Source organism: Actinoplanes sp. KI2 (assembly GCF_025630775.1).
Lineage (GTDB): Bacteria > Actinomycetota > Actinomycetes > Mycobacteriales > Micromonosporaceae > Actinoplanes.
Window position 1 is genome coordinate 55,158 of the sequence record NZ_JAOSZE010000005.1, and the last position, 57,047, is coordinate 112,204.

Genomic DNA, 57,047 nt, shown 5'->3' on the forward strand with positions numbered 1-57,047 from the left:
ACATTGCGCACGTCGCGGGCGATGAAGTCGGCGCCCTGCGGGTTGGCGACCACATCGACGATCTGCGGCAGGTCGATCAGCACCAGCGCGCCGTCGTGCACCAGCGTGTTGTACGGCGACAGGTCGCCGTGTGCCACCTGCGCGCGGGCCAGCACCGACAGCGCGTCGGTCATCTGCTGCCAGAGATCGGCCAGGCCGTCCGGGTCGGTGCGCACCTGCGCGAGCCGGGGTGCCGCCTCGCCGGTGTCCCAGTCGCCGACGAACTCCATCATCAGCTCGGTGCCGATGAGCTGCACCGGGTAGGGCACCCGGACCAGGCCACTGGCCTGCCCGATCTGCCACAGCCGGGAGAGCGCGCCGAACTCGGCCACCGCCCACTGCCCGGCGATCATCTGCTTGCCGAACGAGCTGCGGTTGGTCATCGCGCGGTTTTCCCGGGAGCGGCGGACCCGTCGGCCCTCGAGATAGCCGGCGTCCCGGTGGAACAGCCGGTGGTCGCCGTCGCGGTACCGCTTGGCGGCCAGCAGGCTGACCTTGTCGGTGCCGGGGATGTGCCGGCGAACCAGGAAGACGTCGGCTTCCTTGCCGGTCTTGAGCATGCCCAGCTCGTCGTCGACCGCGGCGTGCTCGGTGCGCACCCAGTCGGGTCTCGGGTCGGGACCGTGCAGCGCACCGTCCCAGCTGGACCAGTTGTCACCGGTCTCGGGCAGGTCGGGCTCCTCGGCCAGGCGTGGCTCGAGCCGCCCCCGCTTCAGGAAGTTTGGATCGTCGTCGTCGAACTTGCGCCGACGGCGTGAAGTCTCGTGCGAACGCACTGGAGGGTCTCCTCGGAGAAAGAAGGAAGGAAAGTGATCTGGGCAGGCGACATCGCAAAGACGGCCATCTGACCCACCCCCTTCTCTCTCGTCGGAACGCGCCCACTCTCTCCTGGGCGCTCGGGAGAACGCAACCGAATTATTGGGCGGCCATGATCGCGGAGATGCCCTGGATCACGTTGCCCACCACGCGGGTCGGCGCGAACCGGTTGTCCACCCACTCGCGCCCGCGGTGCAGCCACACGCTGGGCAGGCCCATCGCCGCCGCCCCGCCGATGTCCGCCTCCGGGCTGTCGCCCACCACCCAGGCGCCGCCGAGTCGCATCCGCACCCGCTGCGCGGCGAGCGCGAAGATCCGCGGGTTCGGCTTGCTCACCCCGGCCCGCTCGGAGATCACCCAATCGGCGATGTACTGGTCGAGGCCGGTCCGCCGGATCCGGGTGTCCTGGATCTCGGACTGCCCGTTGGTGACCACCACCGGCACCAGCCCGGCGTCGCCGGCGATCCGCAGCGCGCAACCGACCAGCGGGTCGAGCCGCTCGAACGCCAACGGTCCCTCACGCAGCTCCTCGAGCAGATCTATCGAGGGCACGTTGAGCCGGTACCGGTCGCGGATCAGGTCGGCCAGGTCCCAACGGGGAGTGAGACCGTCCGCGTCGACGGAGAGTAACCAATCGAGATCATCCTGTGAGGCCCCGATCTCGTCGAGGAAACCCTTTGCCCACAGCCGGAAGGCACCGCTGCGGTCGAGCAGGGTGTCGTCGAGAGCGATGAGGACAAGTGGCACCCGCGCACTTTACGTGAGGTAGGGCGGAAGCGAACAGTCCAGGACTGTCAGCAATTTCGGGACCGGACGGTGGATTTCGCGCCATCCGATCCCGGCCGTACACCCGGCGCTGACAAGACGTACGTACGGATTGCAAAACGAAGCACCTGCGTGACACGATCCAAGGCGTGCCCAGAGTAAGCCAGGACCAGCTGGAGGCGAGGCGCCACGAAATTCTCGCGGCGGCTCGCGACTGCTTCGCGCGGTTCGGCTACGAGGGCGCCACGGTGCGCCGCCTCGAGGATGCCACCGGCCTGTCCCGCGGGGCGATTTTCCACCATTTTCGCGACAAGGAATCGCTGTTCCTCGCCGTCGCCGAGGACGACGCCGCCGCCATGGTCGAGACCGTGGCCCGCAACGGCCTCGTCCAGGTGATGCGTGACCTGCTGGCCCGCGCCGGGAGCAGCGACGGCGACACGGCCGGCTGGCTCGGCACCCAGCTCGAGGTTTCCCGCCGGCTGCGCACCGACCCCGCGTTCGCCAAGCGCTGGGCCGAACGCTCGGCGGCCATCGCCGACGCCACCCGGGACCGCCTGCAGCGCCAGCGCGAGGCCGGCGTGCTGCGCGACGACGTGCCGGTCGAGGTGCTCACCCAGTTCCTCGAGCTCGCGTACGACGGCTTGGTCCTGCACCTGGCCACCGGCCGGCCGCCGGGCGAGCTGAGCCGGGTGCTCGACGTCGTGGAGGAAGCGGTAAGGCGCAGGTAGGAGGGTCGTTGCGGGCCTCTGCACAATGAGGCCATGCAGGACACCTGGGGGATTCCGGGCCCGGCCTTCATCGTCGGGTACATCGTCGCGCTGGTCGTCATCGCGATCCTCGCCGCGGCGCACCGCAAGGTTCTGTTCCGGGGGGACCGGAACGCATCTGTCGACGACCTCGGTCCGCAGCAGCTCGCCTACCTCAACGGCGGCGACCGCCTGGCCGTCTACTCCTCGATCAGCGGCCTCCGCGCGGCCGGCGCCCTCGGCACCTCGGGGAACGCCCTCGTGCAGACCGGGCCGATCCCGGCCGGTGTCACCCCGCTCGACTCCGCGATCCACCACGCGGCGAGCGGCCAGATCCGCACCCGCGACCTCACCGGCGACCAGTGGGTGCGCTCGGCCCTCGACGACCTGCGGGCCGGCCTCGAACGGCGCGGCCTCGCGGTCAGCACCGAGGCGCTCAAGCAGGCGCGGTTGTGGGCGTGGGCGGCCGGTGCGCTCGGCCTGATCGGCGTCTTCCGCATGGTCGCCGGTGTCCAGAACAACAAGCCGGTCGGCTTCCTCTTCGCCGCCCTCGTGGTCGTCGCCATCCTGACCTGGCGCCTGGCCCGCACCCGCCGGATCGCCACCGGCGTGGCCACCGCCCGGATGCGGGAGCTGCGGGAACGGCACGGCTACCTGTCACCGGGCCAGTCGCCGGCGTACGCGACGTACGGCGCGGCGGGCGCCGCGCTCGGCGTGGCGTTGTTCGGGGCGGCCGCGCTCTACGACATGGACCCGGCGTTCGCCGCCGAGGCGGGGATCCAGCGGGTCGTCTCCAACGGTTTCACCAGCGGCTCCTCCGCCGGCTCATGCGGGAGCAGCAGCTCGTGCGGGAGCAGCAGCTCGTGCGGGAGCAGCAGCTCGTGCGGGAGCAGCAGCTCCTGCGGCGGGGGCAGCTCGTGCGGGGGCGGGGGTGGTTGCGGTGGCTGAGATGGCGTACGGGGTGGGCATCGGCTGGCGCCCGGAGATCTCCGGCTACGTCGCCGGACTGCCCGGCCTGCGCTTCGCCGAGGTGGTGGCCGAGTCGGTGCACGCGCACGGCGACCTGCCCGACGGCCTGCCCGCGCTGCTCGACCGCGGCGTGGCGGTGATCCCGCACGGCGTGCGCCTGTCCCTGGGCGGCGCCGAGCCGGTCGACCCCGCGCGGGTCACCCACCTGGCCACGGTGGCTTCGCGGCTGAAGGCCCCGCTGGTCAGCGAGCACATCGCCTTCGTACGCGCGGCCGGCATCGAGGCCGGACACCTGCTCCCGATCCCGCGCACCCACGAAGCGATCGACGCGGTGGTGGCCAACGTCGCCCGCACCACCGCCGAGCTGCCCGTGCCGCTGGCGCTGGAACCGATCGCCTCCCTCTTCGACTGGCCCGACGACGAGCTGACCGAGGCCGACTTCCTGACCGAGATCCTGGACCGGACCGGCGCCCTGCTGCTGCTGGACATCGCCAACGTCTACGCCAACGCCCGCAACCGCGGCGACGACCCGCTGGCCCTGCTGGACAAGCTTCCGCTCGACCGGGTCGCCTACGTCCACGTGGCCGGCGGCGCTGAACACCAGGGTCTCTACCACGACACCCACACCGACGCGGTCCCCGAGGAGGTGCTCACCCTGGTCACCGAGCTGTGCGCCCGCCACCGCCCACCCGCGCTGATGCTGGAACGAGACGGCGACTACCCACCCGCCGCCGAACTCAGCGCCGAGCTCGACGCCATCGCCGCCGCCGCCGGCTATCCCGCGATCACCGCATGACCACCGGTCTCGGGCCGCGCAGCGGAGACCGGCTCGGCAGCGAAGGCCGGCTCGGCAGCGAAGGCCGGCTCGGCAGCGAAGGCCGGCTCGGCAGCGGAGACCGGCTCGGCAGCGAGCCCGGCGTGGCCGGGGGCGGCCGGGAGGGTGGCCATGCGGAACAGCCCGGCGGCGCACCGCGGAGCTTGGCCACCCGCCAAGCCGAGCTCGTCGAAGCGCTGACCCGGGGCAAACCCGTACCTCCTGGTTTTGATGCCCTCAAGGTGGACGCGGCGCGAGTCGCGCTGCTGCGCAAGCGCGCCGGTGAGGTCGCGCGGCAGTGGCCGATGCTCTCGGCCGGCCTCGGTGATCGGTGGAAGGCCTCCTTCTCGTCGTGGGCGGCGGAACGCCCGACACAGGGTTCCTTGCGCGACGGCTGGGATCTCGCGCGCGACCTTCGCCGGAAACGCGAGCTGCCCGCGATCGCGGGGGCGGAGCTGGCCGAGCGCGAGGCGCGGTGGAGCTATGACGGCTCCTCCGCGCCCCGAGCTCGCCGCGGACCGGCCGTGCGATCCGCCGTCGGCACCGTGGCGGTTCAGGTGGCGGGCCGAACCTGGGTGATCGGCGGCCGAACCTAGGCCGGAACCCTGTCGAGGAAGCCGAGCACTCGCTGGATGCGGCCGTCCGCATCCAGCTCGGCCACGTCGAAACCCTCCACCAGCGGCTCGCCCGGGACCGCGCCCAGGTGCCAGGTGAAGCGGGCCTGGTCGTGGTGACCGTCGACCTTGGTGCCGAGGCTGAAGGTCAGGCCGGGAAACTGCTGCTGGACGGCGCCGACGAGGCCGTCGAGCGCCTCCCGCCCGGAGACCGCGGCCATCGGGTCGACATAGCGGACGTCGTCGGCGAACAGGTCGTCGATCCGTTTGCGGCGGGCGGCCGGGTCGGTCTCGTTCCAGACGGCCAGGTACCGCGAGACCACGCTGTCGAAGTCGCTCATCGTCTTTCCCTTCGCTGTGACTATGACGGGGCCAACCCTCGCCGAGGTTGGGTCATGCGGTCGATTACGTCGGAGGTAATGGCGCCCGTTCCCGCGCGGTACCTAGGCTTCCCGCATGAGTGACGTCGGCACGCTGCTGCGCGAGTGGCGAACCACTCGGCGGATGAGCCAGCTGGAGCTCTCCTCGACGGCCGGTGTGTCGGCGCGGCACCTGTCGTTCGTGGAGACCGGACGGTCGCGGCCGACCCGGGAGATGATCCTTCGGCTCGCGTCCCGGCTCGAGGTGCCGCTGCGCGGGCAGAACGAGCTGCTGCTGGCCGGCGGGTACGCCCCGGCCTGGGCGGAGACCGGTCTGCGGGACGCGCCGCTGTCGGACGTGCTGTCGTCCCTGCGGGACGTGCTGACCGGCCACGACCCGTACCCGGCCGTGCTGATCGACCGGCACTGGACGATGATCGATGCGAACGACGCGGTCGGCCGGTTCACCGATGGCTGCGCGGCGTGGCTGCTGGAGCCGCCGGTGAACGTGCTCCGGCTGTCGCTGCACCCGGCGGGGATGGCGCCGCGGATCGGGAACCTGGCCGAGTGGCGCACGCACGTGCTGCACCGACTCGACCAGCAGGCCGCGCACACCGCCGACCCCGCGCTGCGCGACCTGCACGCCGAGCTGGCCGGCTACCCGGGCGGCACGGTCGGCGGCACACCCACCGGGCTGGTCGTGCCGCTCCGCTTCGGCGACCTCACGTTCTTCAGCATCACCTCGGTGCTCGGTACGCCGCTCGACGTCACCCTGGCCGAACTCGCCATCGAGGCGTTCCTGCCCGCCGACGCCGCCACCGCCGCCGCTCTGCATAGACCCTGAGGTGGCAGGATCGACGCCATGGATCTCGGCCTCGACGGACGCGTCTACATCATCACCGGGGGTTCGCGGGGGCTGGGCTACGCCACCGCCCAGGCGCTCGTCGCGGACGGGGCCAGGGTGGTGCTGTCGTCGCGCGACCCGGAGCACGTGGCCGCGGCCGCCGAGTCGCTCGGGCCGCTCGCGATCGGGGTGGTCGCCGACCTGACCGACCAGGACACGCCGGACCGGCTGATCCAGGCGGCGACGAACCACTTCGGCCGGCTGGACGGCGCGCTGATCTCGGTCGGCGGGCCGCCGCCCGGCACCGCCGCCGCGATGACGGACGAGCAGTGGCGGTCGGCGTTCGAGACGGTGTTCCTCGGGACCGTACGCGCGTTGCGGGTGATCGCCTCGGCGCTGTCCGAGGGCGCCGCCATCGGCGTGGTGCTGTCCACCACGGTGAAGACGCCGCTGACCGGGCTGGGGCTGTCCAACGGGCTGCGGCCGGGGCTCGCGATGGCGGCCAAGGACATGGCCGACGAGTACGGTCCACGCGGCGTCCGGATCGTCGGCCTGCTGCCTGGCCGGATCATGACCGACCGCAACCGGGAGCTGTTCGCGGACGCCGACGACCCGGCGGCGGCCGCGGCCGAGGCGGCCGGGACGATCCCGCTGCGCCGGGTCGGCGAGCCGGAGGAGTTCGGCAAGGTGGCGGCGTTCGTGCTCTCCCCCGCTGCCGGGTACGTGACCGGGGCGGTCGTCCCGGTGGACGGCGGATACCTGCGTGCGCTCTGAACCGCTTTTTGAGAAGCCGACCGCGGGCGAGGTGGCGGCCGCGGCCGGACGCACCATTCCCGACCTGATCGGGCCGGACCTGCGGGTGCTGTTCTCCGGGATCAACCCGAGCCTCTACTCAGCCGCCACCGGGCATCACTTCGCCCGGCCGGGCAACCGCTTCTGGCCGGCGCTGCACCGGTCCGGGTTCACCCCGCGGCTGCTGCACCCCTCCGAGCAGGCCCGGCTGCCGGCGATGGGGCTGGGCATCACCAATGTGGTCGCCCGGGCCACCGCGCGGGCCGACGAGCTGTCCACGGCCGAGCTGGTCGAGGGCGGCGCGATCCTGGCCGAGCTCGCCGCGACGTGGCGTCCTCGGTATCTGGCCGTGCTCGGGGTGACCGCGTACCGGACGGCCTTCGGGCGGCGAACGGCGGCGATCGGGCCGCAGGAGCAGACGGTCGGCGGGGTGCCGGTCTGGGTGCTGCCGAACCCGAGCGGCTTGAACGCTCACTACCAGATCGAGGGTCTGGCGGCCGAGTTCGCCCGGCTGCACTCCGCTACGGTGGCAGGTCATGACGACCAGGATCAGCGAGTTACTGGCGGCCGCCGCCGAGCGGACCGTTCCGGTGGTGCACGGCATCGATGACACCCAGCTCTCCGACCCCACCCCGTGCGCCGAGTTCCAGGTGCGCGACCTGGTGAACCACCTGTTCCAGGTCGTGGTGAACTTCCAGGCGCTGGCGACCAAGCAGGACGCCGACTTCGACACCAAGCCGGACTTCCTCGCCGGCGACTGGCGGAACCGGTTCGCCGACGAGACCCGCAAGCTGGTCGACGCCTGGTCGGAGCCGGCCGCGATCGAGGGGACCTCGCCCCGGATGGGGCTCCCGCAGGCGGTCGTGGCCAACCTGGTGCTGGTCGACCTGACCGTGCACGGCTGGGATCTCTCGCAGGGCACCGGTCAGGACTACACGCCCAGCCCGGAGGTCGTCGCCGCGGTCACCCCGTTCACCGAGCAGATGGCGCCGCTGGGCCGCGAGCGGGGCGCCTTCGCCGAGATGACCGAGTTCCCGCCGGACGCCGACGAGTTCACCCGGCTGCTGTCCCTCACCGGCCGCAAGGCCGGCGCTGGAGGTCACGGAGCACGATCAACCTGAACAGTCAATGCGTCGCGAAATACGGCGACGGGGCCTGCGCCGGTTACAACGACATCACGGCGCATCGCAGAGGCGTCATTTCCTCTCGGCGGACGAGGAGTTCGCCGGGGAAGGCCGGATCCCGCGGCTGTCGAAGACCTCCTTCGCGGCGAAGGTGGCGTTCAGTGCCCGCGGGAACCCGGCGTAAACGGCGGCGTGCAGTATCGCCTCGACGATCTCGTCCGGGGTCAGGCCGACGTTGAGTGCGGCCCCTACGTGCACCCTGAGCTGAGGTTCGCACCCGCCGAGGGCGGTCAGCACGCCGATCGTGACCAGCTGCCGGGACCGTGCGTCGAGCCCCGGCCGGTCGTAGATGTCGCCGAAGGCGAACGCTGCCACATGGTGGCCCAGGGCGGGCGACAGATCGGCCAGCGAGCCGATCACCCCCGTCCCGGCATCTCCATCGATCCTGGCGAGAACATCCAGGCCATGGCTACGCCGTTTGAGGTTGTCTGCGCTATCGATGTCGTGCTGAAAATTGCTCATGGCTGAGCCGATCCTCCGTACGTGGCGATCTTGTATTCGGTAGCGGCCAGAGCGAGTTGGATCTGCGCTAGCTGGGCCCGCAACGTGTCGCGGTGCTCGAGGAGCATGTCGAGGCGGTCGGGAATGGTGGCGTCGCCGCGATCGACGAGCGCGACGTAGTGGCGCAGGTCGCTGATCGGCATGCCAGAGGTGCGCATCCGTGTCAAGAACACCAGGCGCCGGACGGACGAGGCATCGTAGACGCGATGCCCAGCGGCGTTGCGAGGCACCGTGATCAGGCCGACCCGCTCGTAATAGCGCAGCGTGTGCGGGCTCACACCGACGTACTGGGCCGCCGTCGCAATGTCCCACTGCTGGGCCAGGTCCTCCATGACCAGGCGCCGCAACGCAGCAACCGACACGCCGCCGGGCGGGTCGACGGCCAGGCGCAACGCCTCCGCCAACTGCTCGTTCGCCTTCATGGCCACGAGGCTATGGCTTCGAGCGCGCTACAACGCAAGCTCGGTATCCGGTCTGCCACCGTAATGTCGTGCCGGCCCGACGGGCGGTCGGCCAACAGCCGCAACGCCACCGTGGTCTCGTCGTCGGGCCTGCACCCGCCGCAGATCCCAGCCGGCCGACCCCGCAACGCAGCCGACCAACCCCGCCGCAAGCCAGCCGGGCGGCCCCGCCGCAAGCCAGCCGGCCGGCCCCGCAGCCAGGCAGCCGGGCGGCCCCGCAGCAAGCCAGCCGGGCGGCCCCGCCGCAAGCCAGCCGAGCGGGTCGGCGGCCAGGCATCCGCCCGGTCCCGCCGCCGACGCGGGCGGGCCGGCCGGTTAGGGCTCGACCGAGCCGGCCGGGACCGTGATGATCTCCACGTCGCCCTGCTCGTAGGGCGGCGCCTCGGCCTCGGGCGACGACACCGCGAACTGGGTGCGGTACAGCTCCGCATACAGCCCGCCGGCCGCGACCAGCTCCTCGTGCCGGCCGCGCTCGACGATCCGGCCGTCGTCGAGCACCAGGATCTGGTCGGCGTCGCGCACGGTGGAGAGCCGGTGGGCGATGACCAGCGCCGTGCGGCCCTCCAGCGCCACCGTGAGCGCCCGCTGCACGGCCGCCTCCGACTCGCTGTCCAGGTGGGCGGTGGCCTCGTCGAGTATGACGATCGACGGGTGCTTGAGCAGCAGCCGGGCGATCGCGATCCGCTGTTTCTCGCCCCCGGAGAAGCGGTACCCGCGCTCGCCGACCACCGTCTCCAGCCCGTCGGGCAGCGCGCGCACCAGGCCGGCGACCTGCGCTCCCGCCAGCGCCGCCCACATCTGGTCCTCGGTCGCGTCCGGCTGGGCGTACCGGAGGTTCTCGGCGATCGTCTCGTGGAACAGGTGCGAATCCTGGGTGACCACGCCGATGGTGTCGCGCAGCGAGCCGAGCGTGGCGTCCCGCACGTCGACCCCGCCGACCAGCACCGCGCCGTCGGTGACGTCGTAGACCCGGGAGACCAGCATCGAGGTGGTCGACTTGCCGGCGCCGGACGGGCCGACGAGCGCGACCAACTGGCCCGGTTCGACGGTGAAGTCGACGCCCTTGAGCACCGGCGCGGACTCGGTGCGGTCGAGGGTCGCGACGTCCTCCAGCGTCGCCAGCGACACCTCGTTCGCGCTCGGATAGCGGAAGTGCACGTCGCGGAACTCGATCCGGCCCGCGCCGGCCGGGACGTCGACGGCATCCGGCTTCTCGGCGATGCCCGGCTGGAGATCGAGCACCTCGAAGACCCGGTCGAATGAGACCAGCGCGCTCATCACGTCGACCCGCACGTTGCTCAGCGCGGTGAGCGGCCCGTACAGACGGGTGAGCAGCAGCGCGAGCGTGACCACCGTGCCGGCGGTGACCGCGCCGGTGACCGCGAGCCAGCCGCCGAGGCCGTAGGTGAGCGCCTGCGCCAGCGACGCGACCAGGAGCATCGCCACGAAGAAGGTGCGCGAGTACATCGCCTGCTGGACGCCGATGTCACGGACCCGCGCGGCCCGCGCCCCGAAGCGCGCGGCCTCGTCGTCGGGCCGGCCGAACAGCTTGACCAGCAGGGCGCCGGAGACGTTGAACCGCTCGGTCATCGTCGCGTTCATCTTGGCGTCGAGGTTGTACGACTCGCGGGTGATCTCGGCGAGCCGCTTGCCGACCCGGCGCGCCGGAAGGATGAACAGCGGCAGCAGGGCCAGCGACAGCACGGTGATCTGCCAGGACAGGCTGAACATGACCACGGCGGTGAGCACCAGCTGGATGACGTTGCTGACCACGCCGGAGAGCGTCGAGGTGAACGCCCGCTGGGCGCCCAGCACGTCGTTGTTGAGCCGGCTGACCAGGGCCCCGGTCTGGGTGCGGGTGAAGAACTGCAGCGGCATGCGCTGGACGTGGTCGTACACCTGGGTGCGCAGGTCGAGGATGATGCCCTCGCCGATGCGGGCCGAATACCAGCGCTGGGCGAGCGACAGGAACGCGTCGACGACCGCGAGGACGGCGATCGCCAGGGCCAGCCGGGTGATCACCCCGGCCGCGCCGGCGCCGCCACCGGTGATGGCGTTGACCACGTGGCCGGCCAGCAGCGGGGTGGCCACCCCGATCACGGCGTCGAGGACGACGGTGAGCAGGAAAACCACGATGTCGCGGCGATAGGGCCGGGCGAAGCGCATGATCCGGCGGGTGGTGCCGCGCGTGAGGCGGTGCTTCGTGACCCGATCGGAATTCTGGATCGAACGCAGCATCATCCAGCTGGACGTGCTCGAGGACGGGCCCATCGGTTCACCTCCCGGGCTGTCGTGGGGCGGGCAGGTGCACAGTCTGCACCGCGGGTACGACAACCCGGGACGAGCTCGGTTTACTCCCCGGTACCGAGGAGATCGCGAATGCGGCGGGTCTGCGCTTCCCGCTCGGTCCGGTCCTGATCCGCGTACGAACGCTGACCGATCCCGGTGAACAGGCCCTTGATCTCGGGAATCGTCCCGTCCGGGGCGGACAGAATGGCCGCCGCCAGATCATTGACCGCTTCGCCGAGAGCGGAACCGGGAACCACGGCGGTGGCCAGCCCGATCCGGTCGGCCTCGTCCGCCGGAATACGGCGGCCGGTGACGCAGATCTCCAGTGCCCGGGACACCCCGACCAGTTCGCTGAGCCGTTTGGTGCCGCCCAGGTCGGGTACCAGACCCAGCGTCACCTCGGCCATCGAGAACCGTGCGTCGTCGGCGAGCACCCGCATGTCACAGTTCAGCGCGAGCTGGAATCCCGCCCCGATGGCATGTCCCTGTACTGCCGCGATCGTCACGATCGACGGGTTACGCAACCACGTGAACGCCGACTGGAAGCCGGCAATCCGATCGGCGCACTCGGATGGTGACAACTGCGCGAGGCGAGCCAGAGAAGAATCGCCGTCGCCGCGCGCGGACGACAGATCCAGGCCCGCGGAAAACGCGCGCCCCTCGCCTCGGACAATGACGACTCGGACGCCACCCGGCAATTTCCGTGAAATGTTCGCCAGCTCGGCCCACATCGCCGGAGTCTGTGCATTGAGCACCTGGGGCCGGCACAACGTCACCGTTGCGACCGGCCCGTCCAGGTCGTAGCGAACACCTGCCTCGTCGGCAGGCACGGCACTACCGGGCTCGGCGTTCTCCGTCGTCACGCCTTCTTGCGCCGGCGAGCGCCGCCCCGCTGGCGCAGCTGCACGCCCGACTCGGTCAGCACCCGGTGCACGAATCCGTAGGAACGTCCGGTCGAAGCCGCGAGCGCGCGAATGCTCTCGCCAGAGGTGTAACGCTTGACCAGATCCTTCGCTAGTGACTGGCGCTCGCTGCCGACGATTCGGCGACCCTTCTCAGTGCTGGTGGCTGTGCCCGTGGCTGCCATGTTGAATCCTCACGTCCCAGACTGTGCGGTTCGATACGGTCCCACCTATTAGACCGCCTCCAACGATCATGCGCTAGCCATCTTGGCTTAGCCAACGTGCCCATTTAGCACTGTCAGGAACTTGACGCTGACCACCTGCATCAATGTCAGACACTTAACTGACGTTAGGCCGAGAGTCTTTCCGACCACCCGGTAGGTGGCCGGGCCCTGCTCCCAAGACCATGGATCACCTGCGGAAACACTCGATCGAGGAGACCCGCCGGCGAGACATGACGCACTGTCGATGCAACGAACACGCACCGCTCGCACGCCGAGTGTGCCAACTTCGCCATGATCCGGCGGATGCCCGGCCTGACCGCAAACGCCCGAACGTCGCACTGTCTGTGTGGGCACCAGTTGACAACTGACGATCGCGAAGGTCCAGTCCTAGGCCAACTCGACGAGCTCCAGGAGATCGTCGCTCCAGGCGTCCTCGTCGCCGTCGGGCAGCAGGATCGCGCGGTCCGGCTTCAGCGCCTGCACCGCGCCCGCATCGTGGGTGACCAGCACGATCGCCCCCGGGTAGTTGGCGATGGCGTCCAGCACCTGCTCGCGGCTGATCGGGTCGAGGTTGTTGGTGGGCTCGTCGAGCAGCAGCACGTTCGCGCCCGAGCAGACCAGCGTGGCCAGGGCGAGCCGGGTCTTCTCCCCGCCGGAGAGCACGCCGGCCGGCTTCTCCACGTCGTCGCCGGAGAACAGGAACGCGCCGAGAATCTTGCGCAGGTCGGTGTCGGTCTGGTCGGCGGCGGCGCTGCGCATGTGCTCGAGGATGGTCCGATCGACGTCGAGCGTCTCGTGCTCCTGCGCGTAGTAGCCGAGCCGCAGGCCGTGCCCGGGCCGCACCTCGCCGGTGTCGGACGCCAGCAGGCCGCCGAGGATACGCAGCAGCGTCGTCTTGCCGGCGCCGTTGAGGCCGAGGATGGCCACCCGGGAGCCGCGGTCGACCGCCACGTCCACATCCGCGAAGATCTCCAGCGACCCGTACGACTTCGACAGCCCGACCGCGGTGAGCGGCGTCTTGCCGCACGCGGCCGGCTGCGGGAACCGCACCTTGGCCACCTTGTCCGCGACCCGGTTGTCCTCCAGGCCGCCGAGCAGCTTCTCCGCGCGGCGGGCCATGTTCTGCGCGGCGACCGTCTTGGTGGCCTTGGCCCGCATCTTGTCGGCCTGCGCCATCAGGGCGCCCGCCTTCTTCTCCGCGTTGGCCCGCTCCCGGCGGCGCCGGCGCTCGTCGGTCTCCCGCTGCTCGAGGTACTTCTTCCAGCCGACGTTGTAGATGTCGACGACCGAGCGGTTGGCGTCCAGGTACCAGACCTTGTTGACCGCGGCGTCGAGCAGCTCCACGTCGTGGCTGATCACCACGAGGCCGCCCTTGTGCTGCGCCATGTACGACCGCAGCCAGGAGATCGAGTCCTGGTCGAGGTGGTTGGTGGGCTCGTCGAGCAGCAGGATGCCCTTGCCGTTCTGCCCCGAGTCGGCGAACAGGATGCGGGCCAGCTCGATCCGGCGCCGCTGACCGCCGGAGAGGGTGCCGATGGTCTGGGCCAAGGCGCGGTCGGGCAGGCCCAGGTTCGCGCAGATCCGGGCGGCCTCGGCCTCGGCGGCATACCCACCGAGGGCGGCGAACTGGTCCTCGAGGTGGCCGTACCGGCGGACCAGCTTGTCGTCGGCGCTCTCCTCGAGCTCGACCTCGAGCTTCTGCATCTCGGCGAGAAGCGCGTCCAGCCCGCGGGCGGAGAGCACCCGGTCGCGACCGGTGACGTTCAGATCGCCGGTACGCGGATCCTGCGGCAGGTAGCCCACCTCGCTGGTCCGGTCCACGGCGCCGGCGTACGGGATGCCCTCGCCGGCCAGCACCTTCAGCGTGGTGGTCTTGCCGGCGCCGTTACGGCCGACCAGGCCGATCCGGTCGCCGGGCTGGACCCGTAGCGTGGTCGGGGACAGCAGGATCCGGGCGCCGGCACGAAGTTCCAGTCCGGTGGCGGTGATCATGTGGAAACTCGCTCTCGAGAGGAAGGCTGACTCCGGCAGGTCAGCCTTCGCAGAGCAGCACTGCGCCATACTACCGGGCGGTGGACGGCACCTCCCACCCGATTACCGACCAAGATCAACGGGTATCCGTGGCGCAACCCCGGCGTCAGTGAGGATGGAATGGAACTCAACGAGAACGCTGACATCGACACCAGTCAGGTCGACGACCAGCGCGGCGGAGGAGGCGGTGGCGGTGGCGGCTTCGGCGGCCTGCCCATCCCGATCGGCGGTGGCGGCATCGTCGGCCTCGTCATCACCATCATCCTGGTCGTGGCGGGCGGCTATTTCGGCGTCAACCAGCTCGGCGGCGGCAACAGCGGCTCGACCGGTGACAACACCAACATCACCAAGGAGTGCGCCGACAAGAGCACCCGCCTCAAGAGCCTCGACTGCCGCAACGTCCTCTACATCAACTCGATCCAGGCGTTCTGGAAGGACGCCGAGCCCAAGTACTTCGGCAAGCAGTACCAGCCGTCCAAGACCGTGCTCTTCTCGAACCGGGTGAGCACCGGCTGCGGCGCCGCCGACTCGGGCACCGGCCCGTTCTACTGCCCCGCCGACGACCGGGTGTACATCGACCTCACCTTCTACCAGCTGCTGGCCAAGCAGCTCGGCGCGCCCGGCGAGTTCGCCCAGCCGTACGTGCTGGCCCACGAGTACGGCCATCACATCCAGGACCTGATCGGCACCGAGGCGAAGATGCGGGCCGCGCAGAGCGGCGCCTCGAACAGCGAGAAGAACCTGCTCTCGGTCAAGCTGGAGTTGCAGGCCGACTGCTACGCCGGCGTCTGGGCCAACCACGCCACCGAGACCAAGAGCGGCGGCGGGCAGCCGATCTTCAAGAGCATCACCGACCAGGACATCCAGCAGGGGCTGGACACCGCCAAGCAGATCGGCGACGACACGCTCCAGCAGCGGGCCGGCCAGCAGATCAACCCGGCCGAGTTCACCCACGGCACCTCGGCCGACCGCCAGAAGTGGTTCAAGCGCGGCTTCGATTCGGGCAACCCGGCCGAGGCCTGCGACACCTTCGCCGCCGGCGCGGTCACCGAGGGCGACTGAAGCTCCCGTACGACTAAGGTTCCCGCACCAGCACGGACACCGCCCGGGCCCCGGCCACCGCGGACACCAGCACCGCGTGCCGGGGCTCGGGCACGTCCAGGAACCGCTCGGCGCGCAACTCGGCGACCGGGGCCAGGGTCGGCACGGCGAGAACGGCGTCGACCGCCGCTCGATCTCCCCCGGTCACCAGCGCCGTCATGTCCCGTACCCGGGGAAGAAGCAGACGCCCCACGATGCCGGCGCCGTCGGCAGCCGCCGCCTTCGCCTGGTTGTCCCGCCGGCGCGCGAAGCGCTGCTGGGACCAGCCACCCGCCGCGGTGCGCCCCTGCACATAGTGCGTCTCCACCTTGGACGTGACCAGTTCCGGTCCCTGCGCGACACCGACCGCGACCGCGCCCTTGCGCGCGAGCAGCAGCCCGAGGGTGCGCGGCTCCTGCGCGACCCGCACCAGATCGGTCATTGTGGCCACCGGCGGCGCTCCCGGGGGCGGCTGCCACTCCGCCGAGGCGCCGTCCTCCGCGATCAAGAGCAAACCCTTTTCCGTGTACGCCCCGTGCCGGGTCACGAAGTTCTCCAGCCAGCGCGGCAGCCGCTCGGGGGCGACCGTCACCCACTTCCCGCCGCCCGCGGCCGTGCGCTCACCCATTCTTGTCACCCTACGGTGGCAGACTGCGGGTCGTGACAGACCTGGCAGGCGCCCTGATGAGCCGGCTCGCGGCGGGCTTCGCCGCCCGGCGTGACCCGGAGCGAGCGGTCGCGATGGCCGCCTACATGCGCGACCAGTTCCCGTTCTTCGGCCTCCCGGCGCCCGAGGTGCGCGCGGTCGAGCGGGCGGCGTTCGCCGGCCTCCCCCGCCCCACCGACGAGGATCTCACCGTCGTCGCGCTCTCCTGCTGGGCGTTGCCCGAGCGCGAGTACCACTACGCGGCCTGCGACTACCTGCGAAAACACGTGTTGGTGGCGGGGCCGGATTTCCTGCCGGTGGTGCGCACGCTGATCACCACCAACTCCTGGTGGGACACGGTCGACCCGCTCGCGACCCGGTTCGTGGGCGACCTGGCCCGAGCCCATCCCGCGCTGGCCGAGGTGATGGACGCCTGGTCGGCCGACGAGAACATGTGGCTGGTCCGCACCGCTCTGCTGTTCCAGCTGCACTACGGCGCCGCGACCGACACCGACCGGCTGTTCGGCTACTGCACCCGGCAGGCCGGCCATCCCGACTTCTTCGTGCGCAAGGCGATCGGGTGGGCCCTGCGTCACTACGCCCGCACCGACCCGTCGTCGGTGCGGGCGTATGTGGCGGCGACCCCTTCGCTGTCACCGCTGTCGCGGCGGGAGGCGATGAAGCACCTCCAGGCCTAGAGGAGAAGAACGGCGAGGACGGCGATCACGGCGCTGGAGACCAATGCCGTGATCATGCGGCCGCGGTCGCCGGTCAGGAAGCGGCCGATCACCGAGCCGCCGCCGGCGAGCAGCAGTTGCCAGCTCGCCGAGGCCAGGAAGGCGCCGATCACGAACCAGGCGCCGCCGCCCTCGCCGGAGCGGCCGAGCACCAGCGCGGCGAAGTAGATGACGGTGGCCGGGTTGAGCAGGGTCAGGGCCAGGATGCCGGTGTAGGCGCGCAGCGGCGTGGCCGGGCGTTCCGCGCGCGCGGCGCCCGGTTTGCGGAAGGCGCTCCGCGCGGTCAGCACCGCCAGGCCGAGCAGCACTGCGGCTGCGGCCCAGCGCAGCGGCGTCGCGATCGGCGCGACGAGGCTCGCCACGGCCGCACCGCCCAGGACGGCGATCATCGCGTAGATGCCGTCGGCGGTGGCCGCGCCCAGGCCCGCGGCCGCGCCTACGCGCAGTGACGTGCGGGCGCTAAGGCCGGCGATCAGGACGCTGATGGCGCCCACGGGCATGGCTACGCCGTAGCCGGCGACCACGCCCGCCAGGAACGGCGCGCTCACGACAGCTGCTGACGAACCGACCCTTCGGCGACGGCCGTCTGCTGTCGGGCGGCCCGTTCGGCCGCGGCGACACAGACGGGGTGGGGCTTCAGCAGCATGGTCATGTGGAGAAGGATGACGGCGACCGGGCCATCCCGCTACCGGATTAACGGAGCGTTACGGGTTGCCGATCAGCCAGTTGGTGATGCACTGGTCGACGTAGGCGAGCACCGTCTCGATGTCACCGACCGTGTCCGGCATCCGGGCCAGCGCCACCAGCGACGAGTGCAGCCGGTCCGACCCGGCGGCCAGCCAGCTGTACTCGTCGAAGAGCGCGTTCAGGTCGGCCAGCCAGCGCTCGTTCGTGGTCCGCAGGCTGGCCAGGCGTACCCGGAAGGCCTCCAGCTCGCCGCGCAGCTCGTCGCCACCGGCGATCGCCCGGGTGCGGCCGAGCTTCTCGGCCGCGTCCGGCGCGCGGCGACGACGCTCCAACAGGGCGACGGCCCCGGCGGCCGCGGTGATCGCGCCACGCCGATCGGTCAGCGACGTCCAGCCGTCGGAGACCACCTTGAGCACGCTCTCGGCGAGCCAGGCCGCGTTCGGGTCGTCGCGCTCGGCCCGGCGCAGCACCGCGGTCGCCGCGCGCAGCCACTCGTCCGGCGAGGCGACGGTCAGGCCGCCGAGCACGTCGACCGCCGCCTCGGTCGGGCAGTCGTGCTGGCCGGCCAGCGTGCGCAGCAGCTGATCCGCGTACGCGACCTGCAGCTCCGGATCCCAGTCCGGGAACTCGGCGGCGATCCGCACGCAGCGCCGGTAGACCTCGCCCGGGTCCTCGCCGGAGGCTGGCAGCAGCCAGACCGCGAGCAGCGCCTGGGCCGCCGACGGGGCGTTCTGCCACCAGGACGCGTACATGGCGGTGGTCGGCCCGAGCCGGGAGTCGAGCAGCGGCTCGAGGGTGTACCAGGCGAGCTCGTTCTGCGTGCAGCCCTGGAAGAACACACGGCGGCGGCGTGCCTCGACCTCGAAGCCGTCGGTGATCGTGACGCTGCCGCGGTCGGCCTCGGGCCGGCGGAAGAGCCAGTGCGGGTCGGGTTGCGGCGTGACGAACGTGCCGTCGTCGAGGGTCAGCCGCACGTCCCGGCCGCGCGAGCCGGTGCACCGCTCGACCGCCAGTGTCTCGACCAGGGTGGCCCAGCCCTGGTTGTTCAGCTGCGCGTGCCAGAGCGTCGCGTGGTCGTGCCACTGCCGGAACGGTTCGTAGCGGGCCGGTTCGGCCAGCTCGCCGAAGCGCAATCCGCCCGAGGTCACGACCGCGAGAAGCGTCAGATTCGCCGTGTACGCCGCGAAGCGCGCCGCCACGTTACGGCCCGGGGCCGGCCGGTACGCCGAGGCGGCCCAGTCCCCGCTGCGCTCACCCTGGCGGAACATCCGGATCAGCACGTCGGTGTACCGGGCGCGGCCGTCCGCGGTCAGCCGGGCGGCCATCTCGGCCAGGAACTGCACCACCGGCGCCCGGGCGGTGAGCGGCACCTCGGAGAGCAGGTCGGTGATCAGGTCGTGGCCGGTCATCGGGCGCGCCGCGAGGGTCACCGCGTCGCGCGCGACCGCCTCGGCCAGCAGCTGCCAGGTGAACCGGGCGACCAGGTACTCCCCGAACGTGGCGTGCAGGAACTCGTACGTCCGCCTGGTGTCTCCGCCACGGACGGCCTGCGACCGATGCACGAAGAAGAACCGGCCGAAGATCAGCTCGGAGTCGGTGAGCGCGTCGGCGCTCACCGGCGGTTGCCGGCCCGGCGCGGGCTCACCGAGAGTTGCGCGCAGGTCGGCACTCACCGCCTCCTCGGTGACCCACTGGGCGGAGCGGTTGAGCATCGCGAACGCGACCACGGCGAGCCGGCTCAGCTCCTGCTCGGCGAGCGCGTCCACGGTCCGCGCCGGGATGTTGCTGTACGCCTTGCCGACCTCGCGCCGGGCGAAGCCGACCAGCAGCTGCTCGTAGAGCTCGCCGGTGGTGAGCCGGCCGGCCGGTCCGCGGCGCAGGGCGTTCCCGTCGCTGTCGTGCAGGGCCAGCATCAGCAGCAACAGCGGCTGCCCGGCCAGCTCCCGGTGGGCCAGGACGTCCTCGGCGGCCAGGTGGGTCGCGTTCACCTCGTTCCAGGCGTCCACCCAGCCCCGGATGCGCGGCTCGTCGAACGGTTGCAGGCGCAGCAGCAGTGTCTCCGGCGGCAGCGCGGCCCGGTCCGCGACGCTGGTCCGGCTCGTCACGATCACCGCGGCGGCCCGGCCCTGCTCCCGCTCGCGCTGCTGGAACTCGGCCGCCACCTGCAGGAAGTCGTTCTGGCTGACCCCGGTGGCCTGCAGCAGCTCGTCGAAGCCGTCAAAGATGATCACCGGTACCGCGTCGATCGAGCGGGCCAGCGACGGCCAGGTGGTCTCCTCGGTGGTCGCGGTGAGCACCGCCTGCTCGATCTGCTGCTGAAGGCGCAGCGAGGTGTCGACGTCGCGCAGCGGCACCCGGATCGGCAGGAAGCGGGTGGTGGACAGCCGCGCGGCGAGGATGCGGGTGAGCACCGACTTGCCGGCGCCGGGCTGGCCGAGCACGAGCATCGGCGCCCGGACCGCCCGCGGGGTGCCGAGGTAGCCGGCGAGGAACCGGTCGATGTCGTGGCGTACGCCGAGGTCCTGCCAGAAGGCCTCGTCGGCCGGGGAGACGCCCTCGACCCGCTCGGCGACCTGGAAGGCCGGCGGGATGTAGCCGCGGTCCAGGGTGGGCACGCCGAGCCCGTCCGGCAGGTCGATCGACTCGACGATCCGGTGTTCGAGCAGGGCGGCGTGCGCCCGTTGGAGGGCCTTGGCCACGCCCTCGGCGGTGTTCTCGGCAGCGACCTCGCGCAGCAGCCGCTCCAGCTCGCGCAGCGACGGTTCGAGCGAGTCCAGCCGGCCCTCGATCGCGTTGCGATGCCGGTGGTCGATCCACAGGGCCATGTCGGGGCAGTCCGCCATGAGGTTGAGGAGCATCTCCTCGTACCGCTTGCGGGCCCGCCGGCCGCCCGCCTCGAGGTCGCGCAGCAGGATGGTCCGCTCCCCCTCGCTGAGCTCGTCGAACGGGGCCAGCCCGCTGAGGAAACGGCCGAGGTCGGCGGTCAGCCGGTCGTAGAAGATCTCCAGCGCGGCCAGGTACTTCTCGTTCGGGATGTGCGGCTCGGGGGTCGGCACGCCGGCCCGCAGCGCCGCGGAGGTGAGGTCGCGGGCGCCTTCCGCGCCCTGGCCGGCCAGCCGGAGCTGGTCGGCCCGGGTGAGCCGGGCCCAGGACAGGTCGACGTCGGCCAGGGCGTCGAAGTAGGCGGCGATCACGATGATCGTGTGCGCGGCGGCGAGCCGGTCGGTGCGATCGCGCCGGCCCGAGCCGGTCATCGCCCGGGCGGTCGAGGTGACCAGCTCGCCGGAGACCCGGGCCAGCTCGGTGCGCAGGTCGAGCAGGGCGAGCAGCTGCGGCGCGGCGATCGCGGCGCCGGCCAGCAGGCCGCCGGTCATCGTGTTGACCCGCTGGTAGACGGCCGACTCGGGGCCGCCGCCGAGGATGCGCACCGCGTCCGCGTAACTGATCGTCCTAGCCACGCCACCGATTGTCGCATCCGTCATTCCCCGATACAGATATCCGATTTTCCGTATAAAAGCGGCAGTTCGGCGCCGGGTAACGTGGGCCGGTGACTGTCGTCAGTGAACTGATCCTGGTACGACACGGGCAGAGCCTGTCCAATGTGGCCTTCCCGGCCGCCGACGCGAAGGGCCTGCTGGACGCCGAAGCGGGCGACCGGGACGCCGAGGTGCCGCTGACCGAGCTCGGCGAGGGGCAGGCCGCGGCGGTCGGTGGCTGGCTGGCCTCGCTCCCCGCCGAGCAGCTGCCAGAGGTGGTGATCACCTCGCCCTACCTGCGCGCCCGCGAGACGTGGCGGATCGCCGCCGAGGCCTCGGGCCTGTCCCTGCCCGAGCCGAAAACCGACGACCGGCTCGTCGACCGGCGACTCGGCGACCTCGAGATGCTCACCCGGGCCGCGGTCGCCCGGCGCTTCCCGGCCGAGGCGGGCCGCCGGGCCGAGGCGGGCGAGTACCGCTACGCCCCGCCGAACGGCGAGTCCTTCGCCGACGTCGAGGCGCGGCTCGCCGCGTTCCTGGCCGACCTCAACGCCGAACACGCCGGCGAGCGGGTGGTGGTGGTCGCCCACGACGCGGTCGTGCTGATGATGCGGGCCACCATCGAACGGCTCGGCTGGGACGAGGTGGTCGCCGTCGAACGCGCCGCCGGCAGCATCCGCAACGCGTCGATCTCCCAGTTCCTGGCCCGCGACGGACGGCTGGAACTGGTCCGCTACAACGACATCGACCACCTGCCCAGCATCTGACCCCGCGACACCCGAGCCGGCGACGCACCAGCGCCCGGACCCCCGCCAGCGCCCCGACCCCCAGTGCCCCGACCCCTGCCAACGCTCCGACCCCGCCAGCGCCCCGACCCCCGTCGGCACCCCGACCCCCCGGCCAGCGCCCCCGAACCGCCAGCGCCCCCGAACTGCCAGCGCCCCGGAATCGGCGGCACGTCAGCACCCGAACCCCGCCAGCGCCCCGAACCCCCACCAACGCCCACGAAACTGCCAGCGCTCCCGAACCGACGCGCGCCAGCGCCTCGAACCGACGCGCGCCAGCGCCCCGAACCCCCGGCCAGCGCCCCGAACCCCCGGCCAGCGCCCCGAACCGCCAGCGCCCCGAACCGGCGGCGTGCCGACGCCCCGAACCGCCAGCGCCCCGAACCGGCGGCGTGCCGGCGCCCCGGACCCCCAGCGCCCCGAACCGGCGGCGTGCCGGCGCCCGAACCGGCGGCCCGGCCACCCGACTCAGTCGGCGGCGGACCACCCCAGCATCTCGTCGAAGACGGAACGATCCCCGTCGACGCGCACCGCGTCGACGGGGATGCGCTTGTAGAGGGCGAGCACCAGATCGCTGGCCGACCCGTGCACGGTCGTGACCGGCTCGCCACCGGCCGCCGGATCGAGCTGCACCCCCGCCGGCGACAGGTCGACCACCCAGGACGGCCCCTCGATCGCCGTGAACGCGACCCGCGCCGGCCGATGCGGCCACTTCCCCAGCGACGCCATGCCGACGCTCAGGAACTCGGCGACCCCGTCGACCGCGACCGCGGCCGGCAGCGGCGACGGCTCGCCGGCGGCCTCCTGCGCGTCGTACGCGTGCACAGCCGCCTCCTGCACCTGGTGCCGCGCGACCGCCGCGGCCGTCAACGGCGTGCCGGAGCCGCCCCACCACGCCCAGGCGGCGCTTTCCGGCCCGGCCGCGCGCAGGGCCCCGACCAGCAGCGCCGTCGACTCGGCCGACCACTCCAGCAGATCGCCCTGGGGGTCGAGGTCGCCGCGTTGCTCGGCGGTGGGCGGCGCCGAGGCGTCGGCCAGCCGGACCACCACCGCCCAGAACCGCTGCACGGCACCCAGATGGCGGATCAGATCGGTCAGCGCCCAGTCGGGGCAGCCGGGCACCCGGGCCTCGAGCGACGACGCGGCCGCGGCGGCGGAGCGCAACGCCGCGGACCGGTCGTCGACGAGTGTCAGCAGTTCATCGAAAGTCACGCACCGGTTCTATCACCGGGGTGCGACAGAAACCGGCTCAGACGTTGAAGCCGAGCGCCCGCAGCTGCTCGCGGCCATCGTCCGTGATCTTGTCGGGACCCCACGGCGGCAGCCACACCCAGTTGATCCGGAAGTCGCTCACCAGACCGCCGCCCGGTCCGGTGGTGAGCGCCGCCCGGGTCTGCTCCTCGATCACGTCGGTGAGCGGGCAGGCCGCCGAGGTCAGCGTCATGTCCAGGGTGGCCACGTTGTCGTCGTCCACGAACGTGCCGTAGACCAGGCCGAGGTCGACCACGTTGATCCCGAGCTCCGGGTCGACGACGTCCTTCATCGCCTCCTCGACGTCCGCGACCGAGGCCTTGCCGGCCGGCGCCGAGGCCGTGGGCGCGGCGGCTGTAGGTTCCGCGGGCGCGGGCGCCGCCTCGTTCAGGTCGACGGAAGGCGCCTCATCAGCGGTGCCTGCGGCGGCCCGCTCCTCGGCCAGCCACGCGGGAGTCTGTTCGGTAGTCATGCCTTCACCTCCGGGCTCACGCCCACATCGACGCCCGCGCGCGCCGCGGCGTCCTTGAACGCCATCCACGGCAGCAGCGCGCATTTCACCCGAGCCGGGAACTTGGCCACGCCCGCGAACGCCACCGCGTCCCCGAGCACGTCCTCGTCCGGCTCGACCTGCCCACGACCCTGCATCAGCTCGACGAACGCTTCATGAATCTCGGCGATCTCGTCCGGCGAATGACCGACGAGCAGCTCGTGCAGCACAGAAGCGGAGGCCTGCGAGATCGAGCACCCGAGACCATCGTACGAAATATCGGTAAAATCGCTTGAAACCCGTACGGTGATCTCGTCGCCACACGTCGGGTTGACGTGATGCGCCTCCCCGTCGAAGGGGTCACGCAGGCCACGGCCGTGCGGATGCTTGTAGTGATCGAGGATGATCTCCTGGTACAGCGCGTCGAGCATCATCAGCCGAACACCCTCTTCACCTGATCGAGTCCTCGCGCCAGCGCGTCGATCTCGTCCGTCGTCGTGTACAGGTAGAACGACGCGCGCGTCATGGCCGGCACCCCGAACCGGGCGCAGGTCGGCTTCGCACAGTGATGTCCGACGCGAACCTCGACCCCGAGCGCGTCCAGGACCTGCCCGACGTCGTGCGGGTGCACCCCGTCCAGCGCGAACGAGAGCGTGCCGCCTCGCCCCTCGGGCGTCGCCGGGCCGAAGATGCGCACTCCTGGCACATCGCTCAGAGCCTTCAACGCGTACCCGGTGATGTCCTGCTCGTGCTGGTGGACGGCCTCCATGCCGAGCCCGTTCAGGTAGTCGACGGCCGCGCCCAGCCCGATGGCCTCGGCGATCGGCGGGGTGCCCGCCTCGAACCGGGCCGGCGGCGCCGCGTAGGTGGTGCCGGCCATGGTGACCGTCTCGATCATCGAACCGCCGCCCAGGAACGGCGGCATCTTCGCGAGCAGGTCGAACCGGCCCCAGAGCACGCCGATGCCGGTCGGGCCGAGCATCTTGTGCCCGGTGAACGCGATGAAGTCCACGCCCAGCCCGCGCACGTCGACCGGCAGGTGCGGCACCGACTGCGAGCAGTCCAGCGCCACCAGCGCGCCGACCTCACGGGCCCGCGCGACGATCCGCGAGACGTCGTTGATCGTGCCCAGCGTGTTCGACATGTGCACGACCGAGACCAGCCTGGTGCGCTCGTTGACGAGAGCACTCAACGTGGACTCGTCGAGCCGGCCGTCGTCGGTGATGCCGAACCAGCGCAGCGTCGCGCCGGTACGCTCGCAGAGCAGCTGCCAGGGGACGATGTTCGAGTGATGCTCCATCTCGGAGATCACGATCTCGTCGCCCGGCTTCAGCGCCAGGTACTGCCCGGCGGAGTGCGCCACCAGGTTGAGCGCCTCGGTCGAGTTCTTCGTGAAGACGATCTCGTCGGGGGTGCCGGCGTTGACGAAGGCCGCGACCTTCGCGCGGGCCTCCTCGTACGCCGTCGTGGCCTCGGTGCCGAGCGTGTGCACCGAGCGGGACACGTTGCCGTTGTGCCGCTCGTTGTGCACCCGCATGGCATCGATCACCTGGCGAGGCTTCTGCGAGGTGTTGGCGCTGTCCAGATAGACGAGCGGGTGGCCGTTGACCTCCCGTTCGAAGATCGGGAAGTCGGCTCGGACCCGGGCCACGTCGAACGTCATCGTTCTCCCCCAGCTTCAGACGCGCGCGGCGACGTAGCGCTCGTAACCCTCGGCTTCCAGCTGCTCGGCCAGCTCCGGGCCACCCTCTTGAACGATCTTGCCGGCCACGAAGACGTGCACGAAGTCCGGCTTGATGTAGCGCAGGATCCGGGTGTAGTGGGTGATCAGCAGGAGGCCGGTCTCGCCGGTCTCGCGCACCCGGTTGACGCCCTCGCTGACGATCCGCAGCGCGTCGATGTCCAGGCCGGAGTCGGTCTCGTCGAGGATCGCCGTCTTCGGCTTGAGCAGCTCGAGCTGCATGATCTCGTGCCGCTTCTTCTCACCGCCGGAGAAGCCCTCGTTGACGTTGCGCTGCGCGAACGACGGGTCCATCTGCAGCTTCTCCATCGCCGAGCGCAGCTCGCCGGCCCAGGTGCGCAGCTTCGGCGCCTCGCCGTCGATCGCGGTCTTCGCGGTACGCAGGAAATTCGCCACCGACACGCCGGGAACCTCGACCGGGTACTGCATCGCCAGGAACAGGCCGGCGCGAGCGCGCTCGTCCACGGTCATGGCCAGCACGTCCTCGCCGTCCAGCGTCACCGTGCCGCCGGTGATCTGATACTTCGGGTGTCCGGCGATCGAGTAGGCCAGCGTCGACTTGCCCGACCCGTTCGGCCCCATGATCGCGTGGGTCTCGCCGGCCTTCACGGTGAGGTCGACCCCGGCCAGGATGGGCTTCAGCTCGCCCTCGGGCAGCTTCACCGACACCTTCAGGTCGCGGATCTCGAGGGTGCTCACGGGTTGACTCCATTGCTCGGTGTGGTCGAAACGTACAGATCGCCGTCGCGGATCTCGACGGCGAAGGTCGCCACCGGCTCGGTGGCGGGCAGCCCGGTGGGCTGGCCGGTGCGCAGGTCGAAGCGCGAGCCGTGCAGCCAGCACTCGAGCGTGCAGCCGTCCACCTCACCCTCGGAGAGAGCTACCGCGGCGTGACTGCATTCATCGCGTACGGCGTAGAAGTTGTCGTCGTCGGCACGCACGACGGCGATGTCGATGCCGCCCACCTCCACCGAGATGGCGGCGCCCTTCGCGACGTCGTCGGCCGAGCCGACAAGCTCGAAGTTCACGCGCCGGCCTCGGCCAGTCGCGCCTCGATCGCGTCGCCGAGCCGCGACCGCAGCTCCTCGACCGGGATCTTGTTGATCAGCTCGGCGAAGAAGCCGCGCACCACGAGCTTGCGCGCCTCGCCCTCGGTGATGCCCCGGGCCATCAGGTAGAACAGCTGCTCGTCGTCGAAGCGGCCGGTCGCGCTGGCGTGCCCGGCGCCGACCACCTCGCCCGTCTCGATCTCCAGGTTGGGCACCGAGTGGGCGATTGCGCCGTCGGTCAGCACCAGGTTCCGGTTGATCTCGTACGTGTCGGTGCCGGTGGCCGTGGCGCGGATCAGCACGTCGCCGACCCAGACGGTCTTCGCCGACGAGCCCTGCAGCGCCCCGCGGTAGCCCACGTAGCTGCGGCAGTCGGGCACGCTGTGGTCGACCAGCTGACGGTGCTCGAAGTGCTGGCCGGCGTCGGCGAAGTAGAGCCCCCACAGCTCGGCGTCGCCGCCCCGGCCGGTGTACTCGACGCTGGTGTACTGGCGGACCAGGTCGCCGCCGAGCGCCACCTGCACGTGCTGCACCCGGGCGTCCTTGCCGACCCGGAACCGCACGTGCTGGGCCTGCACGGCGCCGGCGTCCCACTCGGCCAGCGTCACGAACGTCAGCTGAGCGCTGTCGCCCAGGACGACCTCGACGTTGTCGGCGAGCAACGCCGTACCCGTCTGCTCCAGAATGACGGTGACCTTGGCGAACGCACCCACCCGGAGCACCGTCCGGGCGGCGGCGGCATCGCCGCCCTTGCCCAGCACGCGCACGACGATCGCCTCGTCGGTCGACGTCTCCGGCGCCACCTCGATCAGCGTCACGCCCGCCGCCGAGCCGTACGCCAGCGCGCTGATCCGGTCGAACGGCGTCAGCACCGCCTCGGCCTCGTCGACGTGCTTGACCGCGACGCCGACCGGCAGCTCACCGTGCTCGACGACCGGCGCGACACCGGTCAGCCGTGACGCGGTGACCAGCTCGCCGAGCCGCTTGAGCGGGGTGAAGCGCCACTCCTCCTCCAGCCCGTTGAGGGCCGGGAAGTCGGCGACGTCGAACGACCGCAGCACCTGCGACTTGGTGCTGGGCGGGGCGCTCTTTGTTTCCGTGGTCATTGGTTAGCCGACCGCGCCTTCCATCTGGAGCTCAATGAGCCGGTTCAACTCGAGGGCGTATTCCATGGGGAGTTCCTTGGCGATGGGCTCGATGAAGCCACGCACGATCATCGCCATCGCCTCGTCCTCGGTGAGACCACGGCTCATCAGGTAGAAGAGCTGGTCCTCGCTGACCTTGGAGACGGTCGCCTCGTGCCCCATCGACACGTCGTCCTCGCGGATGTCGACGTACGGGTAGGTGTCCGACCGGGAGATGGTGTCGACCAGCAGCGCGTCGCACTTGACCGTGCTCTTCGAATGCGACGAGCCCTCCATGACCTGCACGAGGCCGCGGTACGAGGTGCGGCCGCCGCCCCGGGCGATCGACTTCGACACGATCGTCGAGGAGGTGTACGGCGCGGCGTGCACCATCTTGGCGCCGGCGTCCTGGTGCTGCCCCTCGCCGGCCATCGCGACGCTGAGCACCTCGCCCTTGGCGTGCGGGCCGGTCATGTAGACCGCGGGGTACTTCATCGTCACCTTGGAACCGATGTTGCCGTCGATCCACTCCATGGTCGCGCCCTCCTCGCAGGTGGCGCGCTTGGTGACCAGGTTGTAGACGTTGTTCGACCAGTTCTGGATGGTCGTGTACCGGCAGCGGGCGTTCTTCTTCACGATGATCTCGACGACCGCCGAGTGCAGCGAGTCCGACGAGTAGATCGGCGCGGTGCAGCCCTCGACGTAGTGCACGTAGGCACCCTCGTCCACGATGATCAGGGTCCGCTCGAACTGGCCCATGTTCTCCGTGTTGATCCGGAAGTACGCCTGCAGCGGGATCTCCACGTGCACGCCCTTCGGCACGTAGATGAACGACCCGCCGGACCACACGCTGGTGTTCAGGGCGGCGAACTTGTTGTCGCCGACCGGGATCACCGTGCCGAAGTACTCCTTGAAGATGTCCTCGTGCTCCTTGAGAGCCGTGTCGGTGTCGAGGAAGACGACGCCCTGCTCCTCGAGGTCCTCACGGATCTTGTGGTAGACCACCTCGGACTCGTACTGGGCGGCGACACCGGCCACGAGGCGCTGCTTCTCCGCCTCCGGGATGCCCAGCTTGTCGTACGTCGCCTTGATGTCGTCGGGCAGGTCGTCCCAGGACGCCGCCTGCTTCTCGGTGGAGCGCACGAAGTACTTGATGTTCTGGAAGTCGATCCCGGTGAGGTCGGCGCCCCACGACGGCATCGGCTTGCGGTCGAACAGCCGCAGGCCCTTGAGCCGGAGGTTGAGCATCCACTCGGGCTCGTTCTTCTTCGCGGAGATGTCGCGCACCACGGCCTCGGACAGCCCGCGCTGAGCCGCGGCGCCCGCGACATCGGCGTCGGCCCAGCCGTACTCGTACTTGCCCAGGGCGGCGAGGTGCTCTTCCTGAGTGACGATCTGGTCGGTCATGTATCTGTCCTAACCATGGGTGCGGTTAACCGCGTCGGGCTGGGAATGTGCGTCGTGCACACTCCGTCGCCGTGCGCGATGGTGGCGAGACGCTGCACGTGGGTGCCGATGAGCCGGGAGATGACCGCGGTCTCGGCGTCGCACAGCTGGGGAAACTCGGCAGCCACGTGGGCCACCGGACAGGAGTGCTGGCACAGCTGGCCGCCGGACGCGATCGTGGTCGCGCTGGCAGCGTAGCCCTCGGCGGTGAGCGCCTCGGCGAGCGCCTCCGCCCGCTTGATCGGATCGTCGCCGGCCTCGCACATCGCCTGCCGGCACCGCTCCTCGAGGGCCGCGACCTGAGCCGCGGCGAACTCGCTGACCGCCTCGGGACCGCTGCGGTGCGCGATCCAGCGCAGGGCGGCGGTGGCGATGCCGTCGTAGTGGTGCGGATTGAGGTCTTCCCGCGCGGCCGGGGTCAGCGCGAACGCCTTCGCCGGCCGGCCACGCCCGCGAGGACCCCGGTTACGGACCTCACGGGTCTCGACCACGCCGTCGGCCAGCATCGCGTCCAGATGCTTACGAATCGCCGCGGAACCCAGCCCCAGCTCAGCGCCGAGCTCGGCGGCGGTGGCCGCGCCCCGCTCGAGCAACAGCTGGGCGACGCGATCACGGGTGCGCCCGTCCGACGCGCTGGCGGACGCCAGCACACCGCTTCGGACCAACACCTCGTTTTTCACTACGACAACGTTACGTATTTCCGCCGGAGGCCGCAAACGGGCTTTCCGGTGATCCAGGCCACCGCTCTCCCGGAGCCCACGATTTCTCGTCCGGGCCGCTGCGTACGATCCGAGAGGTGAAGCTCCCCGGCCTGCGCCCGATGGCCCTGGCGTCCCTGATCGCGAATATCGCTCTGGTCGTCACCGGTGCGGCAGTTCGCCTCACCGATTCCGGTCTCGGCTGCCCCACCTGGCCCAAGTGCACCGACGCCTCGTACACGACGACGTCGGCCATGGGCGTGCACGGCGTCATCGAGTTCACCAACAGGCTGCTGGGGATCGCCCTGTTCGTGGTCGCCGTGGCCTGCTTCGTGGCCGCCTGGCAGCAGAAACCGAGGCGGCGCCGGCAGGTGCGCCTGAGCCTGCTGATCCTGCTCGGCATCCCCGGCCAGGGCGTCGTCGGCGGCATCACGGTCCTGACCGACCTCAACCCGTGGGTGGTCGGCCTGCACTTCCTGCTCTCGATGGCCCTGATCGCCGCCGCGTACGCGCTGTGGCTCTCAACGGCGGAGGACGACGGCGCTCCGGTCTCCCTCGTCCCCGCCCCCCTCCGCCACCTCACCGTCCTGACCGTCCTGGCCGCCGCAGGCGTCATCGTCCTGGGCGTCGTCGTGACCGGCAGCGGCCCCCACTCAGGGGACCACGGCGCCAAGCGCAACGGCCTCGACCCCGCCGCCATCTCGCAGGCCCACGCCGACATGGTCTTCCTCCTGCTCGGCCTCACCGTCGCCCTGTGGCTGTCGTTCCGCGCGGTCAACGCCCCCGCCCCGGCCCGAGTCGCCCTGACCCTGCTGGTGATCGAACTGGCTCAGGGCCTGATCGGCTTCGTCCAGTACTTCACCCACCTCCCGGTAGCCGTGGTAGCCGCCCACATGCTCGGCGCCGGGCTGGTCTGGACGGGCGCCGTCGCCGTCCTGCTGGCCATCCGCGACCGCCCAGCCCCACCGCCGGCACCCACCGCGTCAACGACGGCTGCACTCCCCGCCACCGACCCGGTCCCCTCCCGCTGACCTCCGCTCCCGCTGACCTGGTCTCCGCCGACCTCCCCTTCCGCCGACCGGGTCTCCGCTGACCTGGTCTCCGCTGACCTGCCCTTCGCCGACCCGTCTTCGCCGACCCGTCTTCGCTGACCTGTCTTCGCTGACCTGTCTTCGCTGACGTCCCCTCTACCTATCCCTCGGCGTCCTTATCGACGACTCCGCGCCGATACCTCCTGCCCCACTCGCGTTCGCGGAATCACAGCGCTCGCTACACACAAGCCGTCCACCGTTCACGCCAGCACCCATGCACTCGACCGCGTGCCCGGACCAGCTCGGCGACCTGAAGAGTTACGGGCGACAGCGCACGAAGAAATGGCACATCCTCGACATTTCGGTCAGCAACAGTCCTGGAGCGGCGGTTCCTCGAACGCGAACACACCATGATCGAGACGTGGTGGCCGAAGAGAGTGGATTTTCTGCTCGCTCCGAACGCCAGCCCTTCATGATCTGCGTGCGGCGGACAACGTTGGGGTGGTTGCGAGCGCTGCGCTCACCAGTCGCACGAACGCTCCGCACTTTGCCGCGGGGCATCGACGCGGGTGGAGACGGCGCCAGGCGTCGGCACCGGGCCGGGCGGGCCGCTGTTTGCGCTGCGGGGCGGGTGGATCCACCGGCACCGTCGTGGAGGTGCGCCTGGACGGTGCCGGTGGACGGCGGGCGCACCGGGAGAGTTGTGCGCCGCCACGCTCGCATTCGGAGGAGTCTCTTAGGCGTCTCCTTTCTGGGCCCGGCGTGGAGAGGGGACGCCGGGTGGTCCTGGTCGGAGTGACTGGGCTCGGCCGCGGCCGGGGCTCGGATGAGAGTTCGCCGCTCCGGCGATGACCCCACGGGACAGGAGCGGGCGAAACCGGGCCCCGGCCGCGGCACTACCGGGCTGGGGCTGCGACGGGCGGTCGGTCGCCGGTGAGGCCTCAGCCCGGGAGCCGGTCTGCGGTCGGCGATCGACCGCCGGGCACGTGCGGGAAGCTGGGCCGGGCCGGGACCGACCGACCATGGTGCGAGACCAATGACCAGCCGGCCGAGACCGACGCACCCCGGGCCAAGACGGACCGACTGACGGCCAGGACCGACCGACCGCCGGCCGAGAGGGCTGGGCTCCCGGCCGAGCGCGAGGGGCTGCCGGCCGAGCGCGAGGGGCTGCTGGCCGCGAGGGGCGGGCTGGCGGCCGCGAGGGGCGGGCTGCCGGCCGCGAGGGGCGGGCTGCCGGCCGCGAGGGGCGGGCTGCCGGCCGAGGACGGGAACTGTGGCTGCCTATGGGCGGTGGTGGGGCGTGACATGCGAGCAGCGTGCCGGGTGGGGCCGATCAATGACGGAGCAAGAGCGTGGCCTGTGGACGACACGCCAAGCCGTCCACAGGGGCCAAACGAGGCATCGCAGCTCAGCGCGTTTCGTTGCCGGCTGCCGCGGAGCGGAAGGGCCACCGCGGACACCATCCAGGCGCAAGGGAAGGCCACACGCGAGAGTCGCGCTGCGGCCGTAGGGGTGCAGGCGGTCGCGGGGCGCGGCGGGTGCGGCCGCAAAACCGCGCGGGGCGGCCCGGCCCTCGTACGCGAAATGGGGTGTTAAGGGAGGCGGTTCTGGATGGCGTCGGCCAGGCGTGCTGCCGCGCCGGCGGCCGTGCGGAGGAACAGCGACGGCTCGGTGAGCTCCAGTTCGAGGAGCATGGGGAGGCCGTCCGGGCCGGGGATGAGGTCGACCCGGGCGTAGAGCAACGCGGCCGGCGAGGACGGGATCGCGGCCAGGACCTGTTCGGCCGTGGTCAGCTCGGCGGGGGACGGCGTGCGGACGGTGATCTGCTCGCTGCCGGGGTCGATGCGGCCCTCGTCGGGGCCGGTGAGCATGGGGCCCTTGCGCACGGCGTGGCTGAAGGACAGCCGGCCGGTGGCGTCGGGGAAGTACAGCAGGGCCGTCTCGCCGTCGGTGTCGACCGCCTTGAGATACGGCTGGATCATCGCGGTGCGGCCGGCCGCGGTCAGGCGGTCGACGTGTGCGGTGGCGAGGGCGGCCTGGCTGGGCAGGGCGTAGCGGCCGGTGTCCTGGCTGCCGGCGCTGATCGTGGGCTTGACCACCCACTCGCCGTCGGTGGGCGGGGTCCAGGTCTCGCCGGGGCGCACGTAGGTCGTGGGGGTGATCGGGACGCCGGCCGCCTCGAGGTCGCGCAGGTAGACCTTGTCGGTGTTCCAGCGCAGGATGTCGACCGGGTTGAGCAGGCGGGGCACGCTCTGCGCCCAGGTCAGGAAGTCGGCGCGGCGCGGAACGTAGTCCCACGGGGAGCGCAGGACGGTCAGGTCGTAGGTGTCCCAGTCGGCGGCGGGGTCGTCCCAGCTCACCGCGTCGACCACGAGGTTGCGCGCCCGCAGCTCGTCGCGCAGGGGGAAGTCGTCGTCCCAGAGGTCCGGGAAGAGGTCACAGGTAACGAGGGCGACCCGGGAGGTTTCCCGGGTCGCGTGGGTGGGGTGGGGCAGGGACAAGATCAGCGGGCCATGGCGCGGCGCGACATCGAGCGCCACAGGTCGTGGCTGGGTCGCATCTGCTCGAGGAGCTCGCGCTCCCACTCGTTCTCCACCTCGACGCCGGCGGACTCGCACGCCTGGCGGGCGACGTTCGTGTCGTCGGCGAACTGGTCGGACCACTCGCCGTCCTGGCCGACGAGGACAATGCGGGCGCCGCGCTTGCCGACGTACTCGATGACCGCCTTGGCGCCGCCGTGGCCGGTGGCGAAGGATTTGATCCCCGCGGTCAGTGTCGTATCGGAACCTTGAGCCATGAGGGGCAGCGTAAGCACTTCCCTCCCCGGAGCAAGCATCGTCTCTGCCATTTTGTGACGGCAATTACCTGCGGGTTTAAGTTCGCGGCCCATTGGTATGGGTGAATTGCGCCCGAATTGCCGGTATCAACAGGTTCCCATCGATGGAGTGATCACCCGTAACCCGAAATCGGGACAGTCCGGTCAGACGAGGGCCTCGACGGCGACCGCGATGAACAAGATCGTGAGGTACGTGATGGACCAGTGGAACAGTCGCATCGGCTTGGCCGGCTCGCCCTTGCGGGTCCGCTGAACCAGCAGGAAAGCCTCACCGAGGAACAAAGCGCCCGTGATCACCGCGGTGACGCCGTAGATCGGCCCGAGCCCGAGCGGCCAGGCGGCCAGCGAAGCGACCACGGTGAGCACGGTGTAAAGGGCGATCTCGCCGTTCACCCGGGCCGCGGAACGCACCACCGGGAGCATCGGGATGCCGGCCCGGGCATAGTCGGCCTTGTACTTGATGGCGAGCGCGTAGAAGTGCGGCATTTGCCAAAAGAAAACAACCGCGAAAAGCGCCCAGCCGAGCGCCGACACCGAGCCGGTCACCGCGGCCCAGCCGATGATCACCGGAGCCGCGCCGCAGACGCCGCCCCAGAACGTGTTGGCCGGGGTGCGCCGCTTGAGCCAGAGCGTGTAGACGACGTCGTAGTAGACGATCGCGCCCGCGGTCAGCGCGGTCGCCAGCCAGTTGGTGAAGACCGCCATGAGCGCGACGGCGACGACCGCGAGGGTCAGTCCGAAGATCAGCACGGCACGCGGGGTCACGCTGTGTGCCGGCAGCGGCCGCCGCTTGGTGCGCCGCATCAGCTCGTCGATGTCGCGGTCGATGTAGCAGTTGAGCGCGCTGGCCGCGCCGCCGGCGAGACCGCCGCCGACCAGGACCACCGCGAGAATGCGCAGGTCGGGCCAGCCGCCGGAGGCGAGCATCAGGGTCGGCACCGCGGTCACCAGGAGCAGCTCGACGATCTGTGGCTTGGTCAGCGCCAGATAGGCGCGGAACACGGCGATCAGATCGCGGCGCGCCCGCGTGCCGGCCGGCTGGTCGGCGCGTGGAGGGACGCCCGGCGCCCGTCCGGGGACGGGTCGCTCGGTGATCATGCTCACGGACAGCCACCTTCCGGCATCGGCACTCGCCAAAATCACGACCGTTGCCGGCGCCAGCCGGCGGCACGCTCGGACAGCCTACGCTCAGCCGAATGCACTGCTCCGGCGGCCCGGGCCGGGTGCGGGGCGTCACACTGGGTGTCCGCTCTCAGCGTATGGGCCTGGGACGTTCCCCGGGCACGGGTTTACGGCAAGTGGATAGGGTCAACCTCAAAAGGGTCCCCAATTCATGCCCCGAGGAGCACAACCGACGTGGCTGCCACAGTTCCTGCTCTCAATTGGTCCGACCTCGACCGTAAAGCGGTCGACACCGTCCGGGTGCTGGCCATGGACGCCGTGGAGAAGGCCGGCAACGGCCACCCCGGCACGGCGATGAGCCTCGCGCCGGCCGCCTACCTGCTGTTCAACCGCGTCATGCGCCACGACCCGACCGACCCGCACTGGGCCGGGCGGGACCGGTTCGTGCTCTCCGCGGGCCACTCCAGCCTCACCCTCTACATTCAGCTGTTCCTCAGTGGTTACAGCCTGTCGTTGGAGGACCTCGCCTCGCTGCGCCAGTGGGACTCGCTGACCCCGGGCCACCCGGAGTACGGCCACACGCCCGGCGTCGAGGTCACCACCGGCCCGCTGGGTCAGGGCATCGGCAACGCGGTCGGCATGGCGATGGCCACCCGGCGGGAGCGCGGCCTGTTCGACCGGGCCGCCGAGGCGGGCAGCTCGCCGTTCGACCACCACATCTACTCGATCTGCTCGGACGGCGACATCGAGGAGGGCGTCAGCCACGAGTCGAGTGCGATCGCCGCGGTGCAGAAGCTCGGCAACCTCACGGTGATCTACGACGACAACGAGATCTCGATCGAGGACGACACCCGGATCGCGAAGTGCGAGGACGTCGGCGCTCGTTACGAAGCGTACGGCTGGCACGTGCAGACCGTCGCGTGGCGTAAGGGCGACCCGGCCAAGGGCGACTACCACGAGGACGTCGAGGCGCTCTGGACCGCGATCCAGACCGCGAAGTCGGTGACCGACCGGCCGTCGTTCATCGTGCTCAAGACCATCATCGGCTGGCCGGCGCCGCACAAGCAGAACACCGGCAAGATCCACGGCTCGGCGCTGGGCGCGGACGAGGTCAAGGCCACCAAGGAAATCCTCGGCTACGACCCGAACGAGACGTTCGTCGTCGACCCCGCCGTGCTGGAGCACACCAAGAAGGCAGTCGAGCGGGGCCGCGCCACGCACGCCGAGTGGCAGAAGGCGTTCGACGCGTGGGCCGCCGCCAACCCGGACGCCAAGGCGCTCTACGACCGGCTCATCGCCCGCAAGCTGCCCGACGGCTGGGAGAAGTCGCTTCCCGAGTTCCCCGCGGACGTCAAGGGCCTCGCCACCCGCGCCGCCTCGCAGCAGGTCCTCAACGCTCTGGCGCCGGTGCTGCCGGAGCTGTGGGGCGGTTCGGCCGACCTGGCCGAGAGCAACAACACCACGATGAAGGGCGAGCCGTCGTTCATCCCGGCCGAGTACGCGACCAAGGACTTCCCCGGCAACGAGTACGGCCGCACGCTGCACTTCGGCATCCGCGAGCACGGCATGGGCTCGATCCTCAACGGCATCACCGTGCACGGCGCGACCCGTCCGTACGGCGGCACGTTCCTGGTCTTCAGCGACTACATGCGCGGCGCCGTCCGGCTCTCCGCGCTGATGAAGCTGCCGGTGATCTACGTGTGGACGCACGACTCCATCGGCCTCGGCGAGGACGGCCCGACGCACCAGCCGATCGAGACGCTGTCCGCGCTGCGGGCGATCGTCGGCCTCAACGTGGTCCGGCCGGCCGACGCCAACGAGACCTCGTACGCCTGGCGCGGCGCCCTCGAGCACACCGACTCCCCCACCGCCCTGGCCCTCTCGCGCCAGCCGGTGCCGACCTTCGACCGGTCGAAGTACGCGTCGGCCGAGGGCGTCCTCAAGGGCGGCTACGTGCTGTCCGAGGCCGCCGGCGGCGACCCGAAGGTGATTCTCATCGGGACCGGCTCCGAGGTGCAGCACTGCCTCACCGCCCAGGAGCGCCTCGAGGCGCAGGGCACCCCGACCCGGGTGGTCTCCATGCCGTGCCAGGAGTGGTTCCACGCCCAGCCGATCGCGTACCAGGAAGAAGTGATCCCTCGGGGGGTCAAGGCACGTGTAACGGTCGAGGCTGGCATTCGGATGAGCTGGGATCGCATTCTTGGAGACGCGGGCGAGCCCGTGAGCATCGAGCACTACGGCGCCAGCGCGCCCGCCAAGATCCTCTTTGAGCAGTTCGGCTTCACCGCGGACAACGTGGTGGCAAAGGCCAACGCCGCCCTGGCCAAGGTCGGCGAGATCACCGGTCACACGACCGGTAACTGAGGGAGCAGAACCATGACTGATCGGCTGGCCGAGCTCTCCGCCCAGGGTGTGGCGGTCTGGCTCGACGATCTCTCCCGGGTTCGACTGACGAGCGGCTCGCTGAAGAAGATGCTCGACGAGCAGCACGTCGTCGGTGTGACCACCAACCCCAGCATCTTCCAGAAGGCCCTCTCCGACGCCGACGCGTACGACGCCCAGGTCAAGGACCTGTCCGTGATGCGCGTCACGGTCGAGGAGGCGGTTCGCCTGATGACCGCCCAGGACGTCCGTGGCGCCTGCGACGTCGAGCGGCCGGCCTACGACGCCTCGAACGGCGTGGACGGCCGGGTCTCGATCGAGGTCGACCCCCGCAAGGCGCACGAGACCGAGAGCACCATCGCCGAGGCGAAGACGCTCTGGTGGCTCGTCGGCCGGGAGAACCTCTTCATCAAGATCCCGGCGACCCTCGAGGGCCTGCCCGCGATCACCGCGACCCTGGCCGCGGGGATCAGCGTGAACGTGACGCTGATCTTCTCGCTCGAGCGCTACCGCGCGGTCATGGAGGCGTTCCTGGCCGGCGTCGAGCAGGCCAAGGCCAACGGCCACGACATCACCAAGATCGGCTCGGTGGCGTCGTTCTTCGTCTCCCGGGTCGACACCGAAGTGGACAAGCGCCTCGAGAAGATCGGCACCGACGAGGCGAAGTCGCTGATGGGCAAGGCCGCGATCGCCAACGCGCGGCTGGCCTACGAGGCGTACGAGGAGGTCTTCGGCACCGACCGGTGGAAGGCCCTCGCCGCGGCCGGCGCGCACCCGCAGCGGCCGCTGTGGGCGTCCACGTCGACCAAGAACCCGGACTACAAGGACACCATCTACGTCGAGGAGCTGATCGCCCCCGGGACGGTCAACACCATGCCGGAATCGGTGATCCACGCCTTCGCCGACCACGGCGAGGTCCGCGGCGACACCATCACCGGCGCGTACCCGCAGGCGCACCAGGTGATGGCCGACCTCAAGGCGGTCGGGATCGACTTCGACGACGTGGTCAAGGTCCTCGAGGACGAGGGCGTCGACAAGTTCGCGGTCAGCTGGAAGGAGCTGCTCGAAAGCGTGCACAAGTCCCTCCAGGCCGGCACCGGCGTCTGACACTCCGCATCGGGGTCCGCTCGATCATCGGGCGGGCCCCGTGCCTATTTCAGCTGCACACACCGAGAACTGGCAGGATGGAGCACGTGGGCAATCCGCTGCGTACCGCACAGGACCGCAGACTCCCGCGCATCCCGGAGCCCTGCGCTCTGGTGATCTTCGGGGTCACCGGTGACCTGTCCCGAAAGAAGCTCATCCCGGCCGTGTACGACCTGGCCAACCGCGGTCTGCTGCCGCCCGGTTTCGTGGTGCTGGGCTTCGCCCGCCGCGACTGGGGCGACGGCGACTTCGAGTCCCTGGCCCTCGAGGCGGCGAAGAAGGGTGCCCGGACCCCGTGGCGCGAGGAGGTGTGGCAGCGTCTGGCCGGCCAGTTCCAGTTCGTGCCCGGCTCGTTCGACGACGACGCCGCGTTCGACAACCTGGCCACCACGCTGGACGACCTGCGCGAGCGCAACGGCATCCCGGGCAACGCCGCCTTCTACTTCTCCATCCCGCCGGCCGCCTTCCCGCTGGTGCTCACCCAACTGGCCCGCACCGGCATGGCCGACAACGCCAAGTCCGGCGGCTGGCGCCGGGTGGTCGTGGAGAAGCCGTTCGGCAACGACCTGAAGACCGCGATCTCGTTGAACCAGCTGGTCGACGAGGTCTTCACCCCGCAGGACGTCTACCGCATCGACCACTACCTGGGCAAGGAGACGGTCCAGAACATCCTGGCCCTCCGCTTCGCGAACAGCCTGTTCGAGCCGGTGTGGAACTCCAAGTACGTGGACAGCGTGCAGATCACCATGGCCGAGGACGTCGGCATCGGCACCCGCGCCGCGTTCTACGACTCCGCCGGCGCCGCCCGCGACGTGCTGCAGAACCATCTGCTGCAGCTGCTCGCGCTGGTCGGCATGGAAGAGCCGACGAGCTTCGATCCGAACGAGATCCGCGCCGAGAAGCTGAAGGTGCTCAAGGCGATCAGCCTGCCCAAGGACATCGCCGCCGGCTCGGTCCGCGGCCAGTACCTGCAGGGCTGGGTGGCCGGCGAGCGCGCCGTGGGATACCTCGAGGAGAAGGACATCCCGTCCGACTCCACCACCGAGACGTACGTCGCGGTCCGCCTCGGCATCCAGAACAGACGCTGGGCGGAGGTCCCGTTCTACGTGCGCGTCGGCAAGCGGATGCCGCGCCGGGTCACCGAGATCGCGATCCTCTTCAAACGCGCCCCGCACCTGCCGTTCGACCCGGCCGACGTCGAGATGCTCGGCAACAACCAGCTGGTCATCCGGGTCCAGCCGGACGAGGGCGTGGTCCTCAAGTTCGGCTCCAAGGTGCCCGGCACCACGATGGAGGTCCGCGACATCGCGATGGACTTCCAGTACGGCGAGGCGTTCACCGAGTCCAGCCCGGAGGCGTACGAGCGGCTCGTGCTCGACGTGCTGGTCGGCGACCGCACCCTGTTCCCGGACGCGGCCGAGGTCGAGCAGTCGTGGCGGGTCATCGACCCGCTCGAGGCCGCGTGGGCGGACACCAAGCCGGAGCCGTACCGGGCCGGCGAGTGGGGCCCGCGGGCGTCGGACGAGATGCTGGCCCGCGAGGGTCGCGCGTGGAGGCGAGCATGATCGGGTTGTGGGACACCACCGGCAACGAGGTCGTCAAGGCGCTCGCGGCCGAGCGGCGCAGCGCCGGCGGCGTGGCCTCCGGGCTCGCCCTGACCCTGGTCGCCGTGGTGGAGGAGAAGAAGGTCCGGGAGGCCGAGGCGGCCGCCACCATCGCGGCGGCGGCCCACCCGTGCCGCCTGCTCATCGTGGTCCGCTCCGACCTGGAGGGCCGCAGCCGGCTGGACGCCGAGATCGTCGTGGGCGGCCGGCTGGGGCCGGCCGAGGCGGTCGTCATGCGGATGTACGGGCGGCTCGCCCTGCACGCCGAGTCGGTCGTCATGCCGCTGCTCGCCCCGGACGTTCCGGTGGTCACCTGGTGGCACGAGGAACCGCCGGACGTGATCGCCAACGACTTCCTGGGCGTCGTCGCCGACCGGCGGATCACCGACTCGGCGCAGGCCCCCGATCCGGTGGCGGCCCTGCGGCAGCGGGCGCAGGACTACGCCTCCGGCGACACCGACCTGACCTGGACCAGGATCACGCTGTGGCGCACGCTCGTGGCCGGCGCCTTCGACACCACCGAGGAGCGGGTCGTCGGCGCCACCATCGTGGCACCTGAGAAGGACCCGACCGCGGCGCTGATGAAGGGCTGGCTGCAGTCCCGCCTCGGGATCGTCCCGACGTGGGAGTTCACCGACCGGGCCCCGCGGATGCACTCGGTCGAGCTGCAGTGCGCCAACGGCGACTGCGTGCGGGTCACCCGGGAGGAGAACACCGCGCTGTTCAGCCGCACCGGGCAGGAGGACCGCTACATGCCGCTGCCGAAGCGGCCGGTCGGCGACGAGCTCGCCGAGGAGCTGCGCCGGCTGGACGCCGACCAGATCTACGCCGAGGCGCTCGGCGCGCTGGCCGGGGTCTCCGACCTCGACAAGAGGCCGCCCATGCGGGTGCACGTCTGGAAGGATCCGGCCCTGGCCGCCCGCGCGAACGACGCCGGCGCCATGGCCGGCCCGGGCGGTTCGGCCGCCTAGCTCCACCGTCAGCAGGGCCGCCCGCCGCACGGTGGGCGGCCCTTCGCCTCAGGAGGCACATGTGAGCAAGACCCTGGTCGTGGTGGTACCCGACGCGGACGTTCTCGCCGCCACAGTGGCGTCGCGACTCGTCGCCAAGATCGTGGACGCGCAGGCCGAGCGCGGCGCGGCGAGCGTCGTGCTGACCGGCGGCCGGATCGCCGCGAAGGTGCTGCGCACGGTCAAGGACCTGCCGGCCGCGCGGGCGATCGACTGGTCGACCGTGGACCTGTGGTGGGGCGACGAGCGGTTCCTGCCGGCCGGCGACCCGGACCGCAACGAAACCCAGGCGCGCGAGGCGCTGCTGGACGCGCTGCCGCTCGATCCCGCCCGGGTGCACCCGATGCCCGCCTCGGACGGCCCGGACGGCGACAACGCGGAGGCGGCGGCCGCCCGCTACGCCGCCGAGCTGAGGACGCCGTTCGACGTGCTCATGCTCGGCGTCGGCGAGGACGGACACGTCGCGTCGCTCTTCCCCGAGCACCCGGTCCTCAACGAGGCCGGGCAGGCCACGGCCGCGGTGCACAACAGCCCGAAACCGCCGCCCACCCGGATCACGCTGACGATGCCCACCATCCAGAGCGCCGACGAGGTGTGGCTGGTCGCCGCCGGGCCGGACAAGACCGACTCGGTCGGCGCGGCCCTGAACGGCGACAAGACCAAGCCGGCCGCACACGCCACCGGCACGTCGCGCACCTATTGGCTGCTCGACCGCGCCGCAGCCGCCAAGATCCCGTAAGAAGGCGTCACTCGCCGCGGCGCTGGCGAACCTTGGCCAGCGCCTCGGCGAGGATCTTCGCCCCGTCCTCCGCGGAGCGGCGCTCCTTGACGTAGGCCAGGTGTGACTTGTACGGCTCGACGCGCAGCCGGCCGGGCGGGTTCTCCCCGTCCAGGCCCGCGGGCTGACCACAGCGCGGGCAGTCCCACGTCTCCGGCGCCGGGGCCTCGGCCGCGAACTTGATCTGGCTGGCGTGCCCGGCCGCGCAGAAGTAGACCACCTCCCGGCGCGGGGCGGGTTCGCTGCGCTCGTCGGGGCGCATCGGGCTGGACCCGACGCGGCTGCCGCGGATCGCACTGCCACTGGACACGGACGTCACTCCTGTCTCGAGGGGCGTTGGTGAGAAGACCACAAAAGCAGGCGAAAAACGCCGCGCGCCCGGCTGAACCGGACGCGCGGCAGATTCTACGACTATTACCGTCGGTCAGGAAGCAGGCAGGGCCAGGCGCAGCCAGAGTCCCAGCCCGACGATGCACGCGAACCACACGATGCCGACCAGCACGGTGTAGCGGTCGAGGTTTTTCTCCGCCACCGAGGAACCCGCCAGGCTGGACGTGACGCCGCCGCCGAACATGCTCGACATGCCGCCGCCCTTGCCGCGATGCAGCAGGATCAGCAGGGTCAGCAGAATGCTGGTGATCACCAGCAACACGATCAACGTGTACGCGAACCACATCGGCATGATCGGGTTCATTCCTCTCGAGGGACAGATTGCGCCCCAACAATAGCGGGTGCCCGGCCACGCTCGGCGACCGGGCACCACAGCGTGCTCAGCGGGTGACGTGCTCCCGGAACCGGACGATCGAGGCGAACTCCTCGGCGTCCAGCGACGCGCCGCCGACCAGGGCGCCGTCGATGTCCGGCTGCGACATGATCGCGGCGATGTTGCCGGACTTCACCGATCCGCCGTACTGGATGCGCACGACGTCGGCGACCTCCTTGCCGTAGAGCTCGGCGACGCACGACCGGATCGCGCCGCACACCTCCTGGGCGTCCTCCGGCGTCGCGGTCTTGCCGGTGCCGATCGCCCAGACCGGCTCGTACGCGATGACCAGCTTCTTCACCTGCTCGGCGGTGAGCGACTCGAGCCCGGCGGTGACCTGGTTCGCGCAGTGCTCGACGTGCCCGCCGGCCTCCCGCACCTCCAGGCCCTCGCCCACGCACAGGATCGGCGTGAGCTCGTTCCGGAAAGCGGCACGCACCTTCGCGTTGACCAGCGCGTCGTCCTCGTTGTGGTACTCACGCCGCTCGGAGTGCCCGGCGAGCACGTACGAGCAGTTGAGCTTGGCGAGCATGCCGCCCGAGATGTCGCCGGTGTAGGCGCCCTTCTCGTGCGGCGAGAGGTCCTGCGCGCCCAGGCCGAGCTGCAGCTTGTCGCCGTCGATCACGGTCTGCACGGTGCGCAGGGCCGTGAACGGCGGCACCACGACCACCTCGACGTCGGTGAGCTGCTGCTCGGTGAGGCTGGCCGCCAGCTTCTGCACCAGGAGGTTGGCCTCGAGGTGGTTGACGGTCATCTTCCAGTTGCCGGCGATGATCGGACGACGGTCACTCATCAGTTCTCCAGAGCTTCGACGCCGGGCAGCTTCTTGCCCTCGAGGTATTCGAGGGAGGCACCGCCACCGGTGGAGATGTGCCCGAAGGCCGACTCGTCGAGGCCGAGCGTGCGCACGGCCGCGGCCGAGTCGCCGCCGCCGACCACCGAGAAGCCGTCGATCTTGGTGATGGCCTCGGCGACGCCCCGGGTGCCGGCCGCGAACGGCGCGAGCTCGAAGACGCCCATCGGGCCGTTCCAGAAGACGGTCTTGGCGCCCGCGATCGCCTCGGCGAACAGCGCCGTCGATCTGGGTCCGATGTCCAGGCCGAGACGGTCAGAAGGAATGTCCGAGACATCCACCGTGTCGAAGGAGGCGTCCGCCGAGAACTCGGTCGCCGCAACCACGTCCACCGGCAGGACAATTCGCCCACCCGCCTGCGACAAGAGCGACGAGCAGGTGTCGACCATCTCCTCCTCGAGCAGAGACTTGCCGACCTCGTGCCCCTGAGCCTTCAGGAACGTGAAGCACATGCCGCCGCCGACCAGCAGCTTGTCCACCTTCGGCAGCAGCGCCTGGATCACCGCGAGCTTGTCGGACACCTTCGAGCCGCCGAGCACCACCACGTACGGCTGCTCCGGGCTCTCCGAGACGCGCCGGAGCACCTCGACCTCGCGCAGCACCAGCCCGCCCGCGTAGTGCGGGAGAATGGCCGGCACGTCGAAGACCGAGGCGTGCTTCCGGTGCACCGCGCCAAATGCGTCATCCACGTAGAAGTCAGCAAATTTCGCCAACTCTCCCGCAAAAGCGGCACGTTCCGCGTCGTCCTTCGAGGTCTCCCCCGCGTTGAAGCGAAGGTTCTCCAGCAGGAGCACGTCGCCGTCGTTCAAAGCGGCGACGGCCGCGGTGGCGGAAGCGCCGACCGTGTCGGCCGCGAAGACCACCGGCGTGCCGAGCAGCTCACCGAGCCGCGTGGCGACGGGCGAGAGCGTGTACTTGGGGTCCGGCGCGCCCTTCGGGCGGCCGAGGTGCGACATGACGATCACACGCGCACCGGCGTCACGCAGCGCGACCAGGGTCGGCAGCACCGCCCGGGCCCGCCCGTCGTCGGTGATGACGCCCGGTTTGTTCTTGTCGAACGGGACGTTCAGGTCGGCGCGCACGAGCACGCGCCGACCCGAGACACCCTCGCCGAGCAGGTCGTCGAGAGTCTTCACGATGCGTCAGCCAACCAGCTTGACCAGGTCGACGAGGCGGTTCGAGTAGCCCCACTCGTTGTCGTACCAGCCGACGACCTTGACCTGGTTGCCGATGACCTTGGTGAGGCCGGCGTCGAAGATGCAGGAGGCCGGGTCGGTGACGATGTCCGCCGAGACGATCGGGTCCTCGGTGTAGGTCAGGATGCCCTTGAGCGCGCCGTCCGCGGCGGCCTTGATCGCGGCGTTGACCTCGTCGACCGAGGTCTCCTTCTTCGCCTGGAAGGTCAGGTCGGTGGCCGAGCCGGTCGGGATCGGCACGCGCATCGCGAAGCCGTCCAGCTTGCCCTTGAGCTCCGGCAGCACCAGGCTGACGGCCTTGGCCGCACCGGTCGAGGTCGGCACCACGTTCAGGGCGGCGGCGCGGGCGCGACGCAGGTCCTTGTGCGGGCCGTCCTGCAGGTTCTGGTCCTGCGTGTAGGCGTGGATGGTGGTCATCAGGCCACGCTCGATGCCGATCGTGTCGTTGAGGACCTTCGCCATCGGGGCGAGGCAGTTGGTGGTGCAGGACGCGTTCGAGATCACCGTGTGCTTGGCGGCGTCGTACAGGTTGTCGTTGACGCCCATCACGATCGTGATGTCCTCGTTCTTGGCCGGGGCCGAGATGATGACCTTCTTGGCGCCGTTGTCGGCGTGCACCTTGGCCTTGGTGGCGTCGGTGAAGAAGCCGGTCGACTCGATGACCACGTCGGCGCCCAGGTCGCCCCACTTGAGGTTGGCCGGGTCGCGGTCGGCGAACGCCTTGAAGGTCTTGCCGCCCACCGTGATCTCGTCGGCCGTGGCCTTTACCTCCTGCGGCAGCCGGCCCAGGATCGAGTCGTACTTGAGCAGGTGGGCCAGCGTCGCGTTGTCGGTGAGGTCGTTCACGCCGACGAGCTCGATGTCCGCGCCGGAGGCGAGCACCGCCCGGAAGAAGTTGCGTCCGATACGGCCGAAGCCGTTGATGCCAACCCGGATAGTCACAGGTGGATCTCCTCGTTTCGGTCCGCCGGATTTCGTCGACCGGCGGAGGGTTTACGCCGACCTCGTGCTCGGGCCGGCGAAACTTTGCGTCCGGCCGTCGCGCTCCCCACACAGGGGATCTAGTAGGTGGCGCCGCGCTGACTGGCGGCGTCACGGCGCGCATCGGCCGAGCTGCCGGCACCGTCGCCGTCCTGCAAACCCTATCGGAGCCCCCGGCCCCGGCGAGCGGCGGGTGGCTAACTCAGAAATTAACCAAAACCCCATTTACCGTACGCGTGAACACCAGTCCCGCCTTCTCCCCGCGGCCTCCCTGCCGCCCAAGGCCGCAGCGCGCCTCTCGCGTGTAGCGGTGGCCGAGCTCAAAACCTCAGCAAGCGAGCATCTCCGGCGTGACTGCGGCCTCGGTGTCCGGGATGCCCAGGTCGCGGGCCCGCTTGTCGGCCAGCGCCAGCAGCCGGCGGATCCGGCCCGCGATCGCGTCCTTGGTCAGCGGCGGGTCGGCGAGCGCGCCCAGCTCCTCCAGCGAGGCCTGCCGGTGCTCCAGCCGCAGCTGGCCGGCCGAGGTCAGGTGGTTCGGCGCCTCGTCGGAGAGGATCTCCAGCGCGCGGGTGACCCGGGCGGCGGCGGCCACCGCGGCGCGGGCCGAGCGGCGCAGGTTGGCGTCGTCGAAGTTGGCCAGCCGGTTGGCCGTCGCCCGCACCTCGCGGCGCACCCGGCGCTCCTCCCAGGCCAGCACGCTGGCGTGCGCCCCGATCCGGGTGAGCAGCGCGGCGATCGCGTCGCCGTCCTTGATCACCACCCGGTCGACGCCGCGGACCTCACGCTCCTTCGCGGTGATCCCGATCCGGCGGGCGGCGCCGCGCAGCGCGAGCGCGGCCTCCGGACCCGGGCAGGTGATCTCCAGGGCGCTGGACCGGCCCGGCTCGGTGAGCGAGCCGTGCGCCATGAAGGCGCCCCGCCAGGCCGCTACGGCGCAGCACACGTTGGCCGACACGACGTGCGGCGGCAGGCCGCGCACCGGGCGCCCGCGCACGTCCAGCAGGCCGGTCTGGCGCGCGAGGGCCTCGCCGTCCTTGACGATCCGCACGATGTAGTGGCTGCCCTTGCGCAGGCCGCCGCTGGCCAGCACGTGCACCTCGCTGGGGTAGCCGTACACGTCGGCGATCTCGCGGCGCAGCCGGCGGGCCACCGCGCCGGTGTCGAGCTCGGCCTCCACCACCACCCGGCCGGACACGATGTGCAGGCCGCCGGCGAACCGCAGCAGCGCCGCCATCTCCGCGCGGCGGCAGCACGGCTTGGGCACATCGACCCGGCTCAGCTCGTCCTTGACCGCTGCCGTCATAGCCATCGTGTTGTCACCTCATGCGCCGGATCTTCAAAAGTTGGTGCCGCACTACTACGCCACTGCTTAACGAGCGGCGCCCAATACTGGCACCAGTGCAACACCCAACGACTCAGGATCATGCCTGGGGCTGCCGTCCGCAACGGCCAGAGGTGCCAACACGAGCCGCGCGCCCAGCGATTCGGCCGCCCGGTGCACCGGATCGGGCTCGCCGACCCACTTCGCGTCGGCCAGCACCGTGTCGATCCGCAGCCCGGGCAGGTACCACCGCAGGGCGGCCAGATGGTCGGCCACCGACAGGCCGGAGGTCTCGTTGTCGGAGGCCAGGTTGAGCGTGACGAGCCGGCGGGCCGGGCTCGCCATGATCGCCTCAGCCAGGCCGGGCACCAGCAGGTGCGGCAGCACGCTGGTGTACCAGCTGCCCGGGCCGAAGATCAGCCAGTCGGCGGCGTGAATCGCCTCGATCGCCTGCGAGCAGGTGGGCGGGTCGGCCGGCTCGATCCGGAGCGCCTCGACGTGCCCCGGGGCGACCGCCACCGCGTGCTGCCCGCGCACGGTGACCACCGCACCGGGGCGGGCCGGGTCGCCGTCCAGGACCTCCGCCTCGATGCCGACCGCGTGCCGGGCCATCGGCAGCACCCGGCCCTGCGCGCCGACCATCGCGGCCGCGTGGTCGAGGGCGGCGACCGGGTCGTCGAGCATCTCCATCAGCCCGAGCAGCAGCAGGTTGCCCACCGCGTGCCCGGCCAGCGGATCGTCCCCGGCGAACCGGTGCTGCAGCAGCTCGGCGGTGCGCTGCCGGACCGGGTCGTCGCAGGCCAGGGCCGCGAGGGCCTTACGCAGGTCGCCGACCGGCAGCAGCGCGTCCCGCTCGAGCAGCAGCCGGCCGCTGGAGCCGCCGTCGTCGCCGACCGTGACGATCGCGGTGATGTCCAGGTCGAGGTCGTGCATGGCGTGCCGCAGGCCACGCAGCGAGGCGGCGAGCCCGTGCCCCCCGCCGAACGCGACCACCCGGGTCGCGGTCACTCCCGCCCCAGGTCGCGGTGCGAGGCGTGGGCCGACAGCCGCATGTCGCGCAGTTGCGCGGTCAGCTCCTCGGCGATCGCGACGCTGCGATGCTTGCCCCCGGTGCAACCGACCGCCACGGTCAGGTACCGCTTGCCCTCCCGCTCGAAGCCGGGCGCGGTCGAGCCGATCAGGCCCGCGTACGTGTTCACGAACTGGTCGGCGCCTTCCTGGTCGAGCACGTACGTGCTGACCGCCTCCTCCAGGCCGGTGTGGTCACGCAGCTCGGGCACCCAGAACGGATTGGGCAGGAACCGGGCGTCCAGCACGTAGTCGGCGTCCGGCGGCAGGCCGTACTTGAAGCCGAAGGAGAGCACGGTGATCCGCAGCCGGAGCACGTCCTCGCCGGCGAACAGCTCCTCGACCCGGCGGCGCAGCTGGTTCACGTTCAGGTGGCTGGTGTCGATGATCACATCGGCCTGCTCGCGCGCCTCCTCGAGCAGCTTGCGCTCGGCCGCGATGCCGTCGGCGAGGCGGCCGTCGCCCTGCAGCGGGTGCGAGCGGCGCACCGACTCGAACCGGCGGATCAGCACCTCGTCGTCGGCGTCGACGAACACCACCCGGGGCAGGAAGCCGCGGTCCTTGAGCGCGCGCACCGCGCCGGCCAGGTCGGTGGAGAAGGCCCGGCTGCGCACGTCCAGCACCATGGCGGTACGCCGGGCGGCGCCGCCGGCCTCGAAGGCGAGCTGGGCCATGTCCAGCATCAGGGCCTGCGGCAGGTTGTCCACCACGTAGAAGCCGACGTTCTCCAGGGCGCGGGCCACCGTGCTGCGGCCGCCGCCGGACAGGCCGGTCACGACCACCAGGTCGGTGGCCAGCTCGTTCGGATCCACCACACCCCCGACCGCGTCGTCAGGGAAATCCGGCACCGACTCCGTCACGAACGCCTCCCGCGTCGCCCCGCCCGCACCTCACCGGGCGGACACACAATCCTATGCACCGCTGCGCTCGCTCACTGTTCGGCACCGGACGTCGACGAGTTGAGCCCGGCGGCCCCCGCGACCCGCGACGGGCCGGACTCGGCGGCCCCCGCGACCCGCGACGGGCCGGACTCGGCGGCCCCCGCGGCCGGCGCCGGGTCGCGCTCGGCGGCGTCTCCGGCCGGCGCCGGGTCGCGCTCCGCGGCGTCCCCGGATGTCCCCGCCTCCGCGGCCGGCGCCGGGTTGAGCGCGGCCAGCAGTGCCTCGGCGGTGCGCTTGCCGATCCCGGGCACCTCGGCGATCTCCTCGACCGTGGCGGCGGCCAGACGTTTCAGCGAGCCGAAGTGCCGCAGCAGCGCCTTGCGCCGGGCCTCGCCGAGGCCGGGCACGCTGTCGAGGGCGGACGCGGTCATCCGCTTGGAGCGGCGCTGCCGGTGATACGTGATCGCGAACCGGTGCGCCTCGTCGCGCACCCGCTGCAACAGGTAGAGCGCCTCGGAGGTACGCGGCAGGATCACCGGGAAGTCCTCCCCCGGCAGCCAGACCTCCTCGAGCCGCTTGGCCAGCCCGCACAGCGCCACGTCGGTGATGCCCAGGTCGGACAGCACCGCGGCGACGGCGTTGACCTGCGGCTGCCCGCCGTCCACGACGACCAGCTGCGGCGGGTACGCGAACCGCCGCGCCTTGCCGGTGAGCGGGTCGATGCCGGGCAGGTCATTGGTGGCGATCTCGTCGCCGTCCGCCGCAGCCGGGGGCTCCCCGTCGAAGATCTGACCGGCGCCGGCCTGCGCCTTGTACCGGGCGAACCGCCGGCGCATCACCTCGCTCATCGCGGACAGGTCGTCCAACCCGCTGCCGTCCGCGTTGCCCCGCACCGCGAAGCGGCGGTACTCGCTCTTGCGGGCCAGGCCGTCCTCGAAGACCACCATGGACGCCACCACGTCGGTGCCCTGGATCTGCGACACGTCGAAGCACTCGATGCGCAGCGGCGACGTCTCCATGCCGAGCGCCTCGGCGATCTCGTCGAGCGCCTTGCTGCGGGTGGTCAGGTCGCCGGCCCGGCGCAGCTTGTGCCGCTGCAGCGACTCCCCCGCGTTGCGTGCCACCGTCTCCAGCAGGGCGCGCTTGTCGCCGCGCTGCGGCACCCGCAGGTGCACCCGGCTGCCGCGGTGCTCGGAGAGCCAGTCGGCCAGCGCGGGCGCGTCCTCCGGCAGCTCCGGCACCAGCAGCTCGCGCGGCACGTCGCCCTCGCCGGTCTCGCCGCCGTACATCTGCGAGCAGAAGTGGTGCACCAGGTCGCCGGTGGACAGATCCTCCACCTTCTCCACGACCCAGCCGCGCTGGCCGCGCACCCGCCCGTCGCGGACGTGGAAGACCTGCACGGCCGCCTCGAGCGGGTCCTCGGCGAAGGCCACCACGTCGGCGTCGGTGCCGTCGCCGAGCACCACGGTCTGTTTCTCCATCGCGCGGCGCAGCGCGGCGATGTCGTCGCGCAGCCGGGCCGCCCGCTCGAACTCGAGCTCCTCGGAGGCCTGCATCATCTCGCGCTCGAGCCGTTTCACGAACGTGTCGGTGCGCCCGGCCATGAAGTCGCAGAAGTCGTCGACGATGCCCCGGTGCTCGTCGGCGCTGACCCGGCCGACGCAGGGCGCCGAGCACTTGCCGATGTAGCCGAGCAGGCACGGGCGGCCGATCTGGCCGGCCCGCTTGAAGACCCCGGACGAGCAGGTCCGCGCCGGGAAGACCCGCAGCAGCAGGTCGAGCGTCTCGCGGATGGCCCACGCGTGTGAATAGGGACCGAAGTAGCGCACGCCCTTGCGCTTGGCCCCGCGCATCACCTGCAGGCGGGGGAACTCCTCGTTGAGGGTGACCGCGAGGAACGGGTACGACTTGTCGTCGCGGTACTTCACGTTGAACCGGGGGTCGAACTCCTTGATCCAGGAGAACTCCAGCTGGAGGGCCTCGACCTCGGTCCCGACCGTGACCCAGTCCACACTCGCCGCGGTGGTCACCATCTGCTGCGTGCGGGCATGCAGCGACCAGGTGTCGGCGAAGTAGGAATTCAGGCGATTCCGCAGGTTCTTGGCCTTGCCGACGTAGATCACCCGGCCGGCCGGGTCGCGGAAACGGTAGACGCCTGGCGACTCCGGAATGGTCCCTGGCGCCGGACGGTACGTGGACGGGTCTGGCACGGGCTCAACAGTAGTGCGAGGGGCTGACATGATTAGCCGACCGGAGGTCCGTTGCCGCCGCCACGGCGTCGGACCTCCGGCCGACTGTGCCTGTTTCGTCTGGCAGCTCAGGCCTTGACGATGCTGTCGCCGTCCACCTTGACCTTGGTCTCGGCGAGCGGCTTGGTGGCCGGCCCGGTGGTCGGCTCGCCGGTCTCGATGGAGAACTTGCTGCCGTGGCACGGGCAGCTGATCACGCCGCCGTCGATCTTGCTGACGTCGCAGCCGGCGTGCGTGCACACCTTGCTGAACGCCTTGTACTGCCCGGCGGCCGGCTGGGTGATCACGTAGTCGGCGGTGATGATGCCGCCGCCCTGCGGCACGTCGGCGGTGCTGGCCAGCGCGCTGCCGCCGGTGCCGCCGCCGGACTTGCCGGTGTCGCCGGGGTTGGCGTTCGCCTTGCCGCTGCCGGCCGGCGCCGGGTCGTTGCTGAAGTCCGTGCCGTTGGTGTTGGAGCTGCTGCTGGTGGTGCCGCAGGCGGCCAGGACTGCCGTGGCGCCGACGGCCCCGGCGCCGAGCAGGACGAGCCGGCGCGGCGAGCCGGTGACCGGACCGGCCGGCCCCTCGGCGGTGTGCTCGGTCTCCGTCGTCTGCACGTCTGTCATCGGTTGCCCTCCAGTGCATGGTCCGCGAATGTGGTCACGCGGCGTCGCAGTTGTGTACGCGGTCGCGGCCCGGCCGGTTCAGGGTTCCCCCGAATTGTCCCGCCCCGGCGCGACCATTTTTCCGCTTCTGGGCGCCTTTGCCCGGCGCGTTTGCCGCGTCGTTACCCGCGGCATCGCACCCGGCAGAGCCTAGGAAGCCAAACGAATGCCGTTGCTATGAGTCACCTGTGACTCTGCTGGGACATCAGACCGTAGCCTTCGCCCGGCCACGCGTCGAGCGGGGTTTCGCCGCCGCCGCGGTCGCCTTCTTGGCCGCCGCGGTCCCGTTCGCCTTCGCCGCGCGGGCCGTCGCCGCCGGCGCCCCGGCCGGCTCGCCGGTCAGCGCCAGCGAGTGCCGCAGGAACTGGCCGGTGTGGCTCTCCGGCACCTCGGCCACCTCCTCGGGCCGGCCGGTGGCCAGCACCAGGCCGCCCTTGCTGCCGCCCTCGGGGCCCATGTCGATGATCCAGTCGGCGTTCTTGATCACATCGAGGTTGTGCTCGATGGTGATCACCGTGTTGCCCTTGTCGACCAGGCCGTTGAGCACCAGCAGCAGCTTACGGATGTCCTCGAAGTGCAGGCCGGTGGTCGGCTCGTCGAGCACGTAGACCGTGCGGCCGGTGGACCGCTTCTGCAGCTCGGAGGCGAGCTTCACGCGCTGTGCCTCGCCGCCGGACAGGGTCGGCGCGGGCTGGCCGAGCCGGACGTAGCCGAGGCCGACGTCGACCAGGGTCTTGAGGTGGCGGTAGATCGCCGGGATCGCCTCGAAGAAACCGGACGCCTCCTCGATCGGCATCTCCAGCACCTCGGAGATCGTCTTGCCCTTGTAGTGCACCTCCAGGGTCTCCCGGTTGTACCGGGCGCCCTTGCAGACCTCGCACGGGACGTACACGTCGGGCAGGAAGTTCATCTCGATCTTGATGGTGCCGTCGCCGGCGCAGTTCTCGCACCGGCCGCCCTTGACGTTGAACGAGAACCGGCCCGGACCGTACCCGCGGACCTTGGCCTCGGTGGTCTCGGCGAACAGCTTGCGGATGCTGTCGAAGACGCCGGTGTAGGTGGCCGGGTTGGACCGGGGGGTGCGCCCGATCGGCGACTGGTCGACGCCCACCACCTTGTCGACGTGCTCCAGGCCGGTGATCCGGGTGTGCCGACCGGGCACCATCCGGGCGCCGTTCACCTGGTTGGCCAGCACCGTGTACAGGATGTCGTTGACCAGCGTCGACTTGCCCGAGCCGCTGACCCCGGTGACCGCGATGAACTGCCCGAGCGGGAAGTCGACGGTCAGGTTGCGCAGGTTGTGCTCGCGCGCGCCCTGCACCACCAGCTCGCGGCCCGCGGTCTGCGGCCGCCGGGTGCGCGGCGTCGGGATCGACTTGCGGCCGGAAAGGTAAGCCCCGGTCGGCGACTGCTTGTTCGCCAGCAGGCCCTCGACCGAGCCGCTGTGCACGATGTGGCCGCCGTGCTCGCCGGCGCCCGGCCCGATGTCGACGATCCAGTCGGCGGTGCGGATCGTGTCCTCGTCGTGCTCCACCACGATCAGCGTGTTGCCCAGCTTCTTCAGCCGGACCAGGGTCTCGATCAGCCGGTGGTTGTCCCGCTGGTGCAGGCCGATCGACGGCTCGTCCAGCACGTACAGCACGCCGACCAGGCCGGAGCCGATCTGGGTGGCCAGCCGGATGCGCTGCGCCTCGCCGCCGGAGAGGGTGCCGGCGCCGCGGTCCAGCGACAGGTAGTCGAGACCGACGTCGACCAGGAACCGCAGCCGGGCGTTGATCTCCTTGAGCACCCGCTCGGCGATCATCTTCTGCCGGTCGTCGAGCTCGATCGTCGACAGCAGCTCGGCGCAGTCGCCCACCGACAGGTTGCAGACCTCGGCGATGCTCTTGCCGGCGATGGTCACCGCGAGCACCTCGGGCTTGAGCCGGGTGCCGCCGCAGACCGGGCACGGCACGTCGCGCATGTAGCCCTCGTACTTGTCCCGGGACCAGTCGCTCTCGGTGTCGTTGTGCCGCCGCTCGATCCACTGCACCACGCCCTCGAAGCCGGTGTAGTAGGAGCGCTCGCGGCCGTACTTGTTGCGGTAGCGGACGTGGACCTGGTCCTCCGACCCGTACAGGATCGTCTTCTGCGCGCGGGCCGGCAGCGCCCGCCACGGGGTGTCGACCGAGAACTTCTCCGCCTCGGCAAGGGCCTCGAGCAGGCGCAGGAAGTACTCCATGGTCTGGCCGCCGGCCCACGGCTGGATCGCGCCCTCGCGGATGCTGCGCTCGGCATCCGGGATGATCAGCTCGGGGTCGACCTCCTTCTTCGTCCCCAGGCCGGTGCACTCGGGGCAGGCGCCGTACGGCGCGTTGAAGGAGAAGACCCGGGGCTCGAGGTCCTCGATCGCCAGCGGGTGATCGTTCGGACAGGCCAGGTGCTCGGAGAAGCGGCGCTCGCGGCCGGGATCGTCCTCCGGCAGGTCGACGAAGTCGAGCAGCACGATGCCGCCGGCCAGGCCCAGCGCGGCCTCGACCGAGTCGGTCAGGCGCTGCTTGCTGGACGCCTTGACGCTGAGCCGGTCGATCACCACCTCGATGGTGTGCTTCTCCTGCTTCTTCAGCTTCGGCGGCTCGGTCAGCGGGTGCACCACGCCGTCGACCCGGGCCCGCGCGTACCCCTTGGACTGGAGCTCGGCGAACAGGTCGACATACTCACCCTTGCGGCCGCGGATCACCGGGGCCAGCACCATGAAGCGGGTGCCCTCGTCCATCGCGAGCACCCGGTCGACGATCTGCTGCGGCGTCTGCTTGCTGATCCGCTCGCCGCAGACCGGGCAGTGCGGGATGCCGGTGCGGGCGAACAGCAGGCGAAGGTAGTCGTAGACCTCGGTGATGGTGCCGACCGTCGAGCGCGGGTTGCGCGAGGTCGACTTCTGGTCGATCGACACCGCCGGGGACAGGCCCTCGATGAAGTCGACGTCGGGTTTGTCCATCTGGCCGAGGAACTGCCGAGCATACGACGACAGGGACTCGACGTAGCGCCGCTGGCCCTCCGCGAAGATCGTGTCGAACGCGAGGCTGGACTTGCCCGAACCGGACAACCCGGTGAAGACGATCATCGCGTCGCGGGGCAGGTCGAGGTTGACGTCGCGCAGGTTGTGCTCGCGCGCGCCTCGAATGATCAAACGGTCGGCCACCAGCCAGCCTCTCCGTACATGTGTTTGAAAGAGCCGCGGCCACTCTAGCGATGGGGTACGACAAGTTTTCGCCGGAACCGGCCCGCATGGGTGCAGCGCCTGTCACATCCTGCACATTCCCGCACTTCGCGCGGACATCCTCACTCCGTGGAGGGAATCGGCAACGCTCGCATGTCCCAGACGTCCACCCCGCCGATCTGCTGCGGCTCGCCGAGCGCGTCGGTCAGCGTGGCCAGCAGCGCGTCGCCGTTGCGGCTGCCCGGGATGAGCACGACGGCGCCGGCCCGCCAGAAGATCAGATCCTGCCTGATCCGCTGCCGTTCGTCGCCGGTGAGCCGGGCCGGCACGCCGTACTCGCGAACCCGCCACAGCAGGTGCGAGGTGAACCGGCTGGGCGCGTTCCACGAGCCGGTGCGGTCGGCCGGCGGGTTGGCCGGGCCCATGAAGTAGCCGCGCGGCGAGGAGTACTCGAGGTTGGTCAGCGCCGCCCAGCGCATCCCGCCGCGGCCGGTGGTGACCTCGGGCAGCGGCACGGTGACCAGGGTGCGGTCCCCGGCCACGTACGGCCGCCAGGTCCCCTGGGTCAGGAAGGCCGGCAGCGGATCGCCCGCGACGGTCGGCAGCGGCTTGGGCGCGAGCGGCACCAGCGCGAGCACCAGCCCGACCCGGAACCAGGTGCGGCGCCGGCCGGCCGGCCACTCGCGGGCCCGGTCGGCGGCCAGCGCGAGCAGCACGCCGGAGATCGTGGCGGCCACCATCGCGAACCGGGTCACACTCACCAGATTGATGATCGGCAGGTGGCTGACCAGCCCGAACGGCAGTGGGACCGCGGTCTCGTGGTTGAAGATCTTGAGCGTCGGGCCCATCGAGACGATCAGCAGCGTCAGGCCGGCGATCGCCGCGGCGCGGGCCGCCACGGTGCGCCACAGCACCACCACCGACACCACGATCATCACGAGGCCGACCGGACCGAAGAACGTGTTGTCCTCGGTGCCGCTCACGCTCATGTGCCGGGTCAGCCAGGCGTTGCCGGCCACCGACTGCCGGGCGAACGCGCCGATCGACAGCAGATCGGTCGAGTACTTGTCCGGCAGGAACGGCTGCCCGTGATAGCTGCCCGGGCCGGTGAACTGGAAGTACAGCGGATACGCCAGCAGCGCGCCGGCGGTGGCCACCGCGACGCCGAGGCCGGCCAGCACGTGCCGCGCCGCACGCTTCGCCTGCCGGGGAGCCATGATCGCGTACGCGATGACGAAGACGCCGAGCGCAAGCGCGGTGAAAAGCAGCGTCTCCTCGTTGATGAAGACCTGCAGCGCGACCAGCAGCCCCAGGATGATCCCGCCGCGGACCGCCCGGCCCGGCTCGCGCAGCCGCAGCACCTGCCAGACGATGAACGGGGTCACATACTGGCTCACGAAGTTCACATGCGCGTTCGCGTGCGACACCAGGGCCGGCGCGAACCCGCACCACAGGCCGCCGATCCAGGCCGCGACCCGGCTCGTCACCAGATGCCGGGAGAGCACCCAGTACCAGGCCGTGGCGGTGCCGAACAGGCCCAGGGTGAGCGCCAGCACCACGGCGACGCCGGGACCGAGCAAGTGGGTGATCGGCGCGAACGGGATCGTGATCGCCAGCACCGACGTGTTGGCCATCATGTTCACGCCGTCCGGCACGTTCATCCGGTCGTCGAACAGCGGGTTCGCGCCGTGGAACAGCACCCGCTCGCCGTGCGCGAACACGTACATGAAGAAGCCGTGGTCGTCCTTGTTGCTGGCCAGCACCTTGCCGCTCGGGTCCAGCCAGAGCTGGAGCAGGACCAGCACGGCGATCGCCAGGTAGCTCAGCGGCGCCCACAGATCGGCACGGCCGCGCCGGGCGACCGCCGGCGGCGTCGGAGCCTCGGGGGTCGCCGGCTGCTCGACCACCTCGTCCACCGCGCGCATCGCTGCATTCTGGCAGAGCCCCTCACGGGGCTGCCAATTCAGCCGCGAAGAGCCTTCACCACGCTGCCAATTCAGCCGCGACGATGCCGGTGACCGCCGGCCGCGGCCTGCCGGGCCCGCTGCCGGGCCGACTCCACCTCGACCTCGTGCCGCAGCTTGCGCCAACTGGCCAGCCGGCGGGCCGAGAGCGACCCGTTCTCCAGGGCCGCGGCGACCGCACAGCCCGGCTCGGCGCCGTGCCGGCAGTCGCCGTACCGACAGTGCGCGGCCAGCTCGGCGATGTCGGCGAAGGCCCGGTCCAGGCCCTCGGCCGTGTCCAGCAGGCCGACACCGCGGATACCCGGGGTGTCCAGCACCGCGCCGCCGCCGGGCAGCGGCACGAGATTGCGGTACGCGGTGGTGTGCCGGCCCTTGCCGTCCGCGTCCCGGATCGCCTGCACCGGCATCACCGCCGCGCCGGCCAGGGCGTTGACCAGGGTCGACTTGCCGGCCCCGGAA

At 70.9% G+C, this 57,047-nt stretch carries 54 protein-coding genes (2 of these 54 cut by a window edge); 17 read left to right on the top strand and 37 right to left on the bottom strand.

Annotated features, from left to right (window positions below):
• Both ODJ79_RS06695 and ODJ79_RS06700 read right to left on the bottom strand, forming a co-directional pair.
• Positions 1-815, bottom strand: partial view of a serine protein kinase RIO gene (locus ODJ79_RS06695; protein WP_263022431.1) — the 5' portion only. 85 nt of this gene lie to the left of the window's left edge; only the first 815 of its 900 coding nucleotides appear in the window; its start codon is at positions 813-815; its stop codon lies beyond the left edge, outside the window.
• A 139-nt stretch (positions 816-954) separates the two neighbouring features.
• The gene (locus ODJ79_RS06700; RefSeq protein ID WP_263022432.1) at positions 955-1,602 is read right to left on the bottom strand and encodes an HAD family hydrolase; all 648 of its coding nucleotides are present in this window, start codon (positions 1,600-1,602) and stop codon (positions 955-957) included.
• A 167-nt stretch (positions 1,603-1,769) separates the two neighbouring features.
• Between ODJ79_RS06700 and ODJ79_RS06705 the strand changes: the two genes are divergently transcribed.
• The 4 genes from ODJ79_RS06705 (at position 1,770) to ODJ79_RS06720 (ending at position 4,745) form a co-directional block, all read left to right on the top strand.
• Entirely contained in the window at positions 1,770-2,348 is a 579-nt protein-coding gene (locus tag ODJ79_RS06705; protein WP_263022433.1) for a TetR/AcrR family transcriptional regulator, read from the top strand.
• 33 nt (positions 2,349-2,381) lie between these two features.
• Complete coding sequence (locus ODJ79_RS06710) at positions 2,382-3,314, top strand: TIGR04222 domain-containing membrane protein (RefSeq protein ID WP_263022434.1); 933 nt, start codon at positions 2,382-2,384, stop codon at positions 3,312-3,314.
• Between the two features lies 1 nt (position 3,315).
• Positions 3,316-4,131, top strand: a complete 816-nt coding sequence (locus tag ODJ79_RS06715) for a DUF692 domain-containing protein (RefSeq protein ID WP_263022601.1) — start codon at positions 3,316-3,318, stop codon at positions 4,129-4,131.
• A 122-nt stretch (positions 4,132-4,253) separates the two neighbouring features.
• A complete protein-coding gene (locus ODJ79_RS06720; protein WP_263022602.1) occupies positions 4,254-4,745 on the top strand; it encodes a hypothetical protein in 492 nt (163 codons plus the stop codon).
• Here the strand turns inward: ODJ79_RS06720 and ODJ79_RS06725 are convergent.
• The gene (locus ODJ79_RS06725) at positions 4,742-5,104 is read right to left on the bottom strand and encodes a nuclear transport factor 2 family protein (RefSeq protein ID WP_263022435.1); all 363 of its coding nucleotides are present in this window, start codon (positions 5,102-5,104) and stop codon (positions 4,742-4,744) included. The genes ODJ79_RS06720 and ODJ79_RS06725 overlap by 4 nt on opposite strands.
• 115 nt (positions 5,105-5,219) lie before the next feature.
• Here ODJ79_RS06725 and ODJ79_RS06730 point away from each other — a divergent pair, with 115 nt between their 5' ends.
• From ODJ79_RS06730 to ODJ79_RS06745, 4 genes are read left to right on the top strand one after another with little or no spacing between them, the layout of a single operon-like run.
• Complete coding sequence (locus tag ODJ79_RS06730) at positions 5,220-5,966, top strand: helix-turn-helix domain-containing protein (protein ID WP_263022436.1); 747 nt, start codon at positions 5,220-5,222, stop codon at positions 5,964-5,966.
• Positions 5,967-5,984: 18 nt separating this feature from the next.
• Entirely contained in the window at positions 5,985-6,740 is a 756-nt protein-coding gene (locus tag ODJ79_RS06735) for an SDR family oxidoreductase (protein ID WP_263022437.1), read from the top strand.
• Positions 6,730-7,368: a G/U mismatch-specific DNA glycosylase gene (mug, locus tag ODJ79_RS06740; RefSeq protein WP_263022438.1), complete on the top strand. Its 639-nt coding sequence runs from the start codon at positions 6,730-6,732 to the stop codon at positions 7,366-7,368. Before ODJ79_RS06735 ends, mug begins: the two co-directional genes overlap by 11 nt.
• Positions 7,295-7,879 carry a TIGR03086 family metal-binding protein gene (locus tag ODJ79_RS06745; RefSeq protein WP_263022439.1) on the top strand — a complete coding sequence of 195 codons (585 nt, stop codon included), beginning with the start codon at positions 7,295-7,297 and terminating at the stop codon, positions 7,877-7,879. The genes mug and ODJ79_RS06745 overlap by 74 nt, the downstream gene beginning before the upstream one ends.
• 75 nt (positions 7,880-7,954) lie before the next feature.
• Here the strand turns inward: ODJ79_RS06745 and ODJ79_RS06750 are convergent, their stop codons facing one another.
• The 6 genes from ODJ79_RS06750 to ODJ79_RS06775 all read right to left on the bottom strand — a co-directional run bounded on the left by ODJ79_RS06750 (position 7,955) and on the right by ODJ79_RS06775 (position 14,311).
• Positions 7,955-8,404, bottom strand: coding sequence for a carboxymuconolactone decarboxylase family protein (locus tag ODJ79_RS06750; protein WP_263022440.1), 450 nt, complete (start codon positions 8,402-8,404; stop codon positions 7,955-7,957).
• Positions 8,401-8,865 carry a MerR family transcriptional regulator gene (locus ODJ79_RS06755; RefSeq protein ID WP_263022441.1) on the bottom strand — a complete coding sequence of 155 codons (465 nt, stop codon included), beginning with the start codon at positions 8,863-8,865 and terminating at the stop codon, positions 8,401-8,403. The genes ODJ79_RS06750 and ODJ79_RS06755 overlap by 4 nt, the downstream gene beginning before the upstream one ends.
• Positions 8,866-9,219: 354 nt before the next feature.
• Positions 9,220-11,175 carry an ABC transporter ATP-binding protein gene (locus ODJ79_RS06760; protein WP_263022442.1) on the bottom strand — a complete coding sequence of 652 codons (1,956 nt, stop codon included), beginning with the start codon at positions 11,173-11,175 and terminating at the stop codon, positions 9,220-9,222.
• Between the two features lie 80 nt (positions 11,176-11,255).
• Positions 11,256-12,023 (bottom strand): enoyl-CoA hydratase/isomerase family protein, encoded by a 768-nt coding sequence (locus tag ODJ79_RS06765; RefSeq protein ID WP_263022603.1) that lies wholly within the window; start codon positions 12,021-12,023, stop codon positions 11,256-11,258.
• Between the two features lie 29 nt (positions 12,024-12,052).
• Entirely contained in the window at positions 12,053-12,280 is a 228-nt protein-coding gene (locus ODJ79_RS06770; protein WP_014441759.1) for a helix-turn-helix domain-containing protein, read from the bottom strand.
• 426 nt (positions 12,281-12,706) lie between these two features.
• Positions 12,707-14,311 carry an ABC-F family ATP-binding cassette domain-containing protein gene (locus ODJ79_RS06775; RefSeq protein WP_263022443.1) on the bottom strand — a complete coding sequence of 535 codons (1,605 nt, stop codon included), beginning with the start codon at positions 14,309-14,311 and terminating at the stop codon, positions 12,707-12,709.
• Between the two features lie 159 nt (positions 14,312-14,470).
• On the opposite strand from ODJ79_RS06775, the gene ODJ79_RS06780 reads away from it, so the two are divergent.
• Positions 14,471-15,412, top strand: a complete 942-nt coding sequence (locus ODJ79_RS06780; RefSeq protein WP_263022444.1) for a neutral zinc metallopeptidase — start codon at positions 14,471-14,473, stop codon at positions 15,410-15,412.
• Between the two features lie 13 nt (positions 15,413-15,425).
• Here ODJ79_RS06780 and ODJ79_RS06785 read toward each other — a convergent pair whose 3' ends face one another.
• Complete coding sequence (locus ODJ79_RS06785) at positions 15,426-16,058, bottom strand: acVLRF1 family peptidyl-tRNA hydrolase (RefSeq protein WP_263022445.1); 633 nt, start codon at positions 16,056-16,058, stop codon at positions 15,426-15,428.
• A 32-nt stretch (positions 16,059-16,090) separates the two neighbouring features.
• Here ODJ79_RS06785 and ODJ79_RS06790 point away from each other — a divergent pair, with 32 nt between their 5' ends.
• The gene (locus tag ODJ79_RS06790; RefSeq protein WP_263022446.1) at positions 16,091-16,774 is read left to right on the top strand and encodes a DNA alkylation repair protein; all 684 of its coding nucleotides are present in this window, start codon (positions 16,091-16,093) and stop codon (positions 16,772-16,774) included.
• On the opposite strand, the gene ODJ79_RS06795 is transcribed toward ODJ79_RS06790, so the two are convergent.
• Together ODJ79_RS06795 and ODJ79_RS06800 are read right to left on the bottom strand one after the other, a co-directional pair.
• Positions 16,771-17,313 carry a LysE family transporter gene (locus tag ODJ79_RS06795; protein WP_263022604.1) on the bottom strand — a complete coding sequence of 181 codons (543 nt, stop codon included), beginning with the start codon at positions 17,311-17,313 and terminating at the stop codon, positions 16,771-16,773. The genes ODJ79_RS06790 and ODJ79_RS06795 overlap by 4 nt on opposite strands.
• 204 nt (positions 17,314-17,517) lie before the next feature.
• Positions 17,518-20,958, bottom strand: a complete 3,441-nt coding sequence (locus tag ODJ79_RS06800) for an NACHT domain-containing protein (RefSeq protein WP_263022447.1) — start codon at positions 20,956-20,958, stop codon at positions 17,518-17,520.
• 89 nt (positions 20,959-21,047) lie between these two features.
• Here ODJ79_RS06800 and ODJ79_RS06805 point away from each other — a divergent pair, with 89 nt between their 5' ends.
• Entirely contained in the window at positions 21,048-21,743 is a 696-nt protein-coding gene (locus ODJ79_RS06805) for a histidine phosphatase family protein (protein WP_263022448.1), read from the top strand.
• A 486-nt stretch (positions 21,744-22,229) separates the two neighbouring features.
• Here ODJ79_RS06805 and ODJ79_RS06810 read toward each other — a convergent pair whose 3' ends face one another.
• The 9 genes from ODJ79_RS06810 to ODJ79_RS06850 are packed head-to-tail and all read right to left on the bottom strand — an operon-like array spanning position 22,230 to position 29,542.
• Positions 22,230-22,973: a maleylpyruvate isomerase family mycothiol-dependent enzyme gene (locus tag ODJ79_RS06810; protein ID WP_263022449.1), complete on the bottom strand. Its 744-nt coding sequence runs from the start codon at positions 22,971-22,973 to the stop codon at positions 22,230-22,232.
• Between the two features lie 37 nt (positions 22,974-23,010).
• Positions 23,011-23,457 carry a metal-sulfur cluster assembly factor gene (locus ODJ79_RS06815; protein ID WP_411267274.1) on the bottom strand — a complete coding sequence of 149 codons (447 nt, stop codon included), beginning with the start codon at positions 23,455-23,457 and terminating at the stop codon, positions 23,011-23,013.
• Positions 23,458-23,480: 23 nt separating this feature from the next.
• Positions 23,481-23,936 (bottom strand): Fe-S cluster assembly sulfur transfer protein SufU, encoded by a 456-nt coding sequence (gene sufU, locus ODJ79_RS06820; protein ID WP_263022451.1) that lies wholly within the window; start codon positions 23,934-23,936, stop codon positions 23,481-23,483.
• On the bottom strand, positions 23,936-25,165 hold the full coding sequence (locus ODJ79_RS06825; RefSeq protein ID WP_263022452.1) for a cysteine desulfurase: 1,230 nt from the start codon (positions 25,163-25,165) through the stop codon (positions 23,936-23,938). Before ODJ79_RS06825 ends, sufU begins: the two co-directional genes overlap by 1 nt.
• Positions 25,166-25,180: 15 nt before the next feature.
• Positions 25,181-25,942 (bottom strand): Fe-S cluster assembly ATPase SufC, encoded by a 762-nt coding sequence (sufC, locus tag ODJ79_RS06830; RefSeq protein ID WP_263022453.1) that lies wholly within the window; start codon positions 25,940-25,942, stop codon positions 25,181-25,183.
• Complete coding sequence (locus tag ODJ79_RS06835) at positions 25,939-26,271, bottom strand: non-heme iron oxygenase ferredoxin subunit (RefSeq protein ID WP_263022454.1); 333 nt, start codon at positions 26,269-26,271, stop codon at positions 25,939-25,941. The genes sufC and ODJ79_RS06835 overlap by 4 nt, the downstream gene beginning before the upstream one ends.
• A complete protein-coding gene (gene sufD, locus ODJ79_RS06840) occupies positions 26,268-27,398 on the bottom strand; it encodes a Fe-S cluster assembly protein SufD (RefSeq protein WP_263022455.1) in 1,131 nt (376 codons plus the stop codon). The genes ODJ79_RS06835 and sufD overlap by 4 nt, the downstream gene beginning before the upstream one ends.
• A gap of 3 nt (positions 27,399-27,401) precedes the next feature.
• A complete protein-coding gene (gene sufB / locus ODJ79_RS06845; RefSeq protein ID WP_263022456.1) occupies positions 27,402-28,823 on the bottom strand; it encodes a Fe-S cluster assembly protein SufB in 1,422 nt (473 codons plus the stop codon).
• Positions 28,820-29,542 (bottom strand): helix-turn-helix transcriptional regulator, encoded by a 723-nt coding sequence (locus ODJ79_RS06850; RefSeq protein ID WP_263022457.1) that lies wholly within the window; start codon positions 29,540-29,542, stop codon positions 28,820-28,822. Before ODJ79_RS06850 ends, sufB begins: the two co-directional genes overlap by 4 nt.
• A gap of 140 nt (positions 29,543-29,682) precedes the next feature.
• Here ODJ79_RS06850 and ODJ79_RS06855 point away from each other — a divergent pair, with 140 nt between their 5' ends.
• The gene (locus ODJ79_RS06855; protein WP_263022605.1) at positions 29,683-30,591 is read left to right on the top strand and encodes a COX15/CtaA family protein; all 909 of its coding nucleotides are present in this window, start codon (positions 29,683-29,685) and stop codon (positions 30,589-30,591) included.
• Between the two features lie 1,592 nt (positions 30,592-32,183).
• Here the strand turns inward: ODJ79_RS06855 and ODJ79_RS06860 are convergent.
• From ODJ79_RS06860 to ODJ79_RS06870, 3 genes are all read right to left on the bottom strand, one after another.
• Complete coding sequence (locus ODJ79_RS06860) at positions 32,184-33,092, bottom strand: RimK family alpha-L-glutamate ligase (protein ID WP_411267275.1); 909 nt, start codon at positions 33,090-33,092, stop codon at positions 32,184-32,186.
• Positions 33,093-33,094: 2 nt separating this feature from the next.
• Entirely contained in the window at positions 33,095-33,388 is a 294-nt protein-coding gene (locus ODJ79_RS06865) for a hypothetical protein (RefSeq protein WP_263022458.1), read from the bottom strand.
• A gap of 183 nt (positions 33,389-33,571) precedes the next feature.
• The gene (locus tag ODJ79_RS06870) at positions 33,572-34,531 is read right to left on the bottom strand and encodes a heme o synthase (RefSeq protein ID WP_411267268.1); all 960 of its coding nucleotides are present in this window, start codon (positions 34,529-34,531) and stop codon (positions 33,572-33,574) included.
• 327 nt (positions 34,532-34,858) lie between these two features.
• Here ODJ79_RS06870 and tkt point away from each other — a divergent pair, with 327 nt between their 5' ends.
• From tkt to pgl, 5 genes are all read left to right on the top strand, one after another.
• Positions 34,859-36,913 carry a transketolase gene (gene tkt / locus ODJ79_RS06875; protein WP_263022608.1) on the top strand — a complete coding sequence of 685 codons (2,055 nt, stop codon included), beginning with the start codon at positions 34,859-34,861 and terminating at the stop codon, positions 36,911-36,913.
• A gap of 12 nt (positions 36,914-36,925) precedes the next feature.
• The gene (gene tal, locus ODJ79_RS06880) at positions 36,926-38,038 is read left to right on the top strand and encodes a transaldolase (protein ID WP_263022459.1); all 1,113 of its coding nucleotides are present in this window, start codon (positions 36,926-36,928) and stop codon (positions 38,036-38,038) included.
• An 86-nt stretch (positions 38,039-38,124) separates the two neighbouring features.
• The gene (gene zwf, locus ODJ79_RS06885) at positions 38,125-39,642 is read left to right on the top strand and encodes a glucose-6-phosphate dehydrogenase (protein ID WP_317620640.1); all 1,518 of its coding nucleotides are present in this window, start codon (positions 38,125-38,127) and stop codon (positions 39,640-39,642) included.
• A complete protein-coding gene (locus ODJ79_RS06890; RefSeq protein ID WP_263022461.1) occupies positions 39,639-40,652 on the top strand; it encodes a glucose-6-phosphate dehydrogenase assembly protein OpcA in 1,014 nt (337 codons plus the stop codon). Before zwf ends, ODJ79_RS06890 begins: the two co-directional genes overlap by 4 nt.
• 61 nt (positions 40,653-40,713) lie before the next feature.
• A complete protein-coding gene (gene pgl / locus ODJ79_RS06895; RefSeq protein ID WP_263022462.1) occupies positions 40,714-41,430 on the top strand; it encodes a 6-phosphogluconolactonase in 717 nt (238 codons plus the stop codon).
• A 7-nt stretch (positions 41,431-41,437) separates the two neighbouring features.
• Here the strand turns inward: pgl and ODJ79_RS06900 are convergent, their stop codons facing one another.
• From ODJ79_RS06900 to rsgA, 13 genes are all read right to left on the bottom strand, one after another.
• Positions 41,438-41,779, bottom strand: coding sequence for an RNA polymerase-binding protein RbpA (locus ODJ79_RS06900; RefSeq protein WP_263022463.1), 342 nt, complete (start codon positions 41,777-41,779; stop codon positions 41,438-41,440).
• 114 nt (positions 41,780-41,893) lie between these two features.
• Entirely contained in the window at positions 41,894-42,151 is a 258-nt protein-coding gene (secG, locus tag ODJ79_RS06905) for a preprotein translocase subunit SecG (RefSeq protein ID WP_263022464.1), read from the bottom strand.
• 88 nt (positions 42,152-42,239) lie between these two features.
• Positions 42,240-43,025, bottom strand: a complete 786-nt coding sequence (tpiA, locus tag ODJ79_RS06910) for a triose-phosphate isomerase (RefSeq protein WP_263022465.1) — start codon at positions 43,023-43,025, stop codon at positions 42,240-42,242.
• Positions 43,025-44,221, bottom strand: a complete 1,197-nt coding sequence (locus ODJ79_RS06915) for a phosphoglycerate kinase (RefSeq protein WP_263022466.1) — start codon at positions 44,219-44,221, stop codon at positions 43,025-43,027. The genes tpiA and ODJ79_RS06915 overlap by 1 nt, the downstream gene beginning before the upstream one ends.
• Before the next feature lie 6 nt (positions 44,222-44,227).
• Positions 44,228-45,223, bottom strand: coding sequence for a type I glyceraldehyde-3-phosphate dehydrogenase (gene gap, locus ODJ79_RS06920; protein ID WP_263022467.1), 996 nt, complete (start codon positions 45,221-45,223; stop codon positions 44,228-44,230).
• Between the two features lie 367 nt (positions 45,224-45,590).
• Positions 45,591-46,571 carry a DNA-binding protein WhiA gene (whiA, locus tag ODJ79_RS06925; protein ID WP_263022468.1) on the bottom strand — a complete coding sequence of 327 codons (981 nt, stop codon included), beginning with the start codon at positions 46,569-46,571 and terminating at the stop codon, positions 45,591-45,593.
• Between the two features lie 60 nt (positions 46,572-46,631).
• On the bottom strand, positions 46,632-47,591 hold the full coding sequence (locus tag ODJ79_RS06930; protein WP_263022469.1) for a uridine diphosphate-N-acetylglucosamine-binding protein YvcK: 960 nt from the start codon (positions 47,589-47,591) through the stop codon (positions 46,632-46,634).
• Positions 47,588-48,511 (bottom strand): RNase adapter RapZ, encoded by a 924-nt coding sequence (rapZ, locus tag ODJ79_RS06935; protein WP_411267269.1) that lies wholly within the window; start codon positions 48,509-48,511, stop codon positions 47,588-47,590. Before rapZ ends, ODJ79_RS06930 begins: the two co-directional genes overlap by 4 nt.
• 71 nt (positions 48,512-48,582) lie before the next feature.
• Positions 48,583-50,742, bottom strand: a complete 2,160-nt coding sequence (gene uvrC, locus ODJ79_RS06940; RefSeq protein ID WP_263022470.1) for an excinuclease ABC subunit UvrC — start codon at positions 50,740-50,742, stop codon at positions 48,583-48,585.
• 107 nt (positions 50,743-50,849) lie between these two features.
• Positions 50,850-51,386, bottom strand: coding sequence for a Rieske (2Fe-2S) protein (locus tag ODJ79_RS06945; RefSeq protein ID WP_263022471.1), 537 nt, complete (start codon positions 51,384-51,386; stop codon positions 50,850-50,852).
• Positions 51,387-51,630: 244 nt separating this feature from the next.
• On the bottom strand, positions 51,631-54,606 hold the full coding sequence (uvrA, locus tag ODJ79_RS06950) for an excinuclease ABC subunit UvrA (RefSeq protein ID WP_263022472.1): 2,976 nt from the start codon (positions 54,604-54,606) through the stop codon (positions 51,631-51,633).
• A 140-nt stretch (positions 54,607-54,746) separates the two neighbouring features.
• Entirely contained in the window at positions 54,747-56,549 is a 1,803-nt protein-coding gene (locus ODJ79_RS06955) for a hypothetical protein (RefSeq protein ID WP_263022473.1), read from the bottom strand.
• A gap of 71 nt (positions 56,550-56,620) precedes the next feature.
• Positions 56,621-57,047: the 3' end of a ribosome small subunit-dependent GTPase A gene (gene rsgA, locus ODJ79_RS06960; protein ID WP_263022474.1), read on the bottom strand. It continues 611 nt past the right edge of the window; the window shows 427 of its 1,038 coding nt (coding positions 612-1,038); the start codon falls outside the window, past its right edge; it ends in the stop codon at positions 56,621-56,623.

Excerpts from the sequence above, each read along its gene's own strand:
- ODJ79_RS06710 (WP_263022434.1), top strand. The coding sequence starts at position 2,382 with ATGCAGGACACCTGGGGGATTCCGGGCCCGGCCTTCATCGTCGGGTAC.
- ODJ79_RS06715 (WP_263022601.1), top strand. The coding sequence starts at position 3,316 with ATGGCGTACGGGGTGGGCATCGGCTGGCGCCCGGAGATCTCCGGCTAC.
- ODJ79_RS06725 (WP_263022435.1), bottom strand. The coding sequence starts at position 5,104 with ATGAGCGACTTCGACAGCGTGGTCTCGCGGTACCTGGCCGTCTGGAAC.
- ODJ79_RS06730 (WP_263022436.1), top strand. The coding sequence starts at position 5,220 with ATGAGTGACGTCGGCACGCTGCTGCGCGAGTGGCGAACCACTCGGCGG.
- ODJ79_RS06735 (WP_263022437.1), top strand. The coding sequence starts at position 5,985 with ATGGATCTCGGCCTCGACGGACGCGTCTACATCATCACCGGGGGTTCG.
- ODJ79_RS06745 (WP_263022439.1), top strand. The coding sequence starts at position 7,295 with ATGACGACCAGGATCAGCGAGTTACTGGCGGCCGCCGCCGAGCGGACC.
- ODJ79_RS06750 (WP_263022440.1), bottom strand. The coding sequence starts at position 8,404 with ATGAGCAATTTTCAGCACGACATCGATAGCGCAGACAACCTCAAACGG.
- ODJ79_RS06755 (WP_263022441.1), bottom strand. The coding sequence starts at position 8,865 with ATGAAGGCGAACGAGCAGTTGGCGGAGGCGTTGCGCCTGGCCGTCGAC.
- ODJ79_RS06760 (WP_263022442.1), bottom strand. The coding sequence starts at position 11,175 with ATGGGCCCGTCCTCGAGCACGTCCAGCTGGATGATGCTGCGTTCGATC.
- ODJ79_RS06770 (WP_014441759.1), bottom strand. The coding sequence starts at position 12,280 with ATGGCAGCCACGGGCACAGCCACCAGCACTGAGAAGGGTCGCCGAATC.
- ODJ79_RS06775 (WP_263022443.1), bottom strand. The coding sequence starts at position 14,311 with ATGATCACCGCCACCGGACTGGAACTTCGTGCCGGCGCCCGGATCCTG.
- ODJ79_RS06780 (WP_263022444.1), top strand. The coding sequence starts at position 14,471 with ATGGAACTCAACGAGAACGCTGACATCGACACCAGTCAGGTCGACGAC.
- ODJ79_RS06785 (WP_263022445.1), bottom strand. The coding sequence starts at position 16,058 with ATGGGTGAGCGCACGGCCGCGGGCGGCGGGAAGTGGGTGACGGTCGCC.
- ODJ79_RS06795 (WP_263022604.1), bottom strand. The coding sequence starts at position 17,313 with ATGCCCGTGGGCGCCATCAGCGTCCTGATCGCCGGCCTTAGCGCCCGC.
- sufU (WP_263022451.1), bottom strand. The coding sequence starts at position 23,936 with ATGATGCTCGACGCGCTGTACCAGGAGATCATCCTCGATCACTACAAG.
- ODJ79_RS06825 (WP_263022452.1), bottom strand. The coding sequence starts at position 25,165 with ATGACGTTCGACGTGGCCCGGGTCCGAGCCGACTTCCCGATCTTCGAA.
- sufD (WP_263022455.1), bottom strand. The coding sequence starts at position 27,398 with ATGACCACGGAAACAAAGAGCGCCCCGCCCAGCACCAAGTCGCAGGTG.
- sufB (WP_263022456.1), bottom strand. The coding sequence starts at position 28,823 with ATGACCGACCAGATCGTCACTCAGGAAGAGCACCTCGCCGCCCTGGGC.
- ODJ79_RS06855 (WP_263022605.1), top strand. The coding sequence starts at position 29,683 with ATGGCCCTGGCGTCCCTGATCGCGAATATCGCTCTGGTCGTCACCGGT.
- ODJ79_RS06865 (WP_263022458.1), bottom strand. The coding sequence starts at position 33,388 with ATGGCTCAAGGTTCCGATACGACACTGACCGCGGGGATCAAATCCTTC.
- tkt (WP_263022608.1), top strand. The coding sequence starts at position 34,859 with ATGGACGCCGTGGAGAAGGCCGGCAACGGCCACCCCGGCACGGCGATG.
- tal (WP_263022459.1), top strand. The coding sequence starts at position 36,926 with ATGACTGATCGGCTGGCCGAGCTCTCCGCCCAGGGTGTGGCGGTCTGG.
- ODJ79_RS06890 (WP_263022461.1), top strand. The coding sequence starts at position 39,639 with ATGATCGGGTTGTGGGACACCACCGGCAACGAGGTCGTCAAGGCGCTC.
- secG (WP_263022464.1), bottom strand. The coding sequence starts at position 42,151 with ATGCCGATGTGGTTCGCGTACACGTTGATCGTGTTGCTGGTGATCACC.
- tpiA (WP_263022465.1), bottom strand. The coding sequence starts at position 43,025 with ATGAGTGACCGTCGTCCGATCATCGCCGGCAACTGGAAGATGACCGTC.
- whiA (WP_263022468.1), bottom strand. The coding sequence starts at position 46,571 with ATGGCTATGACGGCAGCGGTCAAGGACGAGCTGAGCCGGGTCGATGTG.
- ODJ79_RS06945 (WP_263022471.1), bottom strand. The coding sequence starts at position 51,386 with ATGACAGACGTGCAGACGACGGAGACCGAGCACACCGCCGAGGGGCCG.
- ODJ79_RS06955 (WP_263022473.1), bottom strand. The coding sequence starts at position 56,549 with ATGCGCGCGGTGGACGAGGTGGTCGAGCAGCCGGCGACCCCCGAGGCT.